This is a genomic window from Flavobacterium dankookense, from assembly GCF_004362665.1.
Classification (GTDB): domain Bacteria; phylum Bacteroidota; class Bacteroidia; order Flavobacteriales; family Flavobacteriaceae; genus Flavobacterium; species Flavobacterium dankookense.
Window position 1 is genome coordinate 115344 of the sequence record NZ_SNXR01000015.1, and the last position, 57671, is coordinate 173014.

Genomic DNA, 57671 nt, shown 5'->3' on the forward strand with positions numbered 1-57671 from the left:
CGCATTCTGAATGGAATTTTTTCTTGGAAAGAAATTATAACATAAAGAAGCGTGCAGAAGTTTTAGGATTGATAACTAAAGATACATTTTGCTTTGCAGTTGCTGGAACACACGGAAAAACGACAACATCGAGTATTCTTGGTCATATTTTATTCGAAAGTGGAGCAGACGTTACGGCTTTCCTTGGCGGAATAGTAGAAAATTATCATTCCAACTTAATCGGAAAAGGAAAAACAATTTCGGTTGTTGAAGCTGATGAGTTCGACCGTTCGTTTTTACACTTGCATCCAGATATTGCTTGTGTAACATCTATGGATGCTGACCATTTGGACATTTATGGTGATAAATCGGCTATCGAAGATTCGTTTCGAGAATTTGCCGATAAAGTCTCGGACAAAACCAAATTGTTTGTACCAAAAGGTTTGCCGCTCGAAGGCTTGACAGTTGGGATAAATAACGGAGCAACTTATACTGCAAAAAACATTAGAGTAGAAAATAGTAGTTATGTTTTTGATGTGGAGACGCCATCAGAAACAATTAAAAATATTGCGTTCGGGTTACCTGGACATCATAATTTAATGAATGCCTTGATGGCGTTAGCGATGGCAAAAACATTTGGCACCCCAACCAGTGACATTGCTAACGCCTTGGCTTCATTTAAAGGTGTGCAACGAAGATTTTCGTATCAAATTAAATCTGAAAATTTAGTTTATATCGATGATTATGCACATCATCCAACCGAAATTAATGCGGTTCATCAAGCGGTTAGAGAATTATATCCAAATCAAAAAGTATTGGCGATTTTTCAGCCTCATTTGTTCAGTAGAACCAAAGATTTTGCAGATGATTTTGCCAAAAGTTTATCTCAATTTGACGAATTATTGTTGATGGATATTTATCCAGCAAGAGAATTACCAATGGAAGGAATAACTTCGGAATGGTTATTGTCTAAAGTTAAAAATGACACTAAAAAGTTGGTTGCAAAAAGTGATTTAATTTCATCAATTTTAGAAAGTGATGCAAAAATTATTGTCACAATTGGAGCAGGTGATATTGGTGAATTAGTTCCGAAAATTAAATCAGCATTATTATGAAGATTTTCACATGGTCAAATGTCAGGTTAGTGCTAATGTTTGTGTTAGTGATGTTTCTATTTTCATTCGCTTCAATACGAAATGAGAACAGAAAAATCAGTAAAATTGATGTGAAAATCATCGATAATGACACGCCTTTTTTATTGCCTCAAATGGTTAATAAATTGTTAATAGAAAAAAATCAGGACTCAAAAACTATTACTAAAGAAGGTTTAGATTTGAAGAAATTGGAGAATTCCATCAATCAACACGAATTGATTCAAAAAGCAGACGTGTTTGTCAGTGTTGATGGGGTTTTGAAAGCGGTTGTAAAACAAAAAACTCCTCTAGGTAGAGTAGTTTCAGAATCGGGTTCTTTTTATATTGATTATGAAGGAAATAGAATGCCGTTGTCTGACAATTATACCGCAAGAGTTCCGCTTATTTCGGGGGAAATTAACGGGGTAAAAAGAGAAAAATTATCTCAAATTTTGAGAATGATTTATGAAGATGAGTTTTTGAAAAAAAATATCATTAGTGTAAAAGTTTTGTCTAGTGGTAGCCTAGTTTTAGAGAATAGAAATTATGATTTCGACATCGATTTTGGTAGAATTATTAACATCGAAAGAAAATTTAAAAATTATAAAGCATTTTTTCAAAAAGCAGTTTCAGACAGTACTTTGAATAAATACAAAAAGATTAACCTGAAGTTTACACAACAAGTGGTTTGTATTAAATAGATGATTATGGAAAAAGAGAATATTGCCGTTGGATTAGACATTGGAACAACCAAAATTGTTGCCATGATTGGCAAAAAAAATGAGTATGGGAAATTAGAGATTCTTGGAGTTGGAAAATCCAAAAGTCTTGGTGTAGCTAGAGGTGTTGTGAATAACATTACTCAAACTATACAATCTATTCAGCAAGCCGTAATCGAAGCCGAAGCAAATTCAGGATACAAAATAAACGATGTTGTTGTTGGAATTGCAGGTCAACATATCAGAAGTATTCAACATACAGATTATGTTATCAGAACAAATCCTGAGGAAGTAATCAGTGGTAAAGATATTCAACTATTGATTGATCAAGTCAACAAATTGGCTATGCTTCCGGGTGAAGAAATAATTCATGTTTTGCCTCAAGAATTTAAAATTGATGGTCAATCTGAAATAAAAGAACCAATCGGAATGTATGGTGGAAGATTGGAAGCGAGTTTTCATGTTGTTGTTGGACAAGCTTCATCTATTCGAAATGTCGGAAGATGCATTCAAAGTTCAGGAATTGAGCTTTCAGGATTGACTTTAGAACCATTAGCTTCTGCAGATGCCGTTTTAAGTCAAGAAGAAAAAGAAGCTGGTGTTGCTTTAATTGATATTGGTGGTGGAACAACTGATTTAGCCATTTTTAAAGATGGAATTATACGCCACACTGCCGTTGTGCCATTTGGAGGAAATGTAATTACAGACGACATCAAAGAAGGTTGTTCAATTATTGAAAAACAAGCAGAATTATTGAAAACAAAGTTTGGTTCGGCTTGGCCAGGAGAAAATAAAGACAACGAAATTGTGTCAATTCCAGGATTGCGCGGAAGAGATCCAAAAGAAATTTCTCTGAAGAATTTGTCGAAAATAATTCATGCTCGTGTAGTTGAAATAATTGAACAAGTTTTTACAGAAATTAAAGCATACGGACATGAAGATCCAAGAAAAAAATTAATAGCTGGAATTGTTCTTACTGGTGGCGGTTCTCAATTGAAGCACATAAAACAAATTGTAGAATATATCACGGGAATGGACACCAGAATTGGATATCCAAATGAGCATTTAGCAGGTAATTCAGGAGAAGAAATTTCAAATCCATTATACGCTACAGCAGTTGGTTTATTAATGAACAGTGTCGCTAATAATTCAAACAGTGCTTATAAAATTGAATTAAAAGAAGTGCAGCAAGAAGCGCCAAAATCAGTTTTTCAACCAATTGTTGAAGAGAAAAAAGAAGATGAAGTGGTTCAAAATGAAGTGGTTCAAGAACACAAACCAGTAGAAGTAGAATCGACAGGTGATAAAATAAAACGATCTTTTTTTGATAAATATGTTGACAAAATCAAAGATTTTTTAGATAACGCAGAATAAAATAATACAGAATCAAACAAAACCAAAATAGTATGATAAGCAACTCAGAATTTGGAAACATCTCATTTGATTTACCAAAAAATCAATCAAATGTGATAAAAGTAATAGGCGTTGGCGGCGGCGGAAGCAATGCAATCAACCACATGTTTAAACAAGGAATCAAAGGTGTAGATTTCATCGTTTGTAATACTGATTCTCAGGCATTGCAAAATAGCCCTGTGCCAAATAAAATTCAGTTAGGTGTAAACTTAACCGAAGGTCTTGGAGCAGGAGCAAACCCAGATGTTGGTCACCAATCAGCTATCGAAAGTGTTGCTGATATTGAGAAAATGTTAGATACAAACACTAAAATGGTATTTATTACAGCCGGAATGGGCGGCGGAACAGGAACTGGAGCTGCGCCAGTAATTGCTCAATTGGCAAAAGAAAGAGACATTCTAACGGTTGGAATTGTAACAATTCCTTTCCAGTTTGAAGGTAAAGTTCGTCAAGACCAAGCATTACAAGGTGTTGAACGTTTAAGAAAACAAGTTGACTCGCTTATCGTCATCAATAATAATAAACTTAGAGAAGTATATGGAAATCTTGGCTTCAAAGCAGGTTTCTCAAAAGCTGATGAAGTTTTAGCTACAGCTTCTCGTGGAATTGCTGAAGTAATTACACACCATTATACGCAAAATATCGATTTAAAAGATGCTAAAACCGTTTTAGCCAATAGTGGAACAGCCATTATGGGTTCGGCTATTGCTAGTGGTGAAAATAGAGCTAAAGAAGCAATTATTTCTGCATTAGATTCTCCACTATTGAACGACAACAAAATTTCAGGTGCTAAAAACGTATTGTTGCTTATCGTTTCTGGTACAAGTGAAATTACTATCGATGAAATTGGAGAAATCAATGACCATATCCAAGCGGAAGCCGGACACAATGCCAATATCATTATGGGAGTTGGTGAAGACGAAGCTCATGGCGATGCAATTGCAGTTACAATTATTGCTACAGGTTTTAATGTTGAACAACAAAACGGAATCGTAAATACCGAAATAAAAAAAATCATTCATTCACTTGAAGATGAGCAAAAATTAGTTCGTGATTTAACCGAAAAACCAGTTGAAATATTTCAACCTTTGACAGAAACTAAAGTAGAAGTTGCTCCAGAAAAAATCGTTTTCGAATTAATTGAAGATGAAGTGGTTATCGAAACGCCAAAAGCAACAACAAATATTGATGAGAATGAATTAATTGCGATGAACCAGTTCATCAAAAACCTTGATGTAACCTTTGAAATCGTTTCGCCAATAAAAGATATTGACTTCAAAGTAACAACTCCAGAAACGAGAGAAATCAACGTTATTGAAGCAAAAAATGTTACCGAAGAAGAACAAATCACCTTCACATTTGATGCTCCAACAATTAACAATCAAGTAGTCGAAGAAAATAAAATTGTTTTTGAACTTAGCGACGAAACTAAAAATATCGTAGTTAACGAACCAGTTCAAGTCGTTCCAATGACAGAACTAAACGAACAAGGCGTAATCAAATATTCTCTAGAAGAATATATGGAATTAGAAAACGATTTATTAAGTTCAAAGCCAGCAGCTACCATCGTTGAAGAGCCAATCGCAGAGGAATTAAACATTGTAATGAAGCAGGTTGAAACAGAAAAACCATTGGCTTTTTCTAACAACTTCGAAGACGTTTCTCCAGTAGAAATGACCATCGAAGAAACGTTGAAACTTAGAGCAGACGAAAGAAGAAGAAAATTAAAAGAGTTCAATTACAAATTCCATAACAATCCATCACGAATAGATGAAATGGAAAAAGAACCAGCATACAAGCGTCTTGGCGTGGATTTAAACAGCCAAACACAAAACAATTCTAACTCAAGAATGTCATTGGGAACAGATAGTAACGACGATATGCAAATCAGATCAAACAATTCTTTTCTACACGACAACGTAGATTAATAATCAAGAAAAATAACAATTCAGAACCCGAAAATTTCATTGCGATTTTCGGGTTTATTTTTTTAACTTCGCAACACTTTTTAGGAGCGAGTCGTTCGGGCATTTTTAATAAACCATATTCCCGCTTTTCGTTACAATCTGTCATTGCGAGGAAACGAAGCAATCTCATCATAATTTTGCAACGCAATGACAGGATTTCCACTACAATCGGGGCTAAAAAGCAAACCATAAACACTAAAACCAATATTTAATATCAAATATTTAATATTTAAAATCTAATATCAAAATGAGTTTACAAACAAAAATAATGGACGTAATGAAAGAAGCTATGCGTTCCAAAGATACAGTAGCGCTTGAAGCACTAAGAGCAATCAAATCAGAACTATTGTTAGCACAAACAGCAACAGGTTCAAAAGAAGAAATTGCAGAAGCAGATGAAATCAAAATACTTCAACGATTAGTAAAAATGCGTAAAGACAGCGCCGAAATCTTTACAACACAAAATCGTCCTGATTTAGCAGAACCTGAATTAGCTCAAATAAAAGTAATCGAACAATTCCTTCCAGCACAACTTTCTGAGACAGAAGTAGAAGCAATCGTTTCTAAAATCATTGCTGAAACTGGAGCATCAGGAATTGCCTCAATGGGAAAAGTTATGGGATTAGCTTCAGCTCAAATCGGCGGACAAGCAGAAGGAAAAACCATTTCGTCAATAGTAAAAAAATTATTAGTATAATTTTGTATATCTAACTTTAAATTGGCTTCGTAGTTCAACTGGATAGAATTTCGGATTTCGGCTCCGAAGGTTGCAGGTTCGAACCCTGCCGAGGTCACAAAAAAAGCTCAAAATACTTTGAGCTTTTTTTATATCTTTAAAAAATGGAAGTTCTGGTTTTAATTCCTGTTATAATAATACTCATACTCGCAGTTGTTTATTTATTATTTCTGTTTTGTTTGAGTTTGTTAGATGATATATCTATTGCACTCTTGAACAAACCATTGTACGTTCATTTTTATATTAATCCAAAGAAAATCTCACCAAATCAACAGTCAATTCTCAATCAAAGATTTGCATTCTATTCCAAATTAAACCAAAAGCAAAAAAACTACTTTAATCATAGACTGGTTAAATTCATCAATAAATACAAGTTCATTTCAAGAGAAAATCTTCATATTACTGAAGAAATGAAAATGCAAATTGCAGCAACTTATGTTATGTTAACTTTTGGAATGAGACGTTATTTAATTTCTATTTTTGATAAAATAATTATTTATCCAGATGAATATTATTCTAAATTTAGTGAACAAAATCACAAAGGAGAATTCAATCCTGCAATGAAAGCTGTTGTCTTTTCATGGAAACATTTTTATGAAGGCCAACAAATAACTAATGACAATCTAAATCTTGGAATTCATGAGTTTACTCATGTTATTCATCATAATAGTCTACGAAATCAAGATGCAAGTTCATTAAATTTTAAAAAGCAGTACGAAAAATTACTTCAAGAAATAACTCATTTACCTAATAGACAAAGATTGATAGACTCAAACTATTTCAGAATTTATGCATTTACTAATCAATTTGAATTTATTTCAGTAATTATAGAACATTATTTTGAAACTCCTAATGAATTTCAGGCAGAGTTTCCAGAATTATTCCAAAATGTCAGTAGAATGTTAAATCATAAATTTTAATCTACTATTTTCTTTAAATCTTTAATAGTTTCAATAGGATTTTGAGCTCTAAAAACAAAATTTCCAGCAACTAATACATCGGCACCAGCATCAACAAGTTGTCTTGCGTTTTTATCCGTAACGCCACCATCAATTTCAATCAAAGTTGAAGCATTTTTTCTCTTAATTAAAGCTTTTAGTTTTTTAACTTTAGTATAGGTATTTTCAATAAACGATTGTCCGCCAAAACCTGGATTTACACTCATAATACAAACCAAATCAATATCTTGAATAATATCTTCCAATAAATCAATGCTTGTATGCGGATTTAATGCAACACCAGCTTTCATTCCTTCGGCTTTAATAGCTTGTAAAGTTCGATGCAAATGAGTACAAGCTTCGTAGTGAACTGTTAAAACATCGGTACCTAATTTCTTAAAAGTAGAAATATATCGGTCAGGATCAATAATCATCAAGTGAACATCGATTGTTTTTTTTGCATGCTTTGTAATAGCTTCAAGAACAGGCATTCCAAAAGAAATATTTGGAACGAAAACGCCATCCATGATATCAACATGAAACCAATCGGCATCAGAGTTGTTAATCATTTCGATGTCGCGTTGTAGATTAGCAAAATCAGCTGCAAGAACTGAAGGCGCAATAAGAGTATTTTTCATTGTTTGTGTGTTGTTTCTGCAAAGATAAATCTAATTTTCGGCTGTGCCAAAATCCATCATTAAATCAAATATAGAGTTTGTTTGTTATTTATAGTTTTCTGCGATATTAAATGTATTTTTTCAGCTGATAAATAGGATAATTTTAAATTTTGTTTGGCAAAATAAGCGAGTGATTTGATAGATTAAAAAAATAAACTACTTTTAAGTTTTAAATCAATTTTATGTATACAAGAAAAAGATATGGGTTTTGGATGACTTTTATTTGGAGTAAAAAACCATTTATTATCGGGATAGTTTATGCTGCCGTTTTAACTGTATTTTTTGAGTTAATTTATCATAAACTTCGTTTTGATTTTTCAATTAGTTGGCAACCTATTAGTGTTCTGGGAATTGCAGTAGCTTTTTATTTAGGTTTTAAAAACAATGCTAGTTATGATCGAACTTGGGAAGCAAGAAAAATTTGGGGTGGCATTGTCAATAGTTCTAGAACCTTTGGTGCAGTAGTTTGCAGTTTTATCAATGGGGAAAATCAAGATTATATTAAAAAAGAACTGATTCACAGACATATTGCATGGCTTACAGCATTGCGTTACCAACTTCGGTTAGAGCGCGAATGGGAACATACAGAATATAGACTGAAAGGAAAATACAACCCAATAATTTCGGAACATTATTTTCAGGATTTAGAAAAGGAAATTAAGAATGTTTTATGTGAAGAGGAATTTGAGCTTTATAAAGGTAAAACGAATATGGCGGCACAAATTCTTCATAAACAAGCAACAAGATTACAAGAGTTGAGAAATTCTGGATATTATGATGATTTTCGACACATGGAGTTTCATAAATTAGTTGCTGATTTTTATGCCGATCAAGGTAGAAGCGAACGCATCAAAAATTTCCCTTTTCCAAGACAATATGCTTCCACAGCTTGGTGGTTAGGAATTATTTTTGCTGTTTTAGTTCCCTTTGGATTATTAAATATATTTCATAATTTAGAAAGTCATACGGTTTGGTTAACCATTCCTTTTTCGGCGCTTATTATTTGGGCTTTTTTCTTAATGGAAATGATTGGCGATTTTTCAGAAAATCCATTTGAAGGAACTTATAATGACGTGCCAATAACGTCAATTAGTAGAGGAATAGAAATTGATTTAAGAGAAATGCTAGGCGAAAAAGAAATACCAAAACCTATTACTGCAGAAAATGGATTTTTAATGTAAAAAATAAGATTATGGAATTTGAAAAAATATTTAAAAACAACGAGAAATGGGTTGCTGATAAGTTAGCTTTAGATTCTAATTATTTCACTGAATTAGCAAAAGGTCAAGCTCCAGAAATATTGTATATTGGTTGTGCGGATAGCCGTGTTACTGCTGAAGACTTGATGGGTTTACAACCAGGTGAATTGTTTGTTCATAGAAATGTTGCCAATATGGTCGTTTCTGTTGATTTGAATGTAATGAGTGTAATAAATTATGCTATTAATCATTTAAAAGTAAAACACGTAGTAGTTTGTGGACATTATGAATGTGGTGGTGTAAAAGCGTCTTTACAGCCTGTTGACTTGGGCATTTTAAATCCTTGGCTAAGAAATATTAGAGATGTTTATAGAATGTATCAACAAGAATTAGATGCAATTACTGATGAAAAACTACGTTTTGATAGATTGGTAGAGCTTAATGTGCAAGAACAATGCATTAATGTTATAAAAACGGCTGCAGTTCAAAAAGCCTACAAAGAACGTGGACTTACTGTTCAAGGTTGGGTTTTTGATGTTAGAACAGGTAAATTAATTGATTTGAAAATAAATTTCAAAGAGATTTTAGCTAACATAATGAAAATCTACAATTTAGAATAAATATACTTCATCTTAATTAAAAATAAAACTCCGGAAACTCGACCTCGTTTTTTTTAACGAGCGAACAGACTGGAGTTTTATTTGCCGTGCAAAAAATAAAACTCTGGAAACCCGAGCGAAGCGAACAGACTGGAGTTTTATTTGCCGTGCAAAAAATAAAACTCTGGAAACCCGAGCGAAGCGAACAGACTGGAGTTTTATTTGCCGTGCAAAAAATAAAACTCTGGAAACCCGAGCGAAGCGAACAGACTGGAGTTTTATTTGCCGTGCAAAAAATAAAACTCTGGAAACCCGAGCGAAGCGAACAGACTGGAGTTTTATTTGCCGTGCAAAAAATAAAACTCCGGTAATCAGCCGGAGTTTCAATCATCAATCAAAAAACGAACAGTTAATCAGACTGTTGTTACGTTCATAGGTGATTAGCCTAAATAAGTTTTCAAGATTTTACTTCTTGAAGTATGTTTTAATCTGCGAATTGCTTTTTCTTTAATTTGACGAACACGTTCGCGAGTTAAGTCAAAAGTTTCTCCAATTTCTTCCAATGTCATAGGATGTTGATCGCCTAAACCAAAATACAAGCGAACTACATCTGCTTCTCTTGGAGTTAGGGTTTCTAATGAACGCTCAATTTCTGTACGTAAAGATTCGTGAATTAATTCTCTATCTGGATTTGGAGATTCACCTGAACGTAATACGTCATAAAGGTTAGAATCTTCTCCTTCCACAAGCGGTGCATCCATTGATAAGTGACGACCAGAATTTTTCATAGATTCTTTTACGTCATTGACAGTCATATCAAGTTCTTTTGCAATTTCTTCAGCACTTGGCGGACGTTCATTAGATTGCTCTAATAAAGCGTACATCTTGTTGATTTTATTGATAGAACCAATTTTGTTTAATGGTAAACGAACGATACGAGATTGTTCTGCTAAAGCTTGCAAAATCGATTGACGAATCCACCAAACAGCATACGAAATGAATTTAAAACCACGAGTTTCATCAAAACGTTGCGCTGCTTTAATCAAACCTAAGTTTCCTTCGTTAATCAAATCGGGAAGTGTTAAACCTTGGTTTTGGTATTGCTTGGCAACAGAAACTACGAAACGTAAATTAGCTTTAGTCAGTTTTTCCAAAGCACGTTGATCACCAGCTTTAATTTTCTGCGCTAACTCTACTTCTTCATCAGCAGTTATTAAATCTACTTTTCCAATTTCTTGTAAATATTTGTCTAAAGATGCAGTTTCACGATTTGTTACCTGCTTGGTGATTTTTAGCTGTCTCATGTATATTTTCTCCTTTACTTTAAAGTGTTCAGGTGATTATACGTTATAGGTTATGAAAAAGTTACAAAATGATGAAAAAAATTAAAATAACAAATCAACTTGATTATTTAATTGCTCTAAATAATACTCAATTTTTCGGTTTGCTCTATTAAAAAACAAGTTTTGGTCTTTAATTCCTGATTGATTTAATGGCTTAGAATTAATAATTTGTTGATTAAAAAAGGCATGAACATTGTGGCAACTTTCTTTGTTATCAATTATAAAATAGCCTAATAAAGTATAAGGAATAAACATTGTGAGTTTTTCATTTGTTTCAATCAGCATATTGTTGTTTAGCAAAATCAACTCATTATAATAGATGGAAAAATTTGAATTGGGTTGGTTTGACTTGTCTTTTATTAATTTTAAAATCCGCTTCAAGTCTAAATATAAAGCAGTTGCGCTTTTAAAAGAGAGCAAGCCTGATTCGTAGAAATATAAAATTTGTTGTAAACTACTATTGATTGTCGTGTCGTTCCAAACTTCTTTCACAATAGCTTTTTCATAGATTTTTTTAAGTTTTTGAGTATGTTCCATAAACGAATCGTCAACTACAAAGTTCTCAAACGATACATTTATTTGTTCTGAATTCAATAACGTTAACCAAACATAAGCTTTGAATTTTGATATAATTGTGTTGTCCATAAAGTAAAATAACGGAATGTCTTTAGCCGAATAATATAATGTTGGCTTTCCTGTTATTGTTAGTTGCTCAATTCGTTCTGCCGATTTTTTAAAATAAGATAACATGTCTTTCAAAGACTTGATTTCGATGGTTTTTTCCACAATTACTTTGTCGTTTTTTAAAAACAATTTGTCTAAAGAAATATTGAAATGATTGGCTAACAGCAATGTTTCATCAATAGAAAATTTGCTTTTTCCAGAAACTCGTCGGTGTGCGGCATCATAACTACAATTTAAAATGTTAGCAATTTCATCGTTTAATGAAGTAGATGTTGACAGTAGTTTTCTGATTTCTTTTAAAAGTAATTCTTGATTGCTCATAATTATTTTGCGATAATCACAAATATAATAATTTAATTAATTGATTTTATCAAATTATAATGCATTAATCGCAATAATTTTGGATTATAATTTTAAATCAAGTTATAATGAAAACAAAAATTTTATTGCTTCTAGTTTCGGTATCAAGTTTTGTTTCAGCACAAGACACAATTCCTTTTCCAAAAATTGACTCAATTAAAACGCATTCGCAAGTATTTAGCTTATCACCAATTTCAAAAAAGGTTGATAAAGTAAACGGATTAGTTTTTGGTGTTGGTCATTATCAGAATAAACATATTGAAAAGCAAACCATAAACGGAGTTAATGTAGATTTAAATCCTGTCGGTTTAGCAATTCCGATGATTATCGTTTTTATTCCTGAAATGATTCAAAAAGGCTCATTTTTAAAAGAAGTTAAATCAGATACTATTGTTAAAGTTGATATTAAATTCCCACGGATTCAAGTAAATGGTTTACATCTAAGTACTGGATGCTTTTTTACCAATGTTAGTATGAATGGATTGAATATCTCGTTGCTAAATCGATTTACAAAAATGAATGGTGTTTCCATCTCGCCAATTGGCACTCAAGCTAAAGTCATGAATGGATTTTCTTTTGGAATTTACAATGGTTTTAATGAAAATAATGGATTAAGTATAGGATTGGTCAACGAATCAATGAATTTAAAAGGTATCCAATTTGGAATATATAATTCCGCTAATACAGTGAAAGGAATTCAGATAGGAATATTTAATATATCTAAAAAAAATGGTTTTCAAATTGGAATTTGGAATGTAAATAACAAAAGGTCTATGCCTTTTATTAATTGGTAAAAAGATGAAGAAGTATATTTTAGCATTGATTGGACTTATGTTTAATATCATGCAATCTCAAACTAATAAGCCAGAATACGAAAGGGTTTATATTGAAATTGGATATTTAAAACCATTGGACAAATTATCTAATAAATTTGATATTTCTCCGTCTTTTGGATTTTGGTTTCGAAATCGAATTCAAAAAAATGATTATGTGGATTTAGGATTTAATTTCTTTATTCCTAATAATCCATCCAATATAAACTTTAAATTTCAAGACACTATTTTGAGTTACAAGTCAAGATATTTTGCTATTAATATTGGCGCTCGATTTGCAAAAGTTTTACCATTGTCTTTGCAAACAAATAATTTTAATTTTGAATGGAATTCAGGCGTTGGATTAGCACTAAATACTTATAAAGCACCTGATGAAATTGATTTTGGTGATGATCATAGTGGTGAGATTTTGACAACATTTTATATTTCGCAGGGAATAAAGGTAAATTATAAAAATGTTGGTTTTCAATGTCATTATCAATGGTTGCCATATGGTTTTTTTTCAGAAAGACTAGAGAAAAATTTTGGTTCACAAAGTTTGATGTTTGGTATGGTTTACAGACAATAGCTAACTAAAAAACCCCAATTCAACTAAATGAATTGGGGTTTTATATATTTGAAAAATTTAATTTATTCCGATTTTGGAGTAATTTTATTTTCTTCTCTTGGAGGTCTTGGTAAAAGTGCTTTTCTAGAAACTTTTTCTTTTCTAGTTTTAGGATCAACACCTAAATATTTCACCATGAACACATCACCCATGTTTACAACATCAGTAACATTTTCTGTTCTTTCCCAAGCTAATTCAGATACGTGTAATAAAACTTCGTTTCCTGGAGCTGCAGTATATTCTACAACTGCACCAAAATCTAACATTTTAATTACTTTCACTTCATAAGCTTCTCCCATTGCTGGCTTGAAAATGATAGAATCAATTTTAGCTAAAACTGCTGCAATTCCATCTGGATCTGTACCAAGAATTTCAACAACACCTTGCTCGTCAACTTCGTTGATTACAATTGTAGTTCCAGTAGCTTTTTGTAATTCCTGAATTACTTTTCCACCTGGTCCAATCAAAGCACCAATGAAGTTTCCTGGAATGGTTCTCATGATAATTTTTGGAGCATGAACTTTAACATCCGCTCTTGGAGTAGCAATTGTTTCAGTTAATTTTCCTAAAATATGTAAACGACCATCACGAGCTTGGTTTAAAGCTTGCTCCATAATGTCATAACGCAAGCCCTCAATTTTGATGTCCATTTGACAAGCTGTTATGCCATCGGTAGTTCCAGTTACTTTGAAATCCATATCACCTAAATGATCTTCATCTCCTAAAATATCTGAAAGAACAGCAAATTTTTGACCGTCTGTAATTAATCCCATAGCAATTCCTGAAACTGGTTTTACCATTTGAACTCCAGCATCCATTAAAGCCATTGTTCCAGCACAAACGGTTGCCATAGAAGACGAACCGTTAGATTCTAATACTTCAGAAACAATACGGATAGTGTAAGGACAATCAGCAGGAATCATGTTTTTTAAAGCTCTTTGAGCCAAGTTTCCATGACCAACTTCTCTTCTTGAAGTTCCTCTTAAAGGTTTAGCTTCTCCAGTTGAAAATGGTGGGAAATTATAATGTAAGTAGAATTTTTCTTCTCCTTGTTCTGATGGTGAATCGATTTGGTTTGCTTCTCTTGAAGTTCCAAGAGTTACTGTTGCCAATGCTTGAGTTTCTCCACGAGTAAATAAAGACGAACCGTGAACCGAAGGCAAATAGTCAATTTCACACCAGATTGGTCTGATTTCGGTTGTTTTTCTTCCATCTAAACGGATTCCTTTTTCAAGGATTACATTACGAACAGCTTCTTTGTTTGTTTTATAGAAATATTTTCCAACTAAACCTGCTAAGTCGCTATTTTCAGCATATTCTTCTTCAGTAAATAAAGCTTTGCATTCTTCTTTTACGGCAGCAAATTTTTCGCCTCTTTCACTTTTTCCTGAAGCTTCTTGAGCGATTGCATAACATTTGTCATAAGCAGCTGCTTTTACTTTAGCATAAACAGTTTCGTCTTCAACTTCACCTTCGTATGTACGGATTTCTTTTTTTCCAAAAGCTTCTTGCAGACGTAGTTGTGCGTGAATTTGAACTTTAATAGCTTCATGAGCAAATTTGATGGCTTCAACCATTTCTGCTTCTGAGATTTCTTTCATTTCACCTTCAACCATCGCAACCGAGTCTAATGAAGCTCCAATCATCATGTCAATATCAGACAATTCTAATTGTGCTCTACTTGGATTGATTACAAATTTTCCGTCGATACGTGCAACACGAACTTCTGAAATTAAGTTGTAAAAAGGAATGTCTGAAACTGCTAACGCCGCCGATGCTGCTAAACCTGCTAATGCATCTGGCATAACGTTTTCGTCATGAGACATTAATTGAATCATCACTTGCGTTTCTGCATGATAATCATCTGGGAAAAGTGGACGTAAAACACGGTCAACTAATCGCATTGTTAGTACTTCGCTGTCGCTTGGACGAGCTTCTCTTTTGAAAAATCCACCAGGAAAACGTCCTGCTGCTGCAAATTTTTCACGGTAATCTACCGTTAAAGGTAAAAAATCAACATTTGGGTTGGCTGTTCTTGCAGATACTGCTGTTGCTAAAAGCATGCAATCACCTAGTCTTACAACAACCGAACCATCGGCTTGTTTTGCTAATTTACCTGTCTCGATTGTGATGCTTCTTCCATCACCTAAATCGATTGTTTCTTGGGTTACTTTTGGAATCATAAAATTTAATTCGTTTAAACTATTAGGTTAGTTGTGTTGTTGTTGTGTGCTAGTAGTTGTTTGTAACCCAATGAAAAACCGAAACTTTCTTCTTTATTTTTAAAACAAAAAGAGGCGCGAAAGCACCTCTTTATATGTATTATTTTCTAATACCTAATTCTTTAATAATCTCACGATATCTGTTGATATCTTTTTTCTTTAAATAGTCAAGAAGACTTCTTCTTTTACCTACCAAAAGAACTAACGAACGCTCAGTATTATAATCGTGACGATTTTTTTTCAAGTGCTCAGTCAAGTGAGAGATTCTAAATGTAAACAATGCGATTTGACCTTCAGCCGAACCAGTGTTTTCAGCTTTTCCTCCGTGTTTAGCGAAGATTTCAGCTTTTGTTTCTTTACTTAAATACATTCCAATATTATTTTAAATGATTATTATGTATGAAAAGAGGTTTTCTCAATTCGTGTGCAAAGGTAGAAATAATTGTTAATTCTGAATTATAAATTATAAATTATTTTTAAAATAATTTCGCAACCTCTTGATTTACAAATTCTAAAAATCTCTCATCAGCTTCGGTGAAAGGATCAATAACATGACTATCAATGTCTATTTGTCCTATGTTTTGACCATTTACAAAGAGCGGAACTACGATTTCTGACTTAACGGTAAAGCTACAAGCGATATAATTATCTTGTGCCGAAACATCAGGAACAACAAAATTAGCATTGGATTCGGCAACTTGTCCGCAAATTCCTTTTCCGAAAGGAATTACTGTGTGATCGGTTTCCGCACCAACATATGGTCCGAGATGTAATGTTTTGTTTTCGTGATTAGCAAAATAAAAGCCAACCCAATTGTAATAGTCAACATTGTCTGATAGGAATTGACAAAGATTTTTCAATTTTATTTCTCTCTCTAAACTTACTTCAGACAGAATTTGGCTAACCTGTGGTTTTAGTTCTTCTAAATTCATTTTCAATTTTTATGCAAAAGTAATGACTGTGCTTTTTTTATTTTATATAAATTTGTTAAAAATTATAATTTTAAAAATTTGCTAAAGCAATACAAACCCTTTTTGATTTTTCTGAGTAAATTTTTGTTGACCTATTTGGTGTTGACAATTATTTATCAATTCTATTTAAATCGCTTTGATGTTAAAAAAAACGAAGTTGATACGTTCACAGGAATAGTTGCCAATCAATCTGAAGCAGTTTTATCACTTTTTGATGAGCAGTCTTATTCAATGCCGCATTTACAAGAGCCAAGTATAAAATTGTTTTATAAAGGCAAGTACATTTCTCGAATTATTGAAGGTTGCAATGCTTTAAGTGTTATTATTCTATTTATTTCTTTTGTTATAGCTTTTACTGGAAAGTTGAAGCAAACTATTTTTTTCATCATTATTGGTAGTTTCATAATTCATATTCTAAACATAGGTCGAATAGCTTTATTGTGTATTGCTTTGTACAGTTATCCTGAGTATGAACACTTTCTACACGGTGTAGTTTTTCCATTGATTATTTATGGAGTTGTTTTTTTATTGTGGGTTGTTTGGGTAAATAAATTTTCAATTTATGTTAGAGAAACTAAAGAAGAATAAAGGAAAAATAATTTGGTCAGCATTGCTTATTTTGCTTTTGATTTGTGTTAGAGCATTCGAAAGCAAATTGTTTTACGATCCGTTTTTGGATTATTACAGAAGAGAGTTTACTCATTTGCCATTTCCCGAAATAAATCCTGTGAAGTTGTTTTTGAGTTATGGTTTTCGGTTTTACATCAACTCGGTTTTGTCACTAGGATTGTTGTACGTGCTTTTCAAAGACACTAAAATAGTGAAGTTCTCTATTTTTTTATACATGGTTTTAGCCACTGTTTTAATGATAAGTTTCTTCTTTGTATTAACTTTTTTTGGAGAAGAAAATAAAATGACTTTATTCTACATCCGAAGATTTATTATTCAACCCATATTTATTTTGCTTTTTATTCCAGCTTTTTATTATCAGAATAGAATAAGAAAATCTTAAGAAAATTATATTTTTCTTTGTATATCTTTGCAACATGATTTTGAAGAAACAGCTAAGTGTTTTAATTGCATTTTTCGTTTTGGTTTCCAATTCGGGATTGGCATTTAACGTGCATTTTTGTGAAGGTAAAATAGCTTCCATAACTTCTGTTTTTTCCGATGCTGAAGTTTGTGCAATGCCGATAGAAGTTGAAAAAACATGTTATGCAAAAGCGGAGCCAACTCACGAGAAATGTTGTTCAGACAAAGAAGTTAATCTAAAAAACAAAACAGAAAAAATCATTATCAAAACGATTGCTTTTGATATGGATACTGTTTTTTATTTCAACGAATACAAAACACTTCAATTTGGTTTTTATCAAGACCAATTTCAAACTCCAATTGTAGCGTATTATTGCGATGCTAATGCGCCGCCATTGTATAAGCTACATTGCCAATTTACTTTTTACGCTTAATTTAATTATTTGATTTTCAATATTTTTTGAATTTTTAATAATTAAATTATAAACTAATGAAAAACATTTTATGGTTCTTGTTAGTGTTGTTTTCTTCCAATGTTTTTGGACAAGAAGAATTGGAAGAAGTCAAAGTAAAAGCAACACAAAAAGGACTAAAAAAATCACTAAAAGGCACAGCCAATACGACATTGGTTACCAGTAAAGAATTACTCAAAGCGGCATGTTGTAATTTGGCAGAAAGTTTTGAGACCAATCCTTCCATCGATGTGAATTTTTCCGATGCTTTGACAGGAACAAAGCAAATAAAAATGCTTGGATTAACTTCGCCTTACATTATGATTACGGAAGAAAATGTACCTTCGGTTCGTGGTGCTTCACAAGCTTTTGGATTGTCGTTTACACCTGGAACTTGGGTTGATAATATCCAAATTACAAAAGGTGCAGGAAGTGTTGTAAACGGTTACGAAAGTATTTCGGGACAAATCAATACCGAATTGTTGAAACCAATGAACGACATTCCTTTTTTCTTGAATGCTTATGGTTCAACCGATTCGCGTTTTGAATTAAATACGCATTTCAATAAAAAAATTAATGACAAATGGGCAACAAGTTTGTTCGTTCATGGAAATGCGCGAGTTTCTAAAAACGATATGAATAATGATGGTTTCCTAGATAATCCGTTGGGAAAACAAATCAATGTGGCTAATCGATGGCAATACGCAAATGCAGAAACTGGTTGGGTTTCGTTTTTTAACTTCCGTTTTATGAAAGATGAAAAACAAACTGGAGAACTCGATTTTGATAAAGACAAACATAAACAAACAACCACTTTTTGGGGTTCAGAAATTAACTCCGAGCGATTTGATTTTACCTCAAAAGTAGGTTATGTTTGGAAGGAAATGCCTTTTCAAAGTATTGGTTTTCAAAACGCATTTACTAATCATAATCAACAATCGTATTTTGGTTTAAATCAATACGATATCAAGCAGCAAAGCTATTATTCGAACCTGATTTTCAACTCGATTATTAGCAATACGATGCATAAATTTTCTACCGGTTTGAATTTTATGTATGACAAATATTCGGAATATATCAACACGTTTGATGTAAGTAGAATTGACAATTCGGTTGGTGCATTTTTCGAATATACTTTTGATAATAATGATAAATTGAGCTATGTTCTTGGCGGACGAATGGATTATCACAATAGGTTAGGAGCATTTTTTACACCAAGATTTCATTTGAAATACAATGCTTTTGAAAATTCAGTTTTTAGAATTTCTGCCGGAAGAGGAAAACGCGCCGCGAATATTTTTGCAGAAAATCAAAATCTTTTTGCTAGTTCAAGAACCATTTCAATTATGGGAACAAAAGGCGAAATTTATGGTTTAAGTCCAGAAATCGCTTGGAATTATGGAGTAAGTTTTACTCAAAAATTCAAGTTGTTTTCAAAAAATGCTGATATTACAGTAGATTTTTATCGAACCGATTTTCAAAACCAAGTTGTGGTTGATATCATGCAAAGTCCACAAGAATTGTTGTTTTATGATTTAAAAGGAAAATCATTTGCCAATAGTTTACAAATTGATTTCAACGTGGAACTTATCAAGCATTTGAATTTAAGAACAGCTTATAAATATTTCGATATTTCAACTGATTATTTATCGGGAAGTTATCAAAGACCTTTGCAGGCAAAACATCGTTTTTTTGCTAATGTAGAATATGAAACGCATATCAAAGATAAAGGGCAACAATGGAAATTTGATTATACCTTCAATTGGTTAGGAAAACAACAATTGCCCAACACAGCAACCAACCCAGAACAAGACAGATTACCTAATTTTTCACCTTCATTTGGAGTGATGAATGCACAAATTACTCGAACATTTTCAAGCACATTTGAAATGTATGTTGGTGGCGAAAACATTGGAAATTACCGTCAAAGCAAAGCGGTTTTAGGAAGCGATAATCCTTTTGGACCAAATTTTGATACCTCAATTGTGTATGCGCCAGTTTTTGGACAAATGTATTACGCAGGATTGCGATTTAAAATTAAATAATTAGAAACCGATATTTGTCACCCTGAGCGCAGTCGAAGGGCAATTTCAATAGCAAATTCAAAAAATCAATGACAAAATGAAAAACATAATTTTAGGAATGATGTTGCTTTTTGTAACACTTTCAACACAAGCACAAGAAAAAAAGAAGAAAAATGCTAAATACGATATCGAAGTTAATGGTAATTGCGAAATGTGCAAAAAGCGAATTGAGCAAGCTGCATTTTCAGTAAAAGGAGTAAAAAGTGCGGAATGGCATTCGGATGATACTACATTACATTTGATAATCAATGAAGAAAAATGTTCGCTTATCGATGTGAAAAATGCGATTGCTAAAGTTGGTCATGATACCGATGAAGTAAAAGCAACTGATGACGATTATGAAAGGCTTCACGGATGTTGTATGTATGAAAGAAAGTAGTTTAAACTCCTTATCTTTGATGAGGAGTTTTTATTTTAAAAATAGTTATTTTGAAAAAATTAGCTTTGTTGTTTATTTTGTTTTTTGGCGAAATTATAGCTCAAAAAACCGTGCAAGACCAATCTGTATGGTTTGCTTATGTAGGTCAATACAAAGTTTCTCCAAAATGGGGTTATCATGCTGAAGCTCAGTTTCGAATGGATAATGAACTGGAGCAAAGTTTGCAGAATTTATATCGAGTTGGAGCAATTTATTATTTGCCAAAAAATCAGAGTGTAACGGCTGGATATGCTTTAGTAAAAACTTTAAATCGTTCTGTTGATGATTATTTTTCAGAGAATAGAATTTGGCAACAATATCAAGTAAATAAAAAGTGGCATTCTGACAAGAACAATATGACACATCGTTTTCGATTGGAACAACGCTGGGTTGATCAAATTGGTTTAGTAGAAGACGAAGTGGTAAAATTAGCAACAAATTATCAAAATAGGTTGCGCTATTTGAATAGAAATTTATTTCAAATTAGTAAGTTCAATTCAGACGATAAAGAAGTGTATGGTATTTTGCAAAGTGAGGTTTTTTTAAATCTTGGCAACAATAAAGTAAATTCAAAATTCTTTGATCAAAATCGATTTTTGGTTGGTTTTGGTTTAAATTTTGAAAACAAAACGAGGTTCGAATTGGGATATATGAACCATTTTATTACTTCGAGTTCATCTTCAAATTTAATGCGCCACACAGTATCTATTTCATTACTACATAATTTAGATTTTTCAAAAACAATTAATCCTTAGATTTACGTTAAAACCAACTATTATAACAAAAAATATCACTAATTTCACGCTCGAATTTTTTACCATAAAAATAAATAGTAATGAGTGATTTTGATTGGATGCAGTTACTAAATCCTGAGTTTTATATAACCATGACAGTTGGTGGTGTAAAGGTTGGGTTGTGGATTGTTTTATTTATAGTATTTGCTGAAACTGGACTTTTTGCAGGTTTCTTTTTGCCAGGTGACAGTTTACTTTTTTTAGCTGGAATTTACAGTAGAAGTTTAGTTGAAAATTTTGTTTTTATTCAAAATGATTTTACAAATGTGCTTTTACTTTCTACATTAGTTGCTGTAGCTGGAATTATTGGAAATATGGTTGGATACTGGTTTGGAAGCAAAAGCGGTTATTATTTGTATAAAAAAGAAGATAGTTTTTGGTTCAAGAAAAAATACTTAATTCAGTCAAAAGATTTCTTCGAAAGATATGGTGGGAAAGCAATCATTTTTGCACGTTTCCTTCCCATTTTTAGGACTTTTGCACCAATTGTTGCTGGAATTGTTTTCATGGACAAAAAGAAATTTATGTTTTATAACATTTTAAGTTCTTTTCTTTGGTCGTTTACTTTGATTTTTGCCGGACATTATTTGTATGGATTGTTTCTAGAAAAATTTGACATCGATTTAAAACATCACATAGAAAAAATCATTATTTTGATTATCTTGATTTCAACTTTTCCTGTAATTATGAAGTTAATAAAGAAACCAAGAGCAACTGAATAATTAAAGAATAAAATAATAAAAAATCCGTCATTTGTAAAGTGACGGATTTTTTAGTTTTAACCAATTGTAGTTTTAGGATATTTGATTTTACATCATTCCAGGCATTCCTCCGCCCATTGGCATTCCTCCAGCATTTTCTTCTTTGATGTCAATTAAAGCACATTCTGTAGTTAAAATCATTCCTGCAACTGATGCTGCGTTTTCTAAAGCTACACGAGTTACTTTTTTAGGATCGATAATTCCAGCTTTTAGCATGTCAACATATTCGTCTGTTTTTGCATTGTAACCGAAATTTTCTTTTCCTTCAGATACTTTTGCAACCACAACAGAACCTTCTAAACCTGCATTTTCAACAATAGTTCTCAAAGGAGATTCTACAGCTCTAAAAACAATTTGAATTCCAGTAGCCTCATCAGCGTTGTCTGCTTTTATTGATGTTAAAGCAGATTTTGCTCTTAATAAAGCAACGCCTCCACCAGCAACAATTCCTTCTTCAACAGCCGCGCGAGTAGCATGTAATGCATCGTCAACTCTGTCTTTTTTCTCTTTCATTTCTACTTCTGAAGCAGCTCCAACATAGAGAACTGCAACTCCACCAGCCAATTTAGCCAAACGTTCTTGTAATTTTTCTTTATCATAATCAGAAGTCGTAGTTTCCATTTGACCTTTGATTTGGTTTACCCTGTTTTTGATTAAATCGGCATTTCCAGCACCATTTACAATTGTAGTATTGTCTTTATCGATTGAGATTTTTTCTGCTGTTCCAAGCATTTCTAAAGTTGCATTTTCTAGTGTGTAACCACTTTCTTCTGCAATTACAGTTCCACCAGTTAAAATAGCTATATCTTCTAACATTGCTTTTCTTCTGTCACCAAAACCTGGAGCTTTTACAGCAGCAATTTTCAATGCGCCACGAAGTTTGTTTACAACCAAAGTTGATAAAGCTTCACCGTCAACATCTTCTGCAATAATTAATAATGGTTTTCCAGATTGAGCAACTGGTTCCAAAACTGGAAGTAATTCTTTTAATGAAGATACTTTTTTATCGTATAAAAGAATGTATGGATTTTCCAATTCAACATTCATTTTTTCTGGATTGGTAACGAAATAAGGTGATAAATAACCTCTGTCAAATTGCATTCCTTCTACAACATCTACGTAAGTATCAGTTCCTTTTGCTTCTTCAACAGTAATAACACCTTCTTTTCCAACTTTTCCAAAAGCAGTTGCAATTAAATCACCAATAACTTCGTCGTTATTAGCCGAAATTGATGCTACTTGTTTAATTTTTTCTGAAGAAGAACCCACTTCTTGCGCTTGTTTTCCAAGGTCAGCAACGATTGCTTCAACAGCTTTGTCGATTCCTCGTTTTAAATCCATTGGATTTGCTCCAGCAGCAACGTTTTTTAAACCTTCTTTTACAATTGCTTGTGCAAGGACTGTTGCAGTTGTAGTTCCGTCTCCAGCTAAATCATTAGTTTTTGACGCTACTTCTTTAACCATTTGCGCGCCCATATTTTCTAATGGATCTTTTAATTCTATTTCTTTAGCTACAGAAACACCATCTTTAGTTACTGTTGGTCCGCCAAATGATTTTGAAATAATTACATTTCTACCTTTTGGTCCAAGAGTCACTTTTACTGCATTTGCTAGAGCGTCAACACCACGTTTTAATCCGTCACGTGCTTCAATATCGAATTTTATATCTTTTGCCATTTTTTAATTAATTTTTGAATTTAGATTTATGAATTTAGAACTTTGTGCTTAGAAAATTAAAATTCATTTTCTGAATTCTAATTTCTAAATTCTAATTTTAGATGATTGCAAGAATATCGTCTTCTCTCATAATTAAATAATCTTTTCCATCCAATTTTAAATCGGTTCCTGCGTATTTACCATAAAGAACGGTGTCGCCAACTTTTACAGTCATTGGTTCGTCTTTTTTACCATTTCCTACAGCAAGAACAGTTCCTTTTTGTGGTTTTTCTTTAGCTGTATCGGGAATGATAATTCCAGAAGCAGTTTGTGTTTCGGCTGCTGCTGGTTCCACAATTACGCGGTCTGAAAGCGGTTTAATGTTTAATGCCATAATGTGTATATTTTTATGATTTATTAAAATTTTGTTGTTGCTTTTTATTAGTCAGAAACTGTGCCAATTGGGTAAAACTGACAATTTTTCAGCGAAGATAGGCAAAGTTGACAAAAGGGTAAGTTGTTTATCAATTAGCCCTTGCTGAAATGGCATCCTTTTTCTTGGAAAGAAAAAGATAGAATGGAAGCAAGGAAAATGGATGCCAAAAATACCCAAGCAATTCGCTCCAAATTTTTCATAAAAAAAGTCCCGATTTTGGTCGAGACTTTCTTTATGAGTTTATCTAACTCTTATTTTTTTTCTTCAGCAGGTTTTGCTGGAGTTGTTGTAGCTGGAGTTTCAGCAGGTTTTGCTGGAGTTGAAATGGATGATTCGTCAATAATTTTTGAATTAGAATCGCTCAAAGTTCCAGTAAAACTTAAACTTGAAGCTAATATTAACATTATTAATACTGCTGCTAATGTCCAAGTGCTTTTATCTAAAAAGTCAGTTGTTTTCTGAACGCCACCAAGTTGTGATGAGCTACCAAAAGTTGAAGAAAGTCCGCCACCTTTTGGATTTTGAACCATAATCACAATGATTAATAGGAAACAAACAATTGTTATTAATACTAAAAAGATTGAAAATGTACTCATTATTATTTATTATTTTGTTGTAAAATCTTTATATCCGAAATTCGGTCTGCAAAGAAACTACTTTTTTCTGGATATTTCAAAATTAATATTTCATATGCTTGAATTGCTTTTGAATATTTTTTTTGTTCCAAATAAACTCGCGCTAAAGTTTCGGTCATTAAATAGGTAGTGTCTTCTGTTTTTTGTTCAATTACGATGTTTTGAGCATCTTTTGAAATAGGTGTAATTTTCGGATTGTTCTCTATGAACTTATCAATCAACTCTATTTTTTTCTGTTTTTCAACGCTGATTTCAATTTCGGTGACTGATTTTTCTGCTTCTCTAATAATCGGTTTGAAACGTGCTAATTGCAACCATTCTTGGAAGGAATGTTTTTCGTCTTTGGTGAATTCTAATGGTTTGCCAATAGCTAGTTTTTCGGTTGCTTTTTCTTCCTCTGTTGTTGCTTCTTTGATGGAATTCTTAATCGAATTTTCTAGCGTGTTTTGGTTTTCAAGTAAAGCGGGTTCGGCCAACACGATTTCGCTTTCATAAACATGCATGTTCATCAATTCCTCTAATTTTTTTTCATACAATCCTTTTTGAACTGCTACAAAATTATCAGAAGTGATAAAATCAAAAAGCATGCTTCTATCTGTGGTGTAAGCTGCGGCAACTTTTAACGCATAATTGTATTTATAACTGTCTTGGTTGTAAAGATGCTTTAATCGCATTACTCGTGCGCTTTGAAAATAGGGAAATTCCTCGATTACATTTTCTAGGGTTTCTGCCTGTTTCTCGCTTATAGCGTCAGGTTTGTTGAGAAGATATGTATAATCGGTTAGGTTCAATTTTTGTTATTTGTTATTGTTTGTCCGTTGTTATGTTAGTCATCAAATTGCAAAAAAAACTATAAACTGTCATTTCCAACTTGATTGGAAATTACCATTTTGCTAACGATTCATTAAAGATATCTTGTGTGATTCGCTCAAAAATAACTTCTAATGATCGGTTTAGTTGTTCTCCAGTTAATGGTGTGTTTGCTGGAAAATCATCAAAAAACGAAAAGCTTTTTTCAAAATTATCCTCTTCTTTATTTTTGTTTGTAAATCGAACATTGACTGCTATTGTCAAACGGTTTTGTGCCGCTCTAATATCCGCAGTTGCTGTCATTGGAGTTACATTAAATCGAGTAATTTCTCCTTCATACATTAAATCACCGTTGGAAGTCGTTAAATTCAAATTGGTTTGATTTTGAATTAAATCTTGCAGTCGCAACGTAAATGTTCTTTCAATTCCAGGCTCAATCAAGTCGGCATTATTTTGAAAATAATTCACTTGAAAAGTTTTGGCATCAATTTTTCCTGTTCCAGTAAAGTTATAAACGGAACAACTGCTGATGCAAAAAGCAACAAATAATAATAGAATGTATTTTATGTTTTTCATAGAAGTTTCAAAGATATATTTTTCTAATTGTTAATTATCAATTAAATTACAAATCAAATTGTTTAATTTTTCGATAAAGTGTTCTTTCAGAAATTCCCAATTCATCGGCTGCGGCTTTGCGTTTTCCTTTGTGGCGTTCCAAAGATTTCTTTATCAATTCAATTTCTTTTTGTTCCAATTTTAAAACTTCTTCCTCTTCAATAGTTTCTGCTACAAGATAATGATTATCATCATCTTCATCGTCAAATTCTTCTTGATGCGTTTCATTATGTTTCGGAATTACATTCATTCGTGGTTCTTCTTCAAAATGAATTTCGCTTTCGGTTGTTGTTGAACCATATACTTTTTGAATTAAACTTGGATTGATGTCTTGTACTTTGGCACCATTTTTCATCAATTCCATGGTTAATTTTTTCAAATCATTCAAATCGCTTTTCATGTCAAAAAGCACTTTATATAAAATATCTCTTTCGGTAGAAAAATCACCATCCGATTTTTTTCCGCCAACTACCGATGGTAAATTACTGCCTTCAATCGGCAAATACGATTGCAATGTCGCTAACGTAATGTCTCGGTTGGTTTCTAATACTGAAATCTGTTCGGCAACGTTTCGCAACTGACGAATGTTTCCACTCCAACGGTATTTTTGTAAAAACTGAATGGCATCGTCACTCAATTTAATCGGTGGCATTTTATATTTATGAGCAAAATCAGCTGCGAATTTTCTAAACAACAAATGAATATCGTCTTTCCTGTCGCGCAATGGCGGCAACGGAATATCAACCGTACTCAAACGATAATATAAATCTTCACGGAATTTTCCTTTTTCAATCGCGTCAAACATATTAACGTTCGTTGCAGCAACAATGCGAACATTCGTTTTTTGAACTTGTGACGAACCAACTTTTATAAATTCGCCGTTTTCCAAAACACGAAGCAAACGAACTTGGGTTGTTAACGGTAATTCTCCAACTTCGTCCAAGAAAATCGTTCCGCCATCGGCAACTTCAAAATACCCTTCACGCGTATTTGTTGCCCCAGTAAAAGCGCCTTTTTCGTGACCAAAAAGCTCACTGTCAATTGTTCCTTCTGGAATAGCACCACAGTTTACAGCAATGTATTTTCCATGTTTTCTGTGCGAAAGTGAATGAATAATTCTCGGAATGCTTTCTTTTCCAACACCACTTTCTCCAACAACCAATACCGAAATATCGGTTGGCGCAACCTGAATTGCTTTCTCGATAGCACGATTCAATTTTGGGTCATTCCCAATAATTTCAAATCGTTGTTTTATACTTTGAACTGATTCCATATGTCATTGCGAGGCACGAAGCAATCTCTTTTTGAATTTATTTCAGTATTTATAATCAATTAGTTTGCATTGGACCATACCCAACCGCTTCACCAATCAATGTCGCCGTTGTACAATCACTAATTTTCACCATTACAAAATCCCCAACTTTATAATCACCTTTCGGGAAAACGGCTACTACATTCTCAGAATTTCTTCCACTCCAATGTTGGTCTGACTTCTTCGATTCTTTTTCAATCAAAATTTCTACTGTTTGACCTAAGAAACGTTTTGTTCTTTTTTCGCTTAAAATCTGTTGTAAATCAACCACTTCTTGCAAACGACGTTTTTTTGTTTCTTCTGGAACATCATCTTCCATCTTTCTCGCTGCCAAAGTTCCTGGACGTTCAGAGTAAGCAAACATATAACCAAAGTCATATTCTACATATTCCATTAAACTCAACGTATCTTGATGATCTTCCTCTGTTTCTGTTGGAAAACCCGTAATCATATCTTGCGAAATCGAACAATCTGGAATAATACGCTTGATTTTATCCACCAATTCCATATATTCTTCACGAGTGTGCTGACGATTCATCTCTTTTAATATACGAGTGCTTCCGCTTTGAACGGGTAAGTGAATGTAATTACAAACATTATCGTATTTAGCAATCACATGAAGCACTTCTTCATGCATATCCTGCGGATTAGAAGTCGAAAAGCGAAAACGCATTTTTGGGAAAGCAATCGAACATTGTTCCAATAGTTGAGCAAAATCAGTAGCCGTAGCTTTTTGCATATCGGTAGCTTTTACAAAATCTTTCTTCAAACCGCCGCCATACCAAAGGTAACTGTCCACGTTTTGACCTAAAAGACAAACTTCTTTAAAACCTCTATTCCACAAATCCTGAATTTCTTCTATAATACTTTGTGGTTCACGACTGCGCTCACGTCCGCGAGTAAACGGAACCACACAAAACGTACACATATTATCACAACCACGAGTAATAGAAACAAACGCATTCACACCGTTACTATTCAAACGAACCGGAGCAATATCGCCATACGTTTCGTCTTTTGAAAGAATAACATTTATCGCATCGCGTCCTTCTTCCACTTCTTTCAAAAGATTAGGCAAATCCTTGTAAGCATCAGGACCAACAACCATATCAACGATTTTTTCTTGCTCCAAAAACTGGTCTTTCAATCGTTCCGCCATACAGCCTAAAACGCCAACTTTCATACCCGGATTTATACTGCGTTTCACCGCATTATATTTCTCCAAACGCTTTCTCACCGTCATTTCCGCCTTGTCGCGGATAGAACATGTATTAACCAAAACCAAATCGGCTTCTTCCAAATTTTGTGTCGTGTTATAACCTTGCTCCGTCAAGATAGAAGCTACAATCTCACTGTCCGAAAAATTCATCGCACAGCCATAACTTTCTATAAAAAGCTTTTTTGTATTACCTTCTTTATTCTCTAAAACAAGCGATGTGCCTTGTTTTTTCTCATCAATTTCTTTTTCCATAAAATATTCTTCGCTAAATCGGGAAGCAAAGATAATACTAAATTATAAAATATGACAAGATGGCAGATAACGTTTAACAAAAGTTTTTGAAGCGACCCGTTCTGGCTTTTTTGGAAACCATTTTCCCGCTTTCCGTTACAATCTGTCATTGCGAGGAAGAAAGCAGTAACATCTAACAATTCAAAATCGCAATGACAGGATTTCCACTTCAATCGGGGCTAAATGACAATCAATTATAATTTCAGTAAAGTTTCAAAAACTAGTAGAGTGTGGAGGTAGTATTTTCTCTAAAACACGGCGCAAACCTTTCCAAACACGGCGCAGAGCTTTCCAAACACGGCGCAAAGCATCTCAAACATGGCGCAGAGCGTTCCAAACATGGCGCAAACCATTTCAACTCTTTTTTTAGTTTCCAAAAAATCATTTCCCCGTTAAAAAACAACACTAAATCGGTAATTTAAAAAAAACAATTACATTTGTCCGCACAAACAATCGTGATATGGCAAAGAATTTAGTTATCGTAGAGTCACCAGCTAAGGCTAAAACAATCGAAAAATTTCTAGGAACAGACTACCAAGTTGAATCAAGTTACGGACACATTGCCGACTTGCCTTCCAAGGAAATAGGAGTAGATGTAGCCAATGGTTTTAAACCAAAGTATGAAGTCTCCGCCGATAAAAAAGCATTAGTTACCAAACTTAAAGGTCTAGCCAAAACCGCCGATATAGTCTGGCTTGCTTCCGATGAAGACCGCGAAGGAGAAGCCATTTCTTGGCACTTAGCGGAAGAACTAAAATTAGACAAAGCCAAAACCAAAAGAATTGTTTTTCACGAAATCACTAAAAACGCCATCCTAAAAGCCATCGATAATCCTCGCGAAATCGATTATAACTTAGTAAATGCACAGCAAGCTCGTAGAGTATTGGACCGTTTAGTAGGATACGAATTGTCACCTGTATTGTGGAAAAAAGTAAAAGGCGGACTTTCTGCTGGTCGTGTACAATCCGTTTCGGTGCGTTTAATAGTAGAACGCGAAAGAGAAATCCAAGAATTCAAAGCAGTAGCATCTTATTCAGTTACAGCCGAATTTACAAACGAAGCTGGAAAAGTGGTGAAAGCCAAATTACCAAAAAACTTCGCTACTAAAAAAGAAGCCGAAGATTTTCTAAACAAAAACATCGGTTCTACCTATAAAGTAGCCGATTTAGAAACCAAACCAACAAAAAAATCACCTGCTGCACCGTTTACAACTTCTACATTACAACAAGAAGCAGCACGTAAGTTATACCTTCCTGTCGGAATCACCATGCAATTAGCACAACGATTATACGAATCTGGATTGATAACCTACATGAGAACAGACAGCGTGAATCTTTCCAAAGAAGCATCAGAAGCGGCACAAGCCGAAATCACAAAATCATACGGTAGCCAATATTCTAAACCAAGAACATTTGCAACCAAAAGTAAAGGCGCACAAGAAGCACACGAAGCCATTCGTCCAACAGACATGTCACGCCATACAGTTAATATAGATAGAGACCAAGCGCGTCTTTATGATTTAATCTGGAAAAGAACACTGGCTTCGCAAATGAGCGATGCGGAATTAGAAAGAACCAACGTAAAAATTGAAGCCAATAACCATAGCGAAGTTTTTCAAGCTACAGGAGAAGTTATCAAATTCGAAGGTTTTCTAAAAGTTTATCTCGAAGGTAACGATGACGATGATGAAGAGCAAGAAGGTATGTTGCCAGCCTTAAAAGTCAACGAAAAATTATTGAATACTGTAATTACGTCAAGAGAACGTTTTACGCAACCACCAAGTCGCTACACCGAAGCAGCTTTAGTAAAAAAGCTAGAAGAACTAGGCATTGGTCGTCCTTCTACTTATGCGCCAACCATTTCAACTATCATCGCAAGAACGTATATTGAAAAAGGAAGTTTTGAAGGTGCTGAACGAAAGTACAATCAAATGATACTAAAAGGTGGCGAAGTTAAAAGTCAAGTTTTAACCGAAATGACAGGTTCAGATAAAGGAAAGTTAGTACCAACAGACATTGGAACCATTGTAAACGACTTTTTAGTAAAAAATTTCGAAGCCATTCTAGATTATAATTTCACTGCCAAAGTGGAGCAAGACTTTGACGAAATAGCCGAAGGAAACATCGACTGGGCAAAAATGATGCAAGACTTCTACAATAAGTTCCATCCAAATGTAATTGAAGTAGAGAAAAATGCAGATAGAGAAAGTGGAGAAAGAATATTAGGAAAACATCCAGAATCTGGTAAAACAGTTTTAGTTCGTCTCGGAAAGTTTGGTGCAATGGCTCAAATAGGCGATGCAGATGATGAAGAAAAACAGTTTGCAAGCTTACGTCCAGAGCAAAATATGGGTAACATTTCCCTTGAAGAAGCATTGAAGTTGTTTTTATTACCAAAATCACTTGGGGAATATAAAGGTGAAGAAGTAGAAGTGAGCAATGGACGATTTGGTCCTTATGTTCGCTTTGGAAAACAATTCATTTCATTGCCAAAAGGAGAAGAGCCATTGGATGTAACAATGGAAAGAGCGAAAGAGTTAATAGATGAAAAAGTAAAAGCCGATGCGCCAATAGCAACCTATAAAAATATGGATGTTCAAAAAGGCGTTGGGCGTTTTGGACCTTTCCTTAAATGGAACGGTATCTTTATTAATGTAAATAAAAAATACAACTTCGATAATCTATCACAATCTGATGTAGCTGAATTAATCGAAGAAAAATTGCAAAAAGATATAGACAAAGTAATCCATGACTGGAGCGAAGAAGGTATTTTGGTTCAAAAAGCACGTTGGGGAAGATCAGAAATTACCAAAGGGAAAATTAAAATCGAATTGAGTAAAGATATTGATGCTTCAAAATTGACTTTAGAGCAAGTAAAAGAAATGATTGCTAAAAAAACGCCTGAGAAAAAGACAGCGGCAAAAAAGTCCGCAACTAAAAAAGCACCAGCAAAAAAGAAATAAGCTATGGAATTTGATTTTTTATCACCAGTTGATAATGAAATTTTAGAATATACAAATGGATTGTCTTCTCAACATATGGGAAGCAAAATAGCTTTTCATACAGATAGAGATTTTCCAGATTTAGATAAAATAAAAATTGCTATAATCGGAGTTCCAGAAAACAGAGGTGATAGTTTCTCTTTTGAAGAAGCCAATTTAGATTTCATCCGAAAGGAGTTTTATGGATTATTTCCCGGTAATTGGCAAAGTAGTATTGCTGATTTAGGTGATATCCTTCCAGGAAATTCAATTGAAGATACGTTCTTTGCATTGCAAAAGGTTGTTTCGAGATTATTAAAAAAAGAAATTATACCTATTATAATAGGAGGAAGTCAAGATTTGATTTATCCATTATATAGAGCATACGACACTTTAGAGCAAATGGTCAACTTAGTTTCTATTGACTCAAAATTTGATTTTGGAAAGCAAGAAGACCGTTTTTCAACAAATTCTTATATGTCGAAGATTATTGTAGATGAACCAAATAATCTTTTCAACTATTGTAATATCGGTTATCAAACTTATTACAACTCACAAGAAGAGATAGATTTGATTGAAAAATTATATTTTGATTGCTACAGATTAGGAGAAATAAGCAATAATATTGCGTTAGCGGAACCCGTTTTAAGAGATGCAGATTTAGTTAATATAGATTTAAATTCAGTAAAGTCTTCAGATTCAGGAAATTTCACTAACTTTATACCGAACGGATTTAATGGAAAAGAAATATGTAGTTTGGCAAGATATGCTGGAATAAGTGATAAGGTAAGTTGTTTTGCAGTGTTTAATCATACTAATTCAAAACAAGAGTCAGTGTTAATAGCACAAATTATTTGGTATTTTATTGAAGGAGTAAATTTCCGCTCAAACGAATATCCTTTTGGGGCTAAAGATTTGTATTCTAAGTATATAGTTCCTTTAGAGGAGCAAGAGTTAGTGTTTTATAAAAGCAATAAAACAGAAAGATGGTGGATAGAAATACCTTTTTTTTCAACAACACACAATAAAATGAAAAAAAATACGTTATTACCATGTTCACATGATGAATATTTAATTGCTTGCAATCAAGAGATACCAGAACGATGGTGGAAAGCGCAGCGAAAGAATATTGTTTAATAAAAAATAAGAAAAAGTTTAAATAAAAATTGAATTATTAAATTAAAATAATAAATAGATTACAAATGACATTAAATATTGCACTTTATCGATTATTTTTTGCTTTTTAACGATAAAAAATTTTTTTGTTTGAAAAATTAATTTTAGTTTTGGCATGTTAATTAATTTTTAAGTTAATAATTGTTTTTTTCAAAAATTATAAATAGGTTTACGCCCTAAAAAATTGAGTATTCTAATAACCCCAATTTATATGAAGAAGTTCATCGCATTTGCATCAGTTTTAGCTTTATTAACAAGTTGTGGAGGTTCCAGCGACAAAGGTGAGTTAGTAGGAGTTAAAGGAAAAAAATGGCATCCCGAAAAACCATACGGAATGGCTTTAGTTCCAGGTGGAGCATTTATCATGGGTAAATCAGATGATGATTTAGCTAATGTTCAAGACGCACCAACCAAAACAGTTACAGTTCGTTCATTCTATATGGATGAAACTGAAATTACTAATAGTGAGTACCGTCAATTTGTTGAATGGGTTAAAGATTCTATTACTAGAGTTAGATTAGCTATTCTTGCCGATGAAGTTGGTCAAACAGCTGGCTCGGGAGGAAAAGGTGGTAAAACTGGAAGCATTGGGGATTTTGCTTTCAATGATACTGATCCTGCTAAAATGACTCCTTATGACAAATACATGTATGAGAACTACTATAGTGTAGGAACAGATGATGATCCGTATGCTGGTAGAAAACTTAACAAAAAAGTGAAATTAATCAAGGAAACTAGCAAGTATCCAGATGAATATTACTCAGAAGTTATGGATACTATGTATCTGCCAGTTGCAGAGTCTTTCAATGGACTAAGAACAATTGATGTTAGAAAATTAAAATTTAGATATTCTTACATGGATATACAAGCTGCGGCAAAAGCTAAAGTTGGTAAAAGAAGTTCATTTATAAAAACTGAACAAGTGCAAATTTATCCTGACACAACAGTTTGGATTAAAGATTTCGCTTACTCGTACAATGAGCCAATGCACAATGATTATTTTTGGCACCAAGCTTATGGAGATTATCCTGTAGTTGGAGTAAGTTGGAAGCAGTCTAAAGCATTTTGTGCATGGAGAACATTGAATAAAAATGCCTATATCAAATCAAAAAAGAAGAAGAAAGATTTAATCAATACATTTAGATTACCTACTGAAGCTGAATGGGAATATGCTGCTCGCGGTGGTCTAGAGTCTGGAGCTTTCCCTTGGGGTGGACCATATGCCAAAAATGACAGAGGTTGTTTCTTAGCTAACTTTAAACCAAATAGAGGTGATTATGCTGCTGACCAAGCTTTGTATACTGTTGAAGCTAAATCATATGAGCCAAACGGATATAATTTATACAACATGGCAGGTAACGTAGCAGAATGGACAGACTCGTCTTATGATGCTGCTTCTTACGAGTATGTTTCTTCAATGAACCCTAATGTACCTGATACTAAGAACATGCGTAAAGTTGTTCGTGGTGGTTCATGGAAAGATGTGTCTTACTTCTTGCAAGTAAGTACAAGAGATTTTGAATATGCAGATACTGCTAGAAGTTATGTAGGATTCAGAACGGTTCAAGATTACATGGGAACACAAGTAACTGGGAACACAAGAAAATAGTATTTAAACCAACTTAATTATATAAACTTAAACTAACAAAAAAATTATTATTATGGCATTATTAAGCAAAAAAACAATGAATTTCGCTTACGGTATGGGAGCGGCAGTTGTAATTATTGGAGCATTATTCAAATTAATGCACTGGCCAGGTGCAAGTGCGATGCTTATTATAGGACTAGGAACTGAAGCATTAATTTTTGGATTATCAGCATTTGACCCAGTTGATAAAGAACTTGATTGGGCATTAGTTTACCCAGAATTAGCTGGTGGTGAAGCTAAAGCAAAAGACAAGAAAAAAGAAGATCCAACAGAAGCACAAGGTTTATTGTCTCAAAAATTAGACAACATGCTTAAAGAAGCTAAAATTGATGGTCAATTAATGGAAAGCTTAGGTAGCAGTATCAGAAATTTTGAAGGTGCAGCAAAAGCAATTTCTCCAACTGTAGACTCAGTTGCTTCAACAAAAAAATATGCTGAAGAAATGACTAAAGCAGCTACACAATTAGAAACTTTAAATGGTTTATACCAAGTTCAGTTACAAAGTGCTGAAAGAAATGCACAAATCAACAATGAAGTTGCTGAAAACAATTTAAAATTAAAAGATCAAATGCAATCGTTAACATCAAACTTGTCATCTTTGAACAACGTTTATGGTGGAATGCTTTCTGCAATGAGTAATAGATAATTAGTTTTTTAACTATATTTTTCAAACAAAATAATAATATAAACTAATTAGAAAAAATGGCAGGAGGAAAATTAACCCCTAGACAGAAGATGATTAACCTGATGTACTTGGTATTCATCGCAATGTTGGCACTTAACATGTCAAAAGAAGTATTATCTGCTTTTGGATTGATGAACGAAAAATTTGACGCATCAAATCAAAGTGCAGTTAAAACAAATGCTGATATGTTAGCAGCACTTGAGAAAAAAGGTTCTGAAGATGCAAACTTTACTCAAGCAGCAGCAGAATCTAAAAAGGTTGCTACTATAACAAAAGGTTTTTATGAATATCTTGATGCGCTTAAGGCTGATGCTGTAGGTGAGACACAAGTTGATGAAGAAACTGGAAAATTACCTTACGAGGCTATGGATAAAGGTGACTTGATCGATGAAAGATGGTTCGAAGGTGATGGTTATTCACCTAAAGGTAAGGAAATCGAAGCTAAGTTCACTCAATACGTTGCTGATATTAAATCAGTAATTGGGAACAACTCAAAATTAAAAGGAGTTTTAGCTGAGGTTACTTCAAAATTTAATATGGCTGATGTAAAAGATGGTGATGGAGTTACAAAAAAATATCTTGATTATCATTTCAAAGGTTTTCCTTCAATTTCATCTTTGACAAAGATTACTTCTTTCCAAAATGACGTAAAAAAGGCTGAAGCTGATATTTACAGTATTTTATTAGGAAAAGCTGCTGTTGAAGCATCTTCTATGAGTAAATATACTGCTTTGGTTGTTTTAGAAAAGAGTGCTTATTTCCAAGGTGAAGAAGTTAAAGGTAAAGTAGTTTTAGGTCGTTATGACGAAAATACTAAACCAACTTCATTCCAAGGTCCAGGTAAAATTGTTAATGGTCAAGCTGTTATTTCGATGACTGCTGGTGCTGTTGGTGAGCAAAATATTAGTGGTAAATTTACATTCCTTGAAGATGGAAAAACAATCCCACTACCATTCGAAGGTAAATACGTGGTTGTTCCTCGTCCTAATTCTGCAAATATCTCTGCTGATAAAATGAACGTTGTTTATAGAGGTTTACCAAATCCTATGACTATTTCATTTGCAGGTATCGGTGATAACTTTGTAAATGCTTCTGCACCAGGTTTATCAAAAGCTGGTGGAAATGGGAAATATAACTTAAATCCTGGCGCTGGTACTGAAGTAACAGTATCTGTTACGGGTAAAATGAATGATGGTAAAACAGTTTCTGATAAAAAAGTATTTAGAATTAAAAATATTCCTGCGCCTGCTGGAGCTATTGGAGGTGGAACCGGAGTTCAGAAAGGAGCTAAGTCTCGTTTAGAAGTTTCACAAGTATCTGCTAAATTAAATGACTTTTTATATGATTTGAATTTCCAAGTAACTCAGTTTACATTTAAAGTTCCAGGTCAACCTGCAATTGTTGTAAATGGTGATAGAGTTGATGGAAGATGTAAAGCTGCACTTGCTAGAGTTACAAGAGGTGATCAGGTTACCATTTCTGATATAAAAACTAAGGTTGTTGGAGCTAGTATAATTGTTCCTACTGCTGCACCAGTAATTTACGAAATACAATAATAATTTGAGTTAGAATTACCTACTTAAATAACTTATAATTAAAATTATGAAAATTAAAAATCTTTTATTCGTTGTATTGGCTACAGTTGGTTCTTTTACAGTATCAGCGCAGTCGAATCTGTTGAATGCCAAAACTCCTGAGGAAATTGGTAAGAAGACAGCAGCTCAATTAAACTCTGACAATGATAAACCATTACCTTATGGATATGTGCATGATAGAGATGTCTTAATGGGTAAAACGATTTGGGAATTTATTGATATTGATGAGAGAATTAATTTTCCTCTTTATTATCCAATAGATACAGCCTTTGTGGGAAAAGAAAGAAGATCTTTATTTGATGTTTTAGTTAAAAATATTAAGAATGGTAAGATAACTGAAGTATATGCTGACGATTATTTCAACACGAAAAAAACGTTAAGTGATATGAGTTCATCTTTCAGATATACTGATACTATCCAAGCTGGATTTGATGAAATCAATAATTTTTATGATGATTATAAGTCTGGAAGAAAAGTTTTAGATAAGCAGTTTATCAATCAACAAGATTTAACAGCTCAAGATATTTCTGGATACAAAATTAAAGGATATTGGTATTTTGACAAGCGTCAAGGTGAGCTAAAGTACCGACTATTAGCTATTTGTCCTGTTACTCCTGAAGCTCGTGATATTGGAAAAGATAATCCAGATGTTATTGATTTGTTCTGGGTTTATTTCCCAGCAATCAGAGATGTATTGCACGAAGCCAAAGCTTTTAATGATAAAAACTCTGCAATGCCAATTACTTTTGATCACTTGTTGAATTCACGACGATTTAATGGTTCTATTTACAAAGAAGAAAATGTATATGGCGATAGAGAAATCCAACAATACATGAAGGAGAACTCTCAAAACCAATTATTAGAGTCAGAACGTATAAAAGAAAAGATTCGTAGTTTTGAATCGGATATGTGGAATTACTAATTCAGATTTTAATTTAAAATATAAAACTCTTCTCGTTGAAAAACGGTGAAGAGTTTTTTTTAGTTTATAACTTATGCTTGATTATATTATTGTTGGTTCAGGTTTGGCTGGAATTGCTTTTGCAGAAACACTCTTGCAAAACAATAAAACATTTGTTGTTTTTGATGATCACTCTCAAAATTCAACAACGATTGCTGGCGGTTTGTATAATCCAGTTATCTTGAAACGTTTTAGTGAAGTATGGAATGCAAAAGAACAAATTCACATTGCTGATATTTTTTATAAAGCTTTAGAAGTCAAATTGAATTGTAAGTTGGATTATAAACTTCCAATTTATAGAAAATTTTTCTCTGTTGAAGAGCAGAATAATTGGTTTTCAGCTTCTGATAAGCCTAATTTATCACCATTTCTTTCGACCGATATTGTTCACAAAAAATATAATGCAATTGATTCGCCATTTGGTTATGGTGAAGTTTTGCAAACGGGTTATGTTGACACAAAACTCTTATTTCGGATTTACCAAAGTTATCTTCAAAGTTTAAATCTACTTATTGAGGAAAATTTTGATTATGATTTACTCAATATTAATGAAGATGGAATAAACTACAAGAACTATAAAGCCAAAAACATTGTCTTTGCCGAAGGTTTTGGGATGCATTCTAACCCATTTTTTAATTATTTGCCATTGGATGGAACAAAAGGAGAATTGTTTATTATTAAAGCGCCTAATTTGAATTTGGATGTAATTATAAACACAAGTGTTTTTATTTTGCCTCTTGGCAATGATTTATTCAAAATTGGTGCTACGTATCATTGGGAAGATAAAACCAATAATCCAACTGAAGCAGGAAAGCTAGAACTTCTCGAAAGGATTAGAGAAATTTTAAATTGTGATTTTGAAATTGTGGAACATGTTGCAGGTGTTCGTCCTACAGTTAGAGATAGAAGACCACTATTAGGTTCTAATCCACAACACAAAAATCTTCACATATTAAACGGACTTGGAACTCGTGGAGTAATGCTTGCTCCATCAATGGCTTTGGATTTATTTAATTTTATCGAAAATAACAAACCACTTGATAAGTCAATTGATGTAAAAAGATATGCTACTTTATTCCAGCATTTTTATCATAATGCACGAAAATATTAATATAAATATTTCTGGCTAGTCTTGCGGTTATTGGTGCCAAACCAAGTAGTGAAATTATAATTGCAATAAAGGACTGAACTAAATTTAATCCAAAAAAAACATTTGAAACGATAAAAGCTGCAACGCCTATGGCAACCGTTAATCCATAGCTAACATACATTGCACCATAAAAAAACGAAGGTTCTATGCTGTATTGCAGTCCACAATGGCTACAATTATCATGCATTTGGTACAGTTTTGAAATTTTGTATGGATTTTTTTCAACATACATCGATTCATTTTGACATCGTGGACAACTTCCTGTTAAAATGCTATTTAATTTGGATCCTTTTTTTAACATTTGCAAAATAGTATTTCACCATTATTTGGTGTTGCAAATTTACGGTTAATAAGGTGATTTGAATTGTCTTTTTGTCTTAAAAATCAAAATCTTTTAATAATTTACGGTTAATGTTAAATATTCACAATTTGTCGGTTTCGTTTGGTGGAGAATATCTTTTTGAAGAAGTAACTTTTCGCATGGGGTCAGGCGATAGAGTTGGTCTTGTTGGAAAAAATGGTGCGGGAAAATCAACGATGTTAAAAATTCTAGCAGGTGATTTTAAACCCGATTCTGGACAAATTGCAACAGAAAAAGAAGTTAGAATTGGTTTTTTACGTCAAGATATTGATTTTGAACAAGGCAGAACAGTGCTTGAAGAAGCTTATCAAGCTTTTACAGATATTCAAGAAGTTGAACGTAAATTAGAACAAATCAATCATCAATTGGTTACTAGAACCGATTATGAAAGTGAAGAATACAGCCAAATCATTGAAGATTTATCCGATTACACTCATCGATTTGAGTTGTTAGGCGGTTATAATTATGTTGGCGATACCGAAAAAATTCTTTTGGGATTGGGTTTTAAAAGAGAAGTTTTTAATAATCAAACGGAAACTTTTTCTGGCGGATGGAGAATGCGTATTGAATTAGCGAAATTATTATTGCAAGCCAACGATATTTTGCTACTTGATGAGCCAACCAATCACTTGGATATTGAAAGTATAATTTGGCTCGAAAGTTTTTTAAGAAATTATCAAGGTGTTGTTGTGATTGTTTCACACGATAAGATGTTTTTGGATAACGTTACCAATAGAACGATAGAAATTTCTCTTGGAAAAGCTTATGATTTCAACAAACCCTATTCGCAATATTTGGAGTTACGTCATGAAATCAGAGAGAAGCAATTGGCAACACAAAAAAATCAAGCCAAGAAAATTGAAGAAACAGAAAAATTAATCGAAAAGTTTAGAGCAAAAGCATCAAAAGCTTCGATGGCACAATCACTTATTAAAAAGTTAGACAAAGTTGAACGAATTGAAGTTGATGAAGATGATAATTCGGTTATGAATATTTCGTTTCCAGTTTCAAAAGTGCCTGGAAAAGTGGTTATCGAAGCTGTAAATGTCACAAAAAAATATGGTGACAACACTATTTTAAAAGACATTAATTTACTTGTTGAACGCGGAAGTAAAATTGCTTTCGTTGGTCAAAACGGTCAAGGAAAATCTACTTTTATTAAAGCATTGGTTAACGAATTTGAATATCAAGGTGATATAAAATTGGGACATAATGTACAAGTGGGTTATTTTGCTCAAAATCAAGCCGAATATTTAGATGGTGAAATTACTTTATTACGAACTATGGAAGATGCGGCTACGGATATGAATCGTTCAAAAGTGCGAGATATGTTGGGTTCATTCTTATTTCGTGGTGATGATGTAGAGAAAAAAGTAAAAGTACTTTCGGGTGGCGAACGTAATCGTTTGGCATTGTGTAAATTATTGTTGCAACCTATCAATGTTTTGTTGATGGATGAGCCAACTAATCACTTGGACATTAAATCAAAAAATGTATTGAAAGCGGCATTGCAAAAATTTGAAGGAACATTGCTTTTAGTTTCTCACGATAGGGATTTTTTGCAAGGAATGTCAAACATTGTTTATGAATTTAAAGATCAAAAAATAAAAGAATATCTTGGCGATATTAATTATTTCTTAGAACAACGAAACGCAATGAATATGCGTGAAATTGAAAAGAAAGATACGGTGAAACAAGAGGTAAAGGTTGAAAAGAAAAACCTCTCTTTTGAAGAACAAAAGTCGCAAAAAGCCTTGCAAAATAAATTATCAAAAATTGAAAGTCAAATTCAACAATTAGAGAAAGACATTCAACATGATGACAAAGCGTTGGCTTCAAATTATAATAAGCACATTGAAGATGCCCATTTTTTTGCAGCATACGAAAAGAAAAAAGTTGAACTAGAAAAACTTCTTGAAGATTGGGAAGCAGTTCAACTGGAATTAGAAGGTTAGTTTATTACTTATTTTTTACATTTTAAATGAAAAATTTGCACCTCGTTATTTCGATTATCATTGTAATTCCTGTTGCATTTTTTTATGGAATTAAACCCGATTATCTTTTTGAGGTAAGTTTGAATTCTACCGATGAATTGAATATTTTCAAAGCCATCATGGGATTGTATTTAGGGTTTGCAACTCTTTGGATTTACGGAATTCTGAAACCTACTTTTTGGAAAACAGCCACAATTTCCAATATGATTTTTATGTTGGGCTTAGCTTTTGGAAGAATTTGCAGCATCACAGTCGACGGAATTCCAACAACAATTTTTCTTTTAGGAACTATTGGTGAATTGATTTTAGGAATTTTTGCTTGGTATCAGTTGAAAAAACAAAAGGCTTTTTCATCATAATACTAACAATTCAACTTTTTTATTTAAAAGGATGTCGCTGTTGCCAAACTAATGTTGGTTCTAATTTTGGAAAAATTTTATCAATAAATCTATTTATGAATTTATTATTGTGGTAAATAAATCCACTCATTAAAATTGGTGCTGCTCCAATCGAACTTTTTATTTCTAATGCCGTTCTGCCAAATAGTATTTTTTCAAATTGGTTTTCAATTCCAAATTTAGTCATGTTGTACAACATGTTCAGATAAAGCATTTTCTCCTTTTGAATTTGCTCATCATAACCTAAAAAATAAGTTTCTAAAACGTTTCCGTTCAAAAGTAAAGTATGAAAGCCAACCAATTGGTTTTCGATAAAATAACCACACAAAATAAATCGGTTTCCGCATTGTTTCTTAAAAGTAGAAAAATGTTTTTTATCCAAAAAGAAAGTGTTGAATGGAGCATTTTTAGCTACATAATAATACAATTGATAAATGCGTTCTTCGTTAAAAATGATTTCTTCAAGCGATAATTCTTTGACGATAACACCATCACTTTTTTTCAAAGCACGTTTGTATTGGTCTCGATATTTTTTTGAAAAAGCCGCTACATAATCATCGTTGGTTTTCCAATGGTTTGGGAGTTCAAAAATCATGTTGGGTTGGGCTGTAAACTCATACATTGATGCAAACTCATTTTTTTTGAGTTCTTTTGCGCCATTTTCATAAAAATCTTTAAATGAAACAATGTGAATAGTTGTTCCTTCATTCCTAAAATAGCTGATGATTTCGTTGGCACAATCTAAAAGAAGTTTGCTTATTTCTTTATAGCTTATTTTTTTTTTGAATGTATAACCGTTTTGTCCAGTTATCATATTGTTGCCGAGAAACAAAACATGAGAAGCGAAATTTTTAAAAATAAAATTCCGAATAAACGTTTTTAAACATTTATCGCGTTCGCCAAACGATTCAAGTTTGTTTAAATTTAAATATTGTGCTAAGGCAACACCAATTAATTGTGTTTCTTCAAAAATTCCAATGTAAAAACATTGCATATTGGTTGGTGCCGAACTTTCTAAAACTTCTAAATAAGCTTTTTGGAGAAAAGCATTATCAATAGCAACATCATCCCATGAATTAGGAAGTGAAGCAATTGAGGTGTAAATTTTTAGAGAATAAGTATTCAAAGTAAAAAAAATCGCTCCACAAATGTAGAGCGATTTGTATTAAAAAAAATGTTAATTATTTCCAACCACAGATAATTGCACCCATAATCGTTAGAGAAACCATCCAATATCCTGAAGTAATTAGAATGTATTTCCAAGATTTTTGTTCAAAAAGGCTATTAATTGCGGTTATTGGCAGCACAAAAAATAATCCAGTCATAAATCCATGTAAAGCGCCATGTTGAAAAGTTCGGAATGCATCACCATAGTCTGCTAAGAAAGCTGCATATGATGGTTTAGCTGTTGCTACAAATTCTGGACCACCAATCATTCCTAATGCGCCAAACTGATGTATAACTAATACTGGCAACAAAAAAGACAACATCAATGAATAAAAAATAGTCAGTCCAAAAACCTTTATCATATTTGATTTTTGAGCTTTTTCTTCTGTCATTCCGGTTTCTTTCATCCAAATTGTTCCAAAAACTTTTGGATTGTACCAGATTGCTCCAACTAAAAGTGTCACTAAAGAAGACACTAAAACTGCGTAAAAATTAAATGGCATAATGTTTATTTTTAATTGATTAGTAATCAAATGTAGAAAAATAATTAAAAAAAACTTTATTTCGAATGGAATTTTAGTATTAATAATAAGAAAAATATGTAATTATATCTTAAAATAACGCATTTCATCGATAATATTTGTATTTAAACGAATATCGTCTTATGTTTGTACTGTCATAAACCCCAAAATAAAACTTTTATGAAAACTATTTTTACCTACATCTCATTATTATTCATTTCAGTAAATTCTTTTGCTGAGATTTCTTCAGCTGAAAAATCGGCACTTACTAAGCTTTATAAAGCAACCAATGGTTCAAAGTGGACAAAAACATGGGATTTGAAATCACCAGTTTCAACTTGGTTTGGTGTGGAAGTGCAAAACGATAAAGTTGTTTCAATAAAATTAATAAATAACAATCTTGTTGGAGAATTACCTGCAGAGATTGGAAACTTAACTTCATTGAAAGAATTGAATTTATTTAGAAACGATTTGTCTGGAAAATTACCGGAAACATTAGGGAATTTAAAAAGTTTGTCAATTTTAAATATCTCTTTCAATAAAATTTCAGGTCAATTGCCTGCATCATTAGCAAATGCAACACAATTGAAATCTATTGAATTACACATGAATAGACTAACAGGAGAATTGCCTGCTAGTTATGGAAGTTTGGCGAATTTAGAAACACTTTCATTATTCAACAACGAAATTGAAGGACAAATTCCTGCAACATATTATGAGTTAAAAGCATTGAAAGTAATGTTATTGAATAGTAATAAGTTAACCGGTAAATTAGAGCCAGAAGTGGCTAATTTATCTTCACTAGAAACACTAAGTTTATTTGAAAATAAAATGGAAGGTCAAGTTCCTTTTGATTTAGAAAAATTAGGAAATTTAAAAGAAATGAACATTTCATACAATATGTTCAATGGATTAGTTTCTAGAAATTTATCTAAATTAGATACATTAAACATGACAATGATAAATGAACAAGGAGTTGCTACAACTCTAAAGGTTAGTATCGATAAAAATTCTGCTTATGCAGCTGATGAATAAATACATATTTTGTTTGATTAGATTAATAGAAAGTAAAGAAGTCTCGAGAAATCGGGACTTTTTTTTGTTTGTAGAATGTTTTTTTATCATTCTTTGATAGAATTGTATCAATGTTTTTATCGTAAATGGTCTATTTTTACAAGTACTAATTTTGAAAAACAATGAAATTAAAAACAATTTTAATTTTTTATACATTACTAATAGTTCAATTAGCTTTTTCTATTGAGAATGAATTTAATACAGATAAATCAAAGAACAACTTTATTTTCAGAGGAAGAGTTGAGCAAGTTTCAATTAATAGTGCTTTCTTAATTTCCTCAGCTTCATCAGTAACTTTTTCATTCAAAGGAACATCAACCGATTATTATTTAAGCACTAATGATTCTTTTGAACATGATAATTATTTTGTTCTAGAACTTGACGGTCAATATAAAGGCAGATATATCATTAAACCCGGAAACGCACAAAAATTTTCAGTAGAAAGTAGCGATGCAAATGTTCATGTAGTTACCATTTATAAAGCAACCGAAGCTGCAAATGGAACTATTTTTTTTGATGGAACAAAGACTAAAAATATCGTTCCAACATCTATTCAAACGAAAAGGAAAATTGAATTTATTGGCGATTCCATCACTTGCGGAATGGGAAATGATTTGTCAATTCCGTGTCATACTAATCACTGGTTTGACCAACACAATGCTTATTTGGCTTACGGTCCAGTTTTGAGTAGAAAATTAGGTGTAGATTTTCTTCTAAGTTCTATTTCTGGAAACGGAATGTACCGCAACTGGAATTCAGAAAATAGCGAAGAAACTGTTTTGCCAGATGTTTATAATAATTTGTACCAAAACAAAGACAATTCAAAACCGTTTTCAACTGATTTTCAGCCCAATTTAGTAAGTATTTGTCTCGGAACAAATGACCTTTCTGATGGAGATGGAAAAAAGCCAAGATTGCCTTTCAACAAGGAAAAATACATTTCAAACTATATTGATTTTGTTAAAAACATCTATAAGCGTTATCCAAATACTAGAATTGTTTTGCTCAATAGTCCGATGGTTTCTGGCGAAAAAAATACACTTTTAGTTTCTTGTTTAAAAGAAGTGATTGCTGCTTTTAAAGACGATAAAGCACATAAACCAATTGGACTTTTTGAGTTTAAAGAAATGAAACCAAAAGGATGTGATTATCATCCTGATGCTGAAGATCATAAAGTGATTGCAGCTCAAATGGTAGACTATTTTAAACAATTATTAAATGAATAAGAACTTACTTTTTATACTAGTAATGATTTTTTCCAATGCAATTTGGGCAAATGTCTCGTTACCAAATATTTTTTCAGACAATATGGTTTTACAGCGAAACTCCGAAATAAAAATTTGGGGTTGGGGAAATCCAAAAGAAGAAATAAAAATTACACCAAGTTGGAACAATCAAGAATATAAAGTAACAACAGATAGTTATGCTAATTGGCAAATTACAATTCCAACACCAAAAGAAGGCGGACCATTTTCTGTAACATTCAAAGGTTATAATGAAGTAGTTCTAAAAAATATTTTAATTGGAGAAGTTTGGCTTTGTTCAGGTCAATCCAATATGGAAATGTCAGCCAGTTGGGGAATTGAAAACGGTGACGAAGAAGTAAAAAATGCCAATTTTCCTAACATCCGATTTTTTACTGTTCCAAAACTTACAGCTACAACGCCACAAAATAATCTGCTTGGAAATTGGACAGAATGTACATCTGAAACAATGAAAAATTTCAGTGCTGTAGCATATTTTTTTGCCAAGCGATTGCAAAATGATTTAAAAAATGTTCCAATCGGATTGATTTCTTCCAATTGGGGTGGAACTTCTGCGGAAGTTTGGATGCCAGAAAGTGTTTTTAAAAAAGAACCAGAATTATTAAATGCTATTTCAGATAAAAAGCCTAATGAATATTGTCCTATCGAAGCATCAATTGCTTTTAATGCCATGATACATCCGTTTGTAGGTTATAAAATCGCAGGAACGATTTGGTATCAAGGTGAAAGCAATGTAGGTTCGACTATTTATGATAAAACTTTTGCAAGTTTAATTTCTTCTTGGAGAACACTTTGGAAAGAAGATTTTCCTTTTTATTATGTACAAATTGCACCATATCAATATGGCGAAAATCATTTTGGTGGAGCAGAAGTTAGAGATTTTCAAAGACGAACGTTGCAACTTCCAAAAACAGCAATGGTTGTAACTTCTGATATTTCGCCTACAGATGATATTCATCCTAAAGATAAAAAATCGGTTGGAATACGTTTAGCTAATTTAGCATTGAACAATCATTACAAAATAAGAAATGAATTAGTAAACGGTCCACTTTTTAAAGATTTTAAAATTGAAAAAAATATAGTTTTAGTAAATTTTGATTATTCAGACGGATTGTATTTTAAAGATAAAAAAAATAATCAATTTGAAATTGCTGGAGCTGATGGTGTTTTTTTTCAAGCCAAAGCTGTAATCAAAAATAATCAAGTTATTTTGCAATCAAGTAAAGTAAAAAATCCAACAAAAGTGCGTTTCGCTTGGGCAAACACAGCGCAATCGCAACTTTTTAATAAAGCCAATTTGCCAGCATCAACATTCATTTTAGAATAAAACAATTATGAAAATAAAAACAATTTCAATACTTACGCTTTTTGCAATCACAACTATGAACGCACAAAATAAAGCCCATTTAGATAAAACAAAGCCAATAGAAGAACGCATTGATTTGTTGATGAAACAAATGACTTTGGAAGAAAAAGTGGGACAAATGAACCAATACAACGGTTTTTGGGAAGTAACTGGTCCTGCGCCAAAAGGTGGAACAGCCGAATTAAAATATGAACATTTAAGAAAAGGTTGGGTTGGTTCAATGTTGACCGTTCGTGGTGTTAATCAAGTTCGTGCTGTGCAAAAAATAGCGGTAGAACAAACGCGATTGGGAATTCCATTAATTATTGGTTTTGACGTTATTCACGGTTATAAAACATTAAGTCCAATTCCTTTGGCGGAAGCGGCAAGTTGGGATTTAGCAGCCATAAAAAAATCGGCACAAGTAGCAGCAGCCGAAGCATCAGCATCAGGAATTAACTGGACATTTGGACCAATGGTTGACATTTCTCGCGAAGCACGCTGGGGAAGAGTTATGGAAGGCGCTGGCGAAGATCCATTTCTTGGAAGCAAAATCGCAGAGGCTAGAGTGAGAGGTTTTCAAGGCGATTCTTTTGGAGATTTAGCAAAAGTGAATACGATTGCAGCTTGCGCCAAACATTTTGCAGCTTACGGTTTCTCAGAATCGGGAAAAGAATATAATACAGTTGATATTGGAAATGCAACGCTTTACAACACGGTTTTGCCACCATTTAAAGCCGCAAAAGATGCTGGAGTTCGAACGTTCATGAATTCATTTAACATTTTGAATGGAATTCCGGCAACGGGAAATAAATTTTTACAACGCGATATTTTAAAAGGAAAATGGAATTTCAACGGTTATGTTATTACGGATTGGGCTTCGATTAGAGAAATGATCAATCACGGTTTTGCAGCTGATGGAAAAGAAGCATCACAACGAGCTGTTGAAGCTGGAGCTGATATGGATATGGAATCGCATCTTTATGTAGCCGAATTAGTGAATTTGGTCAAAGAAGGAAAAGTTGATATAAAATTAATTGACGACTCTGTTCGAAGAATTCTTAGAGTAAAATTTGAGTTAGGACTTTTCGACAATCCATTTTTATATTGTGACGAAAAAAGAGAAAAAGAAACTGTTGGAAGCAAAGCCAATAATGATGCCGTTTTAGACATGGCAAAAAAATCAATTGTCTTGTTGAAAAATGAAAGAAATCTACTTCCGTTGAAAAAATCGGGACAAAAAATCGCACTCATTGGTGCCTTGGCAAAAGATAAAACAAGTCCTTTAGGAAGTTGGCGAATTGCTGCTGAAGATAATTCGGCAGTATCAGTTTTGGAAGGAATGCAGCAATATAAAGACAATCAATTAACCTATGAAAAAGGAGCAGATTTGACTGTTGGACCAACGACTTTTACAGCGGAATTGGTTTTCAACACAACCGACAAATCGGGTTTTGAAGCAGCCAAAAAAGCTGCAGCTTCTGCTGATGTTGTGGTAATGGTTTTGGGCGAACATGGTTTTCAAAGTGGAGAAGCAAGAAGCAGAACAAGTCTTGATTTGCCTGGAGTTCAACAAGAATTATTAGAAGAAATTTATAAAGTAAATCCAAATATTGTATTGGTTTTAAATAATGGTCGTCCGTTGGCTTTGCCTTGGGCAGCTGAAAAAATTCCAGCCATTGTTGAAGCATGGCAATTGGGAACACAAACTGGAAATGCATTAGCTCAAGTACTTTATGGAGATTATAACCCAAGTGGAAAATTGCCAATGAGTTTTCCGAGAAATGTTGGTCAATGTCCAATTTATTATAATTTTCACAACACTGGAAGACCAACAAATTCTGAAGGAAATGTCTTTTGGTCACATTACACCGATGTTGAAAAAACACCACAGTTTCCTTTTGGATTTGGCTTGAGTTACACCACTTTTGAATACAAAAATTTGAAATTGGATAAAGCAACTTATGCAAAAGGCGAAAAAGTAAATGTTTCGGTTGAACTTACTAATACTGGAAATTTTGAAGGAAAAGAAGTCGTTCAGCTTTATATCAGAGATATTACAGCAAGTTTATCGCGACCTGTGAAAGAATTAAAAGGATTTGAATTAGTAGAATTGAAAAAAGGAGAAACCAAAACCATTCGTTTTACATTAACCGAAAATGAACTTGGATTTTTTGATAATGAAGGAAACTATTTGGTTGAACCTGGAACTTTTAAAGTCTTTGTTGGAACAAATTCTGATGAAGTAAAAGAAACAGCATTTGTTTTAAAGTAATATTGTTTGTTTTTAGTAAAAAGGGTTGGGGATTTTATTTTCAACCCTTTTTTTATTTTTCTAAATGTATTTGGAAACCAATTCCAACTGTTAAATTATTAGATTTTACATCTGAATTAAATTTTGATGAATCATAATTAAGCGAGAGTTCGAGAGCAACGCTACTATTAAAAAAAATTGCTGAACCTCCTTTAATAGTATATCCGGTACTATTATTTGATCCTCCTGAATCGCTTTTACCTTTACTAAAACTATAATTCGTTTGTAAAAAAGGGTTAATCATTTTATCAGTTTTTCTAAAGTAATATCTAATAAAAGGTGATAAACTATAACCTTGACTATTATTGTTACTACCAGAAGGATTTGAAAAACTAAAACTCACACTAGTTCCAACTGTAAGATTATTTGCAATAAAATAGCCTAAATTTGGAGAAATAGTTAATGCACTACCTGTTTGAGTTATTTCTGTATTATTGTTTTCAAATGTACTTTTGTAATTTGTAAAGTTTCCACTTCCACCAACCATCCAATTTCCTTTGGTTATTTGTGCATTGGTAGTTAAAGTTATTAATAGTATCAAAAATTGGATTAAATATTTCATAAAGTATTATTTATTCCACTTTTGATTATACTTTTTCATCATGTCTAAAGTTTCTTTTTCACTAGAAAAAACAGAGTTTAAACCTTGTGGTTCTTGTGGCGGATCAGTTGTGTAATCATCGCCTTTTTTCCATTTTCCGTCTTTTGGATTGTTTTTTCCAATTCCAGCATAACCCCAAAAATTCAAGGCAACAAACGGTTCGTTATTGGTGATTGCATCATCCAACCGTTTAAAAACGGCATTGTAAAATTGATTTCTAAATTCGGAGGAAGCGTTTCTATCCAAACTTTCGTGATTTCTTGGATAACCAAACTCCTCTAGAACAATAGGTTTGTTCAATTCTTTGGCTACAATGATGTGCTCATTGATGTATTCAATTGTTTTTTGAATGGCAATTGGTGTTGAACCTTTTTCGTCTTCCATTTTATACCAACCCCAATTTTTTGGCCAAATGTGCATTGTTACATAATCAATGTTTTTGTTGGTATGTGTTCTTTTAAAAGCTGCCAAATCATCGTTTGAACCTGCTTTTCCTTCGGAACCAGTTGTAATTAAATGGTTTTTGTCTAAATTATCCATATAATCCACAACATCGTTTAACCAAATGGTAAATGCCTTTTCATTTTCTTTAGTGAAAATTCTCGGTTCGTTAGCAACTTCCCAAGCCATAATGGTTGTATCGTTGGTATATTTTTCGTTGGTAATTGAATTAGTACGGTTTATAATAAATTGAATGTGTTTTTTGAACGAATCCATACACGGTTTACAACTATGAAACTGCGATGTATAACTCATGAATTGTGGCCAAGTATTTGGAGCGATATTCGGGTTTGGAACTTCACCATAACCATTCCATTCCAGATATTTTGCCATTCCGCCAGACCATTCCCAATTGTTATTCAAATATAAAATAGCAGTTAAGTCGCGCTTTTTCATCTCTGATAAAAGAAAATCCAAACCTTCAAGAAGTTCTAGATTGTATTTTCCTTGTTCGGTTTGCAATGCTTCTCTAACGGTAAAATCTTGATTTCCACCTTCGGCACCAACAAGCACTCTGAGGTTCGAAATTCCATTAGATTGTAATTCGTCAAGTTCTCTTAGTAAACGTTCTCGATTGCCACTTTTTGCTCCCAAAAGCGCACCATACCAATAGTTGGTTCCAACAAAATGATACGGTTTTCCCTCTTTAATGAATTTATTGTCTTTTACCGAAATGTATTTTTGTGAACTGCAAGAAGTTGTAAAAGCAATTATGAAAGCTAAAAGAATTGTTTTTTTCATATTAAAATTAATTAGGTAAAGCATACATGTTTGGTAATGTGTTTTGCAAAACAGATTTAGGCTTGATTACAAAACTATTGAAATCAGCAGCATTCGGCGATGAAGGTGTAGGCACATAATAACCACCATTTCCGTTTGCCCAAAACATGACAAATGCCATTTGAACATTATTTTTGGTTAATGCATCGTATAAATAAGTTGAAAACCAATTTTGAATAGCAGGTGTAGTATTGGTTACACGATATCCAGTTTCGGTTAAAGCCGCTATTTTCTTTTTTGAAATTGCTAAATCTGATAAATATTTGAGCTTATTATTAGCATTATTAGAACCATTTGCTCCTTGATTATTAAAATCACCATAATTATCCATGCCCAATACATCAACATATTCATCACCTGGATATCGGCTTAAATAACCTGCAGAACTCGTATAGGTATTATCTGGAGAAAATGAATATAAAATATTGTGTACATTTTTTGTGTTTTTCAAATAATCAACTGTAAATCTGTATACAGTTTTGTATTCTTCGGGAGAACAATAATTTGCACCCCACCAAAACCAGCTTCCATCGAATTCATGAAAAGGACGAAAAATGATTGGAATTAATTTATTATTGGCATCTTTTAGATTTGAAACTACCGATGCTACTTTGTCTAATTTTGTTTTATACCAATCATGTTTTGCTCCACCAGGCATAATGCTTCTAAATGCAGTGCTTTTTTGTTCGTCAGTCATGTCTTCTGCATAAAAACTATTTTCGTTATTCGGTTCGCGTAAATGCCAACAAAAGATATTAATCATTCCTTTACTGTAGGCATCTTTAGTGTCTTGAATAATTTTATTTTCTTGACCTACAAACCAATTATTTGATGGATTGTCTTTGTCTGTAATAAACATAAAATCTGAACCTAGCAGTGCAGGATCATTTCCAGTAGTTTTTTTAATATCCGAATTACCACTCGCTCCATAAAAAGCATTAAAAGCATCTTGGTGACCAATTGCAAACTTAGTTTGAGATAATTTTCTCAAATTATAGAACAAAGCAACGGTTTCATTTGTTGCATTTTGGTCAACCATAAAACTTCTAACATTTTGTGGTGTAACAGGATCGACAACAATTCCTGGAGTAACAACATCTGGTTCGTCATTAGTAGCATTGTCTTTTGAGCACGAAATCAGCACTAAAATCGCTGACATGAGAATAGGAATAAAAATTTTTTTCATAGCATTTTTATTTTTTTTTTAGATATCTAGTCGAAATTCACCTTAACATCATCAGCATATAATATTCCAGATGCAAAACCGAGCGCAATCATTATGCGGTATTTTTTTGTGTCTTTTGGCAACGGAAATGTTTTGGTGTAAAATGTCCAGTCGGTAGTTCCAGTTACAAATGTGACACTTTGATCATTTCCAGTTTTATCAGTTCCGTTGGAAGTGAATTCAACGTTAAGTAATCCGTTGTTCCAACTATCTTTTCCTTGAACAATGTTATCTGATTTTAACCAACCTGAAATGGTTATTGAAGTTACATTTTCTGGAACATCGGCAATTTGATCCATTCCATTCCAATCAAAAGTGGTAGATTTTAATACTAATGCTGATTTTCCTTCTTTGAAAATTTCGGTTGAAACAGTTGTATTTCCTCGCCATGAAGTAACTCCGTTTTCAAAATTTCCGTTCGTTAATTCGATAGGTTTTGCTTGATAACTTCCTGAAATTACTGTAGGCATTCGTTTGGCATTTTCTGCTTCTTGAATTTTGTTTAATTCTTCCTGAGTGATTGCAATTGCTTTAATTTCGTCAAATAAAATCGTTCCATTGGTTTGACCAAGTGCTAACATAATTCTCAATTTTGAAACTGAAGCAGGAACTTTAATTGTTTTTTGATAAAAAATCCAAGGTGTTGTTCCTAAAACTGCAGCAATATTTTCATTCTGAAAACCTTTTCCACCAGCGTTTAAAAATTCGATGTCAAATTTTCCTGTGTTCCAATCATTTTGACCTTTTTCAATAGCATCCGATTTTATCCAACCGCTTAATTCTATAGCAGCAGTATTTTTTGGAATATTGAAAACTTGATCAATTGCTTGCCACTCGGCTCCGACATATTGTGTGATTATGGCGCTGTTTTTTCCAGATTTTTTATCAAAAGTTGATAATTTGGCAACATCGCCACGCCAATTATTTAATTCCATTTCAAATCCACCGTTAAGAACAAGATTTTTTTGAGCAAACGAATTAATGCTCAATATTGCTACTAGTAATGGAATTATTTTTTTCATCATTATAATCTTTTGATTAATTCGATACAAGCACGAGAATTATGATAGGGACATTTCCAAAAGCCAGCTTTGTCTTTTTTAATTGGAGAATAATCTTGATTAATTCCCCAAATCCATTCGCCATTTTCTTTGTCTAAAATATATTTTTCGATGAATTCAAAGTTCTTTTCGGCTATTTCGAGAAACTCTTGTTCTTGAGTAAGTTGATAAGCATTAACCATTCCAATTAAAAGTTCCGATTGTGGCCACCAATGTTTTTCGGCAATTAATTTATTTTCTTTTGGATCAAATTCATACCATAAACCACCATCAATATCAATTCCTACTTTTGTAACTTTTGCAATTTCTACAGCATATTTTTTATATTTTTCAATCAAATCGTTGTCTTCAATTACTTCGGCACACCATTGTAATAACCATGCGGCTTCAATATCATGACCATAGGAAATAACATCTGGTTTTTCGATCCAGTTTTCGTCAAAAAACAGTTTCAAATGCCAGGTTTTTTTGTCGATAAAATAAACATCGATAACGTGAAGAATTTTTGCAATTTTGAATTTTAAATCTACATTTTCCCATACACTGTAAAGATTTGCATAGGCTTCAGCAATGTGAAGATGCGTGTTCATGGTTTTTTTTTCGTTGGCATCTTTTTCGCTTAAACGCAAATCTTCGATAGGTTGCCAATCTCTTGTAAAGGCTTCAAAATAACCTTCTTTTAGATTGTCATAGCTGTGAAGTTCTATTTTTTTGTATAAATCAATAGCTAAGTCTAATGCTTTTTTGTCTTTACTAATTTTGTAATATTCGGTTAAACCATAAATGGTAAAGGCTATTGCATAAATTTGATTTTTGGTTTCTCGTGGACTTCCATCGGCATTTATACTCCAAAAAATTCCACCAAATTGGCTATCGTAAAAATTAGAAACAATATAATCGAAAGCTCTTTTTGCTAAAGATTTATGCTTTTCATTATTGGTAATTTCATATGCAGCCGAAAACGACCATAATATTCTAGCATGAAGCACCGAACCTTTTGGGGCATCAAAATTTTTATAATTTTTATAATCAATTTCGCCGATAAATCCACCATTTTTATTGTCAATGGTTTCAAAACTCCAATAGTTTAGAATTTCAAACAACTCTGATTTTGCAAGTGATTTTAAGGTGTCGATTTGGGTTTCCACTTTGTGTAATCTTGATTATTTTATATTATTATTTTTGTCGATTAAGTCAATTATAGTTTGAACAGAACCAAATGAAGTAAACGAATCTTCGGGCGAATTACAAACGTAATCAACTAATTTTTCAACAGACGAAACGGCAACATGCATTCGTGTATCTGAAGAAGCGTAATAAATAAAAACAGTTCCGTTTTCATCAGCAATCCAGCCGTTTGAGAACAAAACATTGGAAACATCGCCAATTCTTTCATCGTTTTCAGGAGCCATGAAATGTCCGGCAGGTTTGTGAGTTACTTTTGAAATATCATTCAAATCGGTCATGAACATATACAAAGTATAACGCAATCCTGCAGCAGTATTTCTAACGCCATGAGCAAGATGTAGCCAACCTTTTGCTGTTTTTATTGGCGCTGGGCCAAGACCATTTTTTAATTCATAAACAGTATGATAGGTTTTTCCATAGATGATTTTTTCGTTTTCAACTAACGGATTTTCCATATTTGTAATGTATCCTAATCCAATTCCGCCTCCATTTCCAACATCGATAAAACCATCTTGTGGACGTGTGTAAACGGCATATTTTCCGTTAACAAACTCTGGATGAATCACTACATTTCGTTGTTGTCCTGTGTTTGAAATTAAATCAGGAAGACGTTCAAAATGGATTAAATCTTTGGTTCTAACTATTCCAGCATTAGCTATTGCTGAACTCGTGTCGCCTTTTGGAGCGTTTGGATCTTTTCTTTCGGTACAAAAAATTCCATAAATCCATCCATCTTCATGCTTAACCAAGCGCATATCATAAACATTAGTATCGGGATTGTTTTCAATCTGTGGAATAATACAAGGTTTGTCCCAAAATTCGAAATTATCAATTCCATTTGGACTTTCCGCAATAGCAAAAAATGATTTTCTATCGTTTCCTTCTACGCGTAGGCAAAGAATGTATTTGTTGTTCCATTTCATTGCGCCTGCATTAAATGTAGCATTGAAACCAATTCGTTCCAAACCATTAGGATTAGTATCAGCATTTAAATCGTATCGCCAGTGTAATGGAACGTGATTGCTGGTTACAACAGGATTTTGATAACGTTGATAAATGCCGTTATTTTCTGCTTTTGGTTCGTTTTTTGTTTGAATTAGCTTTTGATAAGATTGCAAAAGAGTATCATAATTGGCAATCTTTTTTACATTTTCAGTAATCATATTTCTATTTAAAAAAATTTAATAATCAGTTAATCGTTTCCACCAAGTTTTTCTCATAATCAATACAATTACAAAGAATAAGGCTAATACAATTCCAAGTGAAGTCCATTTTGAAAGGATCAAATACATTGGAAGTAGTGTCAGTAAGATTTGTCCAGAAATGCCTAAAAAGACATTCAGCATATTGGTTTTGAAATTTTTATTTTTCTCAATGGTTGGTTCTGTTAGTGCAATTTCGTCGTGAATAGGTTTCCAAAATCCCCAAGGTCTGACATCTTTGTAGAATTTGATTAAGGTTTCTTTGTTTGTAGCTGGTGCAGCATAAGAACCAAGAATACAAGCGATTAATTGGATAATTATGAAAACTGGGAAGAAATAAAGCATTCGAGTTCCGTCAAAATAATTAGTGATTCCTGTAACTGAAAGTGTTGGCGGAATAGCACTGGCAATAATTCCAAACAGCATTCCATAGAAATATCCATTAGCATTAAATCGCCACCAATACCATTTTAGAACGTTGGCGCAAACAAATCCACCATACAAACCAGCGGTTATAATATTGAAAATCATGTTTACATCTTTTATCAAAAGACCTAAACCAATTCCTAGAATAACCATCACAATTCCAGAAAGATATCCCATGTTGATTACTTGTTTTCTATCAGCATTTGGGTTGAAATATTTTAGATAGATATCGTTAACAATATACGCTTGACCGGCATTTAAAGTTCCTGAAAAGTTACTCATAAAAGCACCAAGAAATCCTGCTAAAACCAATCCAACTAAACCTGTTGGCAAGTATTTATTTATTACTGCCGGCATGATGCTTTCAAAATTTATTCCGTCAGTATGATGTGAAAGTGCTAAATCTTTGAAAAATAAAATTCCTAAAACACACAATCCCATTACCATGAAATAACGAATAGGTAATAAAATAATAGAGATAAAACCACTCATTTTACTGGCTTCTTCAGGCGATTTTGTACTTAATATTTTTTGACAATCATAGTTTGGTGCTGGACCAGCTAACGATTTTAGAACTCCAGAAAAGAACATCATGCTTACAATGGCTGAGAACAATTTGTAACCATCGCTTTCTAGTTTTTTGGTAGCTTCAGGTAAAATGGTATCCCAATTTAATCCTAATTCTTTACCGAATAATGGATTGTCCCAACCTAATGGCATTCGGTCCGTAATTATAATTCCAGACTCAGCAAGATGTTGCATGGCAATGGTTCCAACGAATAATGAACAGATAATCATAATCATGTATTTGATGAAATCAGCCAATACAATTCCGTGCATTCCTCCAATGATACTGTAGAAAGTTGCCACAATACAAATACTTACACCATAGAATTGAGCAGTTGTGTTTTTTGCCTCAATCAAAGCCGTAGCATATTCGGGAGAATTTATTGGTAATGAATCTAGATTGTAATCAAGGAAAGGAATTACGTCTTTTACAACTTCGTAAGGAATAAAAATTTCTAAAAATTCACCGACACCAACAAATGCATAAGCCATGTAGCCAACACAAAGCATTAATGCGAAAATAACAACAATAGCATGACTTTGTTTAACTCCTTTGTCCGACAATCCAAATCGGGTTCCAAGCCACTCAGC

Annotated in this window: 55 protein-coding genes and 1 tRNA gene (2 of these 56 cut by a window edge); 32 read left to right on the forward strand and 24 right to left on the reverse strand. The window is 33.0% G+C overall.

The genetic code is table 11. The annotated features are described in order from the left end of the window. The 4 genes in view from murC to ftsZ are tightly spaced (at most 32 nt apart) and all read left to right on the forward strand, a layout consistent with a single transcriptional unit that may run on beyond the window. Nucleotides 1–1094, forward strand: the 3' portion of a protein-coding gene (murC, locus tag BC748_RS10805; protein WP_133533510.1) for a UDP-N-acetylmuramate--L-alanine ligase. It extends 247 nt beyond the left edge of the window; only the last 1094 of its 1341 coding nucleotides appear in the window; its start codon lies off the left edge, out of view; the stop codon is at nt 1092–1094. Continuing rightward, the gene (locus BC748_RS10810; RefSeq protein ID WP_133533511.1) at nt 1091–1813 is read left to right on the forward strand and encodes a cell division protein FtsQ; all 723 of its coding nucleotides are present in this window, start codon (nt 1091–1093) and stop codon (nt 1811–1813) included. The genes murC and BC748_RS10810 overlap by 4 nt, the downstream gene beginning before the upstream one ends. Before the next feature lie 6 nt (nt 1814–1819). Further along, nucleotides 1820–3205, forward strand: a complete 1386-nt coding sequence (gene ftsA, locus BC748_RS10815; protein ID WP_162846450.1) for a cell division protein FtsA — start codon at nt 1820–1822, stop codon at nt 3203–3205. A gap of 32 nt (nt 3206–3237) precedes the next feature. Continuing rightward, nucleotides 3238–5172: a cell division protein FtsZ gene (gene ftsZ / locus BC748_RS10820; protein WP_133533513.1), complete on the forward strand. Its 1935-nt coding sequence runs from the start codon at nt 3238–3240 to the stop codon at nt 5170–5172. A 131-nt stretch (nt 5173–5303) separates the two neighbouring features. On the opposite strand, the gene BC748_RS14355 is transcribed toward ftsZ, so the two are convergent. Next, complete coding sequence (locus BC748_RS14355; RefSeq protein WP_281275078.1) at nt 5304–5429, reverse strand: hypothetical protein; 126 nt, start codon at nt 5427–5429, stop codon at nt 5304–5306. 29 nt (nt 5430–5458) lie between these two features. Here BC748_RS14355 and BC748_RS10825 point away from each other — a divergent pair, with 29 nt between their 5' ends. From BC748_RS10825 to BC748_RS10835, 3 genes are all read left to right on the forward strand, one after another. Continuing rightward, nucleotides 5459–5908: a GatB/YqeY domain-containing protein gene (locus BC748_RS10825; protein WP_133533514.1), complete on the forward strand. Its 450-nt coding sequence runs from the start codon at nt 5459–5461 to the stop codon at nt 5906–5908. Between the two features lie 23 nt (nt 5909–5931). Next, a tRNA-Arg gene (locus tag BC748_RS10830) sits at nt 5932–6005 on the forward strand. A gap of 46 nt (nt 6006–6051) precedes the next feature. Further along, nucleotides 6052–6867 carry a zinc-dependent peptidase gene (locus tag BC748_RS10835; protein ID WP_133533515.1) on the forward strand — a complete coding sequence of 272 codons (816 nt, stop codon included), beginning with the start codon at nt 6052–6054 and terminating at the stop codon, nt 6865–6867. On the opposite strand, the gene rpe is transcribed toward BC748_RS10835, so the two are convergent. Then, nucleotides 6864–7523, reverse strand: coding sequence for a ribulose-phosphate 3-epimerase (rpe, locus tag BC748_RS10840; RefSeq protein ID WP_133533516.1), 660 nt, complete (start codon nt 7521–7523; stop codon nt 6864–6866). The two genes, BC748_RS10835 and rpe, sit on opposite strands and share 4 nt — an antisense overlap. A gap of 221 nt (nt 7524–7744) precedes the next feature. Between rpe and BC748_RS10845 the strand changes: the two genes are divergently transcribed. From BC748_RS10845 to BC748_RS10855, 3 genes are all read left to right on the forward strand, one after another. Continuing rightward, nucleotides 7745–8743, forward strand: a complete 999-nt coding sequence (locus tag BC748_RS10845; protein WP_133533517.1) for a bestrophin family protein — start codon at nt 7745–7747, stop codon at nt 8741–8743. 11 nt (nt 8744–8754) lie between these two features. After that, nucleotides 8755–9381, forward strand: a complete 627-nt coding sequence (locus tag BC748_RS10850; RefSeq protein WP_133533518.1) for a carbonic anhydrase — start codon at nt 8755–8757, stop codon at nt 9379–9381. Between the two features lie 86 nt (nt 9382–9467). Then, nucleotides 9468–9731, forward strand: coding sequence for a hypothetical protein (locus BC748_RS10855; protein WP_133533519.1), 264 nt, complete (start codon nt 9468–9470; stop codon nt 9729–9731). Nucleotides 9732–9800: 69 nt separating this feature from the next. Here BC748_RS10855 and BC748_RS10860 read toward each other — a convergent pair whose 3' ends face one another. Both BC748_RS10860 and BC748_RS10865 read right to left on the reverse strand, forming a co-directional pair. After that, nucleotides 9801–10664, reverse strand: coding sequence for a sigma-70 family RNA polymerase sigma factor (locus BC748_RS10860; protein ID WP_026707723.1), 864 nt, complete (start codon nt 10662–10664; stop codon nt 9801–9803). An 81-nt stretch (nt 10665–10745) separates the two neighbouring features. After that, nucleotides 10746–11708: a helix-turn-helix domain-containing protein gene (locus tag BC748_RS10865; protein ID WP_133533520.1), complete on the reverse strand. Its 963-nt coding sequence runs from the start codon at nt 11706–11708 to the stop codon at nt 10746–10748. 107 nt (nt 11709–11815) lie between these two features. On the opposite strand from BC748_RS10865, the gene BC748_RS10870 reads away from it, so the two are divergent. Together BC748_RS10870 and BC748_RS10875 are read left to right on the forward strand one after the other, a co-directional pair. Further along, nucleotides 11816–12541, forward strand: a complete 726-nt coding sequence (locus BC748_RS10870) for an LA_2272 family surface repeat-containing protein (RefSeq protein WP_133533521.1) — start codon at nt 11816–11818, stop codon at nt 12539–12541. A gap of 4 nt (nt 12542–12545) precedes the next feature. Further along, the gene (locus BC748_RS10875; protein WP_133533522.1) at nt 12546–13148 is read left to right on the forward strand and encodes a hypothetical protein; all 603 of its coding nucleotides are present in this window, start codon (nt 12546–12548) and stop codon (nt 13146–13148) included. A gap of 62 nt (nt 13149–13210) precedes the next feature. Here the strand turns inward: BC748_RS10875 and BC748_RS10880 are convergent, their stop codons facing one another. From BC748_RS10880 to BC748_RS10890, 3 genes are all read right to left on the reverse strand, one after another. Next, nucleotides 13211–15370: a polyribonucleotide nucleotidyltransferase gene (locus BC748_RS10880; protein ID WP_133533523.1), complete on the reverse strand. Its 2160-nt coding sequence runs from the start codon at nt 15368–15370 to the stop codon at nt 13211–13213. A gap of 139 nt (nt 15371–15509) precedes the next feature. Then, entirely contained in the window at nt 15510–15779 is a 270-nt protein-coding gene (gene rpsO, locus BC748_RS10885; RefSeq protein ID WP_133533524.1) for a 30S ribosomal protein S15, read from the reverse strand. 106 nt (nt 15780–15885) lie between these two features. Further along, the gene (locus BC748_RS10890) at nt 15886–16341 is read right to left on the reverse strand and encodes a GAF domain-containing protein (RefSeq protein WP_133533525.1); all 456 of its coding nucleotides are present in this window, start codon (nt 16339–16341) and stop codon (nt 15886–15888) included. Nucleotides 16342–16419: 78 nt separating this feature from the next. Here BC748_RS10890 and xrtF point away from each other — a divergent pair, with 78 nt between their 5' ends. The 7 genes from xrtF (at nt 16420) to BC748_RS10925 (ending at nt 21882) form a co-directional block, all read left to right on the forward strand. Continuing rightward, a complete protein-coding gene (gene xrtF, locus BC748_RS10895; RefSeq protein ID WP_162846451.1) occupies nt 16420–16968 on the forward strand; it encodes an exosortase family protein XrtF in 549 nt (182 codons plus the stop codon). Next, nucleotides 16943–17392 (forward strand): exosortase F system-associated membrane protein, encoded by a 450-nt coding sequence (locus BC748_RS10900; RefSeq protein ID WP_133533527.1) that lies wholly within the window; start codon nt 16943–16945, stop codon nt 17390–17392. The genes xrtF and BC748_RS10900 overlap by 26 nt, the downstream gene beginning before the upstream one ends. Before the next feature lie 34 nt (nt 17393–17426). Then, on the forward strand, nt 17427–17846 hold the full coding sequence (locus tag BC748_RS10905) for an HYC_CC_PP family protein (protein ID WP_133533528.1): 420 nt from the start codon (nt 17427–17429) through the stop codon (nt 17844–17846). A 56-nt stretch (nt 17847–17902) separates the two neighbouring features. Next, nucleotides 17903–19909, forward strand: coding sequence for a TonB-dependent receptor plug domain-containing protein (locus BC748_RS10910; protein WP_133533529.1), 2007 nt, complete (start codon nt 17903–17905; stop codon nt 19907–19909). 76 nt (nt 19910–19985) lie between these two features. Further along, nucleotides 19986–20327, forward strand: a complete 342-nt coding sequence (locus tag BC748_RS10915) for a heavy-metal-associated domain-containing protein (RefSeq protein WP_133533530.1) — start codon at nt 19986–19988, stop codon at nt 20325–20327. A gap of 50 nt (nt 20328–20377) precedes the next feature. Next, complete coding sequence (locus BC748_RS10920; protein WP_162846452.1) at nt 20378–21121, forward strand: DUF2490 domain-containing protein; 744 nt, start codon at nt 20378–20380, stop codon at nt 21119–21121. An 80-nt stretch (nt 21122–21201) separates the two neighbouring features. Continuing rightward, entirely contained in the window at nt 21202–21882 is a 681-nt protein-coding gene (locus BC748_RS10925) for a DedA family protein (RefSeq protein ID WP_133533532.1), read from the forward strand. An 87-nt stretch (nt 21883–21969) separates the two neighbouring features. On the opposite strand, the gene groL is transcribed toward BC748_RS10925, so the two are convergent. The 7 genes from groL to miaB form a co-directional block, all read right to left on the reverse strand. Then, entirely contained in the window at nt 21970–23598 is a 1629-nt protein-coding gene (gene groL, locus BC748_RS10930; protein ID WP_133533533.1) for a chaperonin GroEL, read from the reverse strand. A gap of 97 nt (nt 23599–23695) precedes the next feature. Next, a complete protein-coding gene (locus BC748_RS10935) occupies nt 23696–23971 on the reverse strand; it encodes a co-chaperone GroES (RefSeq protein ID WP_035125548.1) in 276 nt (91 codons plus the stop codon). 293 nt (nt 23972–24264) lie between these two features. Continuing rightward, complete coding sequence (gene secG / locus BC748_RS10940; RefSeq protein ID WP_133533534.1) at nt 24265–24609, reverse strand: preprotein translocase subunit SecG; 345 nt, start codon at nt 24607–24609, stop codon at nt 24265–24267. Nucleotides 24610–24611: 2 nt separating this feature from the next. After that, on the reverse strand, nt 24612–25439 hold the full coding sequence (locus tag BC748_RS10945) for a tetratricopeptide repeat protein (RefSeq protein WP_133533535.1): 828 nt from the start codon (nt 25437–25439) through the stop codon (nt 24612–24614). A 91-nt stretch (nt 25440–25530) separates the two neighbouring features. After that, the gene (locus BC748_RS10950; protein ID WP_133533536.1) at nt 25531–26034 is read right to left on the reverse strand and encodes an LptE family protein; all 504 of its coding nucleotides are present in this window, start codon (nt 26032–26034) and stop codon (nt 25531–25533) included. Between the two features lie 46 nt (nt 26035–26080). Beyond that, a complete protein-coding gene (locus BC748_RS10955) occupies nt 26081–27346 on the reverse strand; it encodes a sigma-54 interaction domain-containing protein (RefSeq protein ID WP_133533537.1) in 1266 nt (421 codons plus the stop codon). A gap of 55 nt (nt 27347–27401) precedes the next feature. Beyond that, on the reverse strand, nt 27402–28856 hold the full coding sequence (gene miaB / locus BC748_RS10960; RefSeq protein WP_133533538.1) for a tRNA (N6-isopentenyl adenosine(37)-C2)-methylthiotransferase MiaB: 1455 nt from the start codon (nt 28854–28856) through the stop codon (nt 27402–27404). Between the two features lie 499 nt (nt 28857–29355). Between miaB and topA the strand changes: the two genes are divergently transcribed. The 7 genes from topA (at nt 29356) to BC748_RS10995 (ending at nt 39051) form a co-directional block, all read left to right on the forward strand. Next, nucleotides 29356–31857: a type I DNA topoisomerase gene (gene topA / locus BC748_RS10965; protein WP_133533539.1), complete on the forward strand. Its 2502-nt coding sequence runs from the start codon at nt 29356–29358 to the stop codon at nt 31855–31857. Nucleotides 31858–31860: 3 nt separating this feature from the next. Further along, nucleotides 31861–33012: a formimidoylglutamase gene (locus tag BC748_RS10970; protein ID WP_133533540.1), complete on the forward strand. Its 1152-nt coding sequence runs from the start codon at nt 31861–31863 to the stop codon at nt 33010–33012. 250 nt (nt 33013–33262) lie between these two features. Next, nucleotides 33263–34660, forward strand: coding sequence for a T9SS ring complex lipoprotein PorK/GldK (gene porK, locus BC748_RS10975; RefSeq protein ID WP_133533541.1), 1398 nt, complete (start codon nt 33263–33265; stop codon nt 34658–34660). 52 nt (nt 34661–34712) lie between these two features. After that, nucleotides 34713–35345, forward strand: a complete 633-nt coding sequence (gene porL, locus BC748_RS10980; protein WP_133533542.1) for a type IX secretion system motor protein PorL/GldL — start codon at nt 34713–34715, stop codon at nt 35343–35345. A gap of 56 nt (nt 35346–35401) precedes the next feature. Next, nucleotides 35402–36940, forward strand: coding sequence for a type IX secretion system motor protein PorM/GldM (gene porM, locus BC748_RS10985; RefSeq protein ID WP_133533543.1), 1539 nt, complete (start codon nt 35402–35404; stop codon nt 36938–36940). A 46-nt stretch (nt 36941–36986) separates the two neighbouring features. Further along, nucleotides 36987–37901 carry a type IX secretion system ring subunit PorN/GldN gene (gene porN, locus BC748_RS10990; protein ID WP_133533544.1) on the forward strand — a complete coding sequence of 305 codons (915 nt, stop codon included), beginning with the start codon at nt 36987–36989 and terminating at the stop codon, nt 37899–37901. 73 nt (nt 37902–37974) lie between these two features. Further along, complete coding sequence (locus tag BC748_RS10995) at nt 37975–39051, forward strand: NAD(P)/FAD-dependent oxidoreductase (protein ID WP_133533545.1); 1077 nt, start codon at nt 37975–37977, stop codon at nt 39049–39051. On the opposite strand, the gene BC748_RS11000 is transcribed toward BC748_RS10995, so the two are convergent. Further along, complete coding sequence (locus BC748_RS11000) at nt 39008–39391, reverse strand: DUF983 domain-containing protein (protein ID WP_133533546.1); 384 nt, start codon at nt 39389–39391, stop codon at nt 39008–39010. The two genes, BC748_RS10995 and BC748_RS11000, sit on opposite strands and share 44 nt — an antisense overlap. A 110-nt stretch (nt 39392–39501) precedes the next feature. Between BC748_RS11000 and BC748_RS11005 the strand changes: the two genes are divergently transcribed. Together BC748_RS11005 and BC748_RS11010 are read left to right on the forward strand one after the other, a co-directional pair. After that, the gene (locus BC748_RS11005; protein ID WP_133533547.1) at nt 39502–41406 is read left to right on the forward strand and encodes an ABC-F family ATP-binding cassette domain-containing protein; all 1905 of its coding nucleotides are present in this window, start codon (nt 39502–39504) and stop codon (nt 41404–41406) included. A 26-nt stretch (nt 41407–41432) separates the two neighbouring features. Next, nucleotides 41433–41804 (forward strand): DUF4345 domain-containing protein, encoded by a 372-nt coding sequence (locus tag BC748_RS11010; RefSeq protein ID WP_133533548.1) that lies wholly within the window; start codon nt 41433–41435, stop codon nt 41802–41804. A gap of 19 nt (nt 41805–41823) precedes the next feature. Here BC748_RS11010 and BC748_RS11015 read toward each other — a convergent pair whose 3' ends face one another. Further along, nucleotides 41824–42969 carry an 8-amino-7-oxononanoate synthase gene (locus BC748_RS11015; RefSeq protein ID WP_133533549.1) on the reverse strand — a complete coding sequence of 382 codons (1146 nt, stop codon included), beginning with the start codon at nt 42967–42969 and terminating at the stop codon, nt 41824–41826. Between the two features lie 55 nt (nt 42970–43024). Next, a complete protein-coding gene (locus tag BC748_RS11020) occupies nt 43025–43513 on the reverse strand; it encodes a DUF1761 domain-containing protein (protein WP_133533550.1) in 489 nt (162 codons plus the stop codon). 198 nt (nt 43514–43711) lie between these two features. On the opposite strand from BC748_RS11020, the gene BC748_RS11025 reads away from it, so the two are divergent. From BC748_RS11025 to bglX, 4 genes are all read left to right on the forward strand, one after another. Then, a complete protein-coding gene (locus tag BC748_RS11025) occupies nt 43712–44566 on the forward strand; it encodes a leucine-rich repeat domain-containing protein (RefSeq protein ID WP_133533551.1) in 855 nt (284 codons plus the stop codon). 161 nt (nt 44567–44727) lie between these two features. Then, nucleotides 44728–45831 (forward strand): SGNH/GDSL hydrolase family protein, encoded by a 1104-nt coding sequence (locus BC748_RS11030; protein ID WP_133533552.1) that lies wholly within the window; start codon nt 44728–44730, stop codon nt 45829–45831. Next, nucleotides 45824–47197 carry a sialate O-acetylesterase gene (locus tag BC748_RS11035; protein ID WP_133533553.1) on the forward strand — a complete coding sequence of 458 codons (1374 nt, stop codon included), beginning with the start codon at nt 45824–45826 and terminating at the stop codon, nt 47195–47197. The genes BC748_RS11030 and BC748_RS11035 overlap by 8 nt, the downstream gene beginning before the upstream one ends. 7 nt (nt 47198–47204) lie before the next feature. Beyond that, a complete protein-coding gene (bglX, locus tag BC748_RS11040; protein WP_133533554.1) occupies nt 47205–49490 on the forward strand; it encodes a beta-glucosidase BglX in 2286 nt (761 codons plus the stop codon). A 52-nt stretch (nt 49491–49542) separates the two neighbouring features. On the opposite strand, the gene BC748_RS11045 is transcribed toward bglX, so the two are convergent. The 7 genes in view from BC748_RS11045 to BC748_RS11075 are tightly spaced (at most 26 nt apart) and all read right to left on the reverse strand, a layout consistent with a single transcriptional unit that may run on beyond the window. Then, the gene (locus tag BC748_RS11045; protein WP_133533555.1) at nt 49543–50091 is read right to left on the reverse strand and encodes an outer membrane beta-barrel protein; all 549 of its coding nucleotides are present in this window, start codon (nt 50089–50091) and stop codon (nt 49543–49545) included. A gap of 6 nt (nt 50092–50097) precedes the next feature. Next, on the reverse strand, nt 50098–51372 hold the full coding sequence (locus BC748_RS11050; protein ID WP_133533556.1) for a glycoside hydrolase 5 family protein: 1275 nt from the start codon (nt 51370–51372) through the stop codon (nt 50098–50100). A 7-nt stretch (nt 51373–51379) separates the two neighbouring features. Next, the gene (locus BC748_RS11055) at nt 51380–52597 is read right to left on the reverse strand and encodes a glycoside hydrolase family 26 protein (protein ID WP_133533557.1); all 1218 of its coding nucleotides are present in this window, start codon (nt 52595–52597) and stop codon (nt 51380–51382) included. A 26-nt stretch (nt 52598–52623) separates the two neighbouring features. After that, the gene (locus tag BC748_RS11060) at nt 52624–53658 is read right to left on the reverse strand and encodes a carbohydrate binding domain-containing protein (RefSeq protein ID WP_162846453.1); all 1035 of its coding nucleotides are present in this window, start codon (nt 53656–53658) and stop codon (nt 52624–52626) included. 2 nt (nt 53659–53660) lie between these two features. Further along, complete coding sequence (locus tag BC748_RS11065; RefSeq protein ID WP_133533559.1) at nt 53661–54845, reverse strand: AGE family epimerase/isomerase; 1185 nt, start codon at nt 54843–54845, stop codon at nt 53661–53663. Nucleotides 54846–54860: 15 nt separating this feature from the next. Further along, on the reverse strand, nt 54861–56048 hold the full coding sequence (locus tag BC748_RS11070) for a glycoside hydrolase family 130 protein (RefSeq protein WP_133533560.1): 1188 nt from the start codon (nt 56046–56048) through the stop codon (nt 54861–54863). Nucleotides 56049–56066: 18 nt separating this feature from the next. Beyond that, nucleotides 56067–57671: the 3' portion of a sodium:solute symporter family protein gene (locus BC748_RS11075; RefSeq protein ID WP_133533561.1), read on the reverse strand. It continues 321 nt past the right edge of the window; 1605 of the gene's 1926 nt are visible here — the last part of the coding sequence; its start codon lies beyond the right edge, outside the window; the stop codon is at nt 56067–56069.

Coding starts and splice junctions, on each gene's coding strand:
- rpsO (WP_133533524.1), bottom strand. CDS start 15,779: ATGTATTTAAGTAAAGAAACAAAAGCTGAAATCTTCGCTAAACACGGA.
- bglX (WP_133533554.1), top strand. CDS start 47,205: ATGAAAATAAAAACAATTTCAATACTTACGCTTTTTGCAATCACAACT.
- BC748_RS11025 (WP_133533551.1), top strand. CDS start 43,712: ATGAAAACTATTTTTACCTACATCTCATTATTATTCATTTCAGTAAAT.
- BC748_RS11055 (WP_133533557.1), bottom strand. CDS start 52,597: ATGAAAAAAATTTTTATTCCTATTCTCATGTCAGCGATTTTAGTGCTG.
- BC748_RS10910 (WP_133533529.1), top strand. CDS start 17,903: ATGAAAAACATTTTATGGTTCTTGTTAGTGTTGTTTTCTTCCAATGTT.
- BC748_RS10835 (WP_133533515.1), top strand. CDS start 6,052: ATGGAAGTTCTGGTTTTAATTCCTGTTATAATAATACTCATACTCGCA.
- BC748_RS11030 (WP_133533552.1), top strand. CDS start 44,728: ATGAAATTAAAAACAATTTTAATTTTTTATACATTACTAATAGTTCAA.
- BC748_RS11020 (WP_133533550.1), bottom strand. CDS start 43,513: ATGCCATTTAATTTTTACGCAGTTTTAGTGTCTTCTTTAGTGACACTT.
- BC748_RS10905 (WP_133533528.1), top strand. CDS start 17,427: ATGATTTTGAAGAAACAGCTAAGTGTTTTAATTGCATTTTTCGTTTTG.
- porL (WP_133533542.1), top strand. CDS start 34,713: ATGGCATTATTAAGCAAAAAAACAATGAATTTCGCTTACGGTATGGGA.
- BC748_RS10850 (WP_133533518.1), top strand. CDS start 8,755: ATGGAATTTGAAAAAATATTTAAAAACAACGAGAAATGGGTTGCTGAT.
- BC748_RS10935 (WP_035125548.1), bottom strand. CDS start 23,971: ATGGCATTAAACATTAAACCGCTTTCAGACCGCGTAATTGTGGAACCA.
- BC748_RS11050 (WP_133533556.1), bottom strand. CDS start 51,372: ATGAAAAAAACAATTCTTTTAGCTTTCATAATTGCTTTTACAACTTCT.
- topA (WP_133533539.1), top strand. CDS start 29,356: ATGGCAAAGAATTTAGTTATCGTAGAGTCACCAGCTAAGGCTAAAACA.
- BC748_RS10810 (WP_133533511.1), top strand. CDS start 1,091: ATGAAGATTTTCACATGGTCAAATGTCAGGTTAGTGCTAATGTTTGTG.
- ftsA (WP_162846450.1), top strand. CDS start 1,820: ATGGAAAAAGAGAATATTGCCGTTGGATTAGACATTGGAACAACCAAA.
- BC748_RS10825 (WP_133533514.1), top strand. CDS start 5,459: ATGAGTTTACAAACAAAAATAATGGACGTAATGAAAGAAGCTATGCGT.
- BC748_RS10955 (WP_133533537.1), bottom strand. CDS start 27,346: ATGGAATCAGTTCAAAGTATAAAACAACGATTTGAAATTATTGGGAAT.
- BC748_RS10925 (WP_133533532.1), top strand. CDS start 21,202: ATGAGTGATTTTGATTGGATGCAGTTACTAAATCCTGAGTTTTATATA.
- BC748_RS10870 (WP_133533521.1), top strand. CDS start 11,816: ATGAAAACAAAAATTTTATTGCTTCTAGTTTCGGTATCAAGTTTTGTT.
- BC748_RS10860 (WP_026707723.1), bottom strand. CDS start 10,664: ATGAGACAGCTAAAAATCACCAAGCAGGTAACAAATCGTGAAACTGCA.
- BC748_RS10865 (WP_133533520.1), bottom strand. CDS start 11,708: ATGAGCAATCAAGAATTACTTTTAAAAGAAATCAGAAAACTACTGTCA.
- BC748_RS11010 (WP_133533548.1), top strand. CDS start 41,433: ATGAAAAATTTGCACCTCGTTATTTCGATTATCATTGTAATTCCTGTT.
- BC748_RS11035 (WP_133533553.1), top strand. CDS start 45,824: ATGAATAAGAACTTACTTTTTATACTAGTAATGATTTTTTCCAATGCA.
- BC748_RS11045 (WP_133533555.1), bottom strand. CDS start 50,091: ATGAAATATTTAATCCAATTTTTGATACTATTAATAACTTTAACTACC.
- BC748_RS11000 (WP_133533546.1), bottom strand. CDS start 39,391: ATGTTAAAAAAAGGATCCAAATTAAATAGCATTTTAACAGGAAGTTGT.
- BC748_RS11060 (WP_162846453.1), bottom strand. CDS start 53,658: ATGAAAAAAATAATTCCATTACTAGTAGCAATATTGAGCATTAATTCG.
- ftsZ (WP_133533513.1), top strand. CDS start 3,238: ATGATAAGCAACTCAGAATTTGGAAACATCTCATTTGATTTACCAAAA.
- BC748_RS10950 (WP_133533536.1), bottom strand. CDS start 26,034: ATGAAAAACATAAAATACATTCTATTATTATTTGTTGCTTTTTGCATC.
- BC748_RS10915 (WP_133533530.1), top strand. CDS start 19,986: ATGAAAAACATAATTTTAGGAATGATGTTGCTTTTTGTAACACTTTCA.
- groL (WP_133533533.1), bottom strand. CDS start 23,598: ATGGCAAAAGATATAAAATTCGATATTGAAGCACGTGACGGATTAAAA.
- porM (WP_133533543.1), top strand. CDS start 35,402: ATGGCAGGAGGAAAATTAACCCCTAGACAGAAGATGATTAACCTGATG.
- BC748_RS11070 (WP_133533560.1), bottom strand. CDS start 56,048: ATGATTACTGAAAATGTAAAAAAGATTGCCAATTATGATACTCTTTTG.
- miaB (WP_133533538.1), bottom strand. CDS start 28,856: ATGGAAAAAGAAATTGATGAGAAAAAACAAGGCACATCGCTTGTTTTA.
- BC748_RS10970 (WP_133533540.1), top strand. CDS start 31,861: ATGGAATTTGATTTTTTATCACCAGTTGATAATGAAATTTTAGAATAT.
- porN (WP_133533544.1), top strand. CDS start 36,987: ATGAAAATTAAAAATCTTTTATTCGTTGTATTGGCTACAGTTGGTTCT.
- BC748_RS10900 (WP_133533527.1), top strand. CDS start 16,943: ATGTTAGAGAAACTAAAGAAGAATAAAGGAAAAATAATTTGGTCAGCA.
- rpe (WP_133533516.1), bottom strand. CDS start 7,523: ATGAAAAATACTCTTATTGCGCCTTCAGTTCTTGCAGCTGATTTTGCT.
- porK (WP_133533541.1), top strand. CDS start 33,263: ATGAAGAAGTTCATCGCATTTGCATCAGTTTTAGCTTTATTAACAAGT.
- BC748_RS10890 (WP_133533525.1), bottom strand. CDS start 16,341: ATGAATTTAGAAGAACTAAAACCACAGGTTAGCCAAATTCTGTCTGAA.
- BC748_RS11005 (WP_133533547.1), top strand. CDS start 39,502: ATGTTAAATATTCACAATTTGTCGGTTTCGTTTGGTGGAGAATATCTT.
- BC748_RS10995 (WP_133533545.1), top strand. CDS start 37,975: ATGCTTGATTATATTATTGTTGGTTCAGGTTTGGCTGGAATTGCTTTT.
- BC748_RS10875 (WP_133533522.1), top strand. CDS start 12,546: ATGAAGAAGTATATTTTAGCATTGATTGGACTTATGTTTAATATCATG.
- BC748_RS10880 (WP_133533523.1), bottom strand. CDS start 15,370: ATGATTCCAAAAGTAACCCAAGAAACAATCGATTTAGGTGATGGAAGA.
- BC748_RS10845 (WP_133533517.1), top strand. CDS start 7,745: ATGTATACAAGAAAAAGATATGGGTTTTGGATGACTTTTATTTGGAGT.
- secG (WP_133533534.1), bottom strand. CDS start 24,609: ATGAGTACATTTTCAATCTTTTTAGTATTAATAACAATTGTTTGTTTC.